The 42,761-nt window shown below is 44.8% G+C and carries 35 protein-coding genes (1 of these 35 only partly in view); 31 read left to right on the top strand and 4 right to left on the bottom strand.

Annotated features, from left to right (window positions below):
• Positions 1-128 precede the first annotated feature (128 nt).
• The 11 genes from L7E55_RS06915 (at position 129) to argH (ending at position 14,764) form a co-directional block, all read left to right on the top strand.
• Entirely contained in the window at positions 129-1,364 is a 1,236-nt protein-coding gene (locus L7E55_RS06915) for a glycosyltransferase family 2 protein (protein ID WP_277443372.1), read from the top strand.
• 384 nt (positions 1,365-1,748) lie between these two features.
• The gene (gene argJ / locus L7E55_RS06910; protein WP_277443371.1) at positions 1,749-2,960 is read left to right on the top strand and encodes a bifunctional glutamate N-acetyltransferase/amino-acid acetyltransferase ArgJ; all 1,212 of its coding nucleotides are present in this window, start codon (positions 1,749-1,751) and stop codon (positions 2,958-2,960) included.
• A 12-nt stretch (positions 2,961-2,972) separates the two neighbouring features.
• Positions 2,973-3,860, top strand: coding sequence for an acetylglutamate kinase (argB, locus tag L7E55_RS06905; protein WP_277443370.1), 888 nt, complete (start codon positions 2,973-2,975; stop codon positions 3,858-3,860).
• A 20-nt stretch (positions 3,861-3,880) separates the two neighbouring features.
• Complete coding sequence (gene argC, locus L7E55_RS06900) at positions 3,881-4,831, top strand: N-acetyl-gamma-glutamyl-phosphate reductase (RefSeq protein WP_277443369.1); 951 nt, start codon at positions 3,881-3,883, stop codon at positions 4,829-4,831.
• A 12-nt stretch (positions 4,832-4,843) separates the two neighbouring features.
• A complete protein-coding gene (locus L7E55_RS06895) occupies positions 4,844-6,040 on the top strand; it encodes an acetylornithine transaminase (RefSeq protein WP_277443376.1) in 1,197 nt (398 codons plus the stop codon).
• A 139-nt stretch (positions 6,041-6,179) separates the two neighbouring features.
• The gene (gene carB / locus L7E55_RS06890; RefSeq protein ID WP_277443368.1) at positions 6,180-9,368 is read left to right on the top strand and encodes a carbamoyl-phosphate synthase large subunit; all 3,189 of its coding nucleotides are present in this window, start codon (positions 6,180-6,182) and stop codon (positions 9,366-9,368) included.
• 39 nt (positions 9,369-9,407) lie between these two features.
• Positions 9,408-10,349: an ornithine carbamoyltransferase gene (gene argF, locus L7E55_RS06885; protein ID WP_277443367.1), complete on the top strand. Its 942-nt coding sequence runs from the start codon at positions 9,408-9,410 to the stop codon at positions 10,347-10,349.
• Positions 10,350-10,494: 145 nt separating this feature from the next.
• Positions 10,495-11,700: an argininosuccinate synthase gene (locus L7E55_RS06880; RefSeq protein ID WP_277443366.1), complete on the top strand. Its 1,206-nt coding sequence runs from the start codon at positions 10,495-10,497 to the stop codon at positions 11,698-11,700.
• A gap of 34 nt (positions 11,701-11,734) precedes the next feature.
• The gene (locus tag L7E55_RS06875; RefSeq protein ID WP_277443365.1) at positions 11,735-12,667 is read left to right on the top strand and encodes a hypothetical protein; all 933 of its coding nucleotides are present in this window, start codon (positions 11,735-11,737) and stop codon (positions 12,665-12,667) included.
• Positions 12,668-12,808: 141 nt separating this feature from the next.
• A complete protein-coding gene (locus L7E55_RS06870; protein ID WP_277443364.1) occupies positions 12,809-12,991 on the top strand; it encodes a hypothetical protein in 183 nt (60 codons plus the stop codon).
• Between the two features lie 378 nt (positions 12,992-13,369).
• Entirely contained in the window at positions 13,370-14,764 is a 1,395-nt protein-coding gene (gene argH / locus L7E55_RS06865; protein ID WP_277443363.1) for an argininosuccinate lyase, read from the top strand.
• Positions 14,765-15,019: 255 nt separating this feature from the next.
• On the opposite strand, the gene L7E55_RS06860 is transcribed toward argH, so the two are convergent.
• Positions 15,020-16,333, bottom strand: coding sequence for an AAA family ATPase (locus L7E55_RS06860; protein ID WP_277443362.1), 1,314 nt, complete (start codon positions 16,331-16,333; stop codon positions 15,020-15,022).
• Positions 16,334-16,743: 410 nt separating this feature from the next.
• Here L7E55_RS06860 and bioD point away from each other — a divergent pair, with 410 nt between their 5' ends.
• Genes bioD through bioB form a run of 4 tightly spaced genes read left to right on the top strand, consistent with a single transcriptional unit; the run spans position 16,744 to position 21,054 of the window.
• Entirely contained in the window at positions 16,744-17,454 is a 711-nt protein-coding gene (gene bioD, locus L7E55_RS06855; protein WP_277443361.1) for a dethiobiotin synthase, read from the top strand.
• A 15-nt stretch (positions 17,455-17,469) separates the two neighbouring features.
• Positions 17,470-18,834, top strand: coding sequence for an adenosylmethionine--8-amino-7-oxononanoate transaminase (gene bioA / locus L7E55_RS06850; RefSeq protein WP_277443360.1), 1,365 nt, complete (start codon positions 17,470-17,472; stop codon positions 18,832-18,834).
• 54 nt (positions 18,835-18,888) lie between these two features.
• On the top strand, positions 18,889-20,064 hold the full coding sequence (gene bioF / locus L7E55_RS06845; RefSeq protein ID WP_277443359.1) for an 8-amino-7-oxononanoate synthase: 1,176 nt from the start codon (positions 18,889-18,891) through the stop codon (positions 20,062-20,064).
• 21 nt (positions 20,065-20,085) lie between these two features.
• Positions 20,086-21,054: a biotin synthase BioB gene (bioB, locus tag L7E55_RS06840; protein ID WP_277443358.1), complete on the top strand. Its 969-nt coding sequence runs from the start codon at positions 20,086-20,088 to the stop codon at positions 21,052-21,054.
• Positions 21,055-21,088: 34 nt separating this feature from the next.
• On the opposite strand, the gene L7E55_RS06835 is transcribed toward bioB, so the two are convergent.
• Genes L7E55_RS06835 through L7E55_RS06825 form a run of 3 tightly spaced genes read right to left on the bottom strand, consistent with a single transcriptional unit; the run spans position 21,089 to position 25,808 of the window.
• Complete coding sequence (locus L7E55_RS06835) at positions 21,089-22,138, bottom strand: hypothetical protein (protein WP_277443357.1); 1,050 nt, start codon at positions 22,136-22,138, stop codon at positions 21,089-21,091.
• Positions 22,139-22,155: 17 nt separating this feature from the next.
• Complete coding sequence (locus L7E55_RS06830; protein WP_277443356.1) at positions 22,156-23,706, bottom strand: helicase-related protein; 1,551 nt, start codon at positions 23,704-23,706, stop codon at positions 22,156-22,158.
• Positions 23,703-25,808, bottom strand: coding sequence for a DEAD/DEAH box helicase (locus L7E55_RS06825; RefSeq protein WP_277443355.1), 2,106 nt, complete (start codon positions 25,806-25,808; stop codon positions 23,703-23,705). Before L7E55_RS06825 ends, L7E55_RS06830 begins: the two co-directional genes overlap by 4 nt.
• A 166-nt stretch (positions 25,809-25,974) precedes the next feature.
• Between L7E55_RS06825 and pheA the strand changes: the two genes are divergently transcribed.
• From pheA to L7E55_RS06740, 16 genes are all read left to right on the top strand, one after another.
• Positions 25,975-27,054, top strand: a complete 1,080-nt coding sequence (gene pheA / locus L7E55_RS06820) for a prephenate dehydratase (RefSeq protein WP_277443354.1) — start codon at positions 25,975-25,977, stop codon at positions 27,052-27,054.
• A gap of 208 nt (positions 27,055-27,262) precedes the next feature.
• Positions 27,263-28,456, top strand: a complete 1,194-nt coding sequence (locus tag L7E55_RS06815; protein ID WP_277443353.1) for a methyl-accepting chemotaxis protein — start codon at positions 27,263-27,265, stop codon at positions 28,454-28,456.
• A gap of 80 nt (positions 28,457-28,536) precedes the next feature.
• A complete protein-coding gene (locus L7E55_RS06810) occupies positions 28,537-28,812 on the top strand; it encodes a hypothetical protein (RefSeq protein ID WP_277443352.1) in 276 nt (91 codons plus the stop codon).
• Positions 28,813-28,957: 145 nt separating this feature from the next.
• Complete coding sequence (locus L7E55_RS06805) at positions 28,958-29,596, top strand: adenylate kinase (protein WP_277443351.1); 639 nt, start codon at positions 28,958-28,960, stop codon at positions 29,594-29,596.
• 119 nt (positions 29,597-29,715) lie between these two features.
• Positions 29,716-30,540: an MTAP family purine nucleoside phosphorylase gene (locus tag L7E55_RS06800; RefSeq protein ID WP_277443350.1), complete on the top strand. Its 825-nt coding sequence runs from the start codon at positions 29,716-29,718 to the stop codon at positions 30,538-30,540.
• Positions 30,541-30,927: 387 nt separating this feature from the next.
• Complete coding sequence (locus tag L7E55_RS06795) at positions 30,928-31,227, top strand: DUF5665 domain-containing protein (RefSeq protein WP_277443349.1); 300 nt, start codon at positions 30,928-30,930, stop codon at positions 31,225-31,227.
• A 32-nt stretch (positions 31,228-31,259) separates the two neighbouring features.
• Positions 31,260-31,955 carry a TraR/DksA C4-type zinc finger protein gene (locus tag L7E55_RS06790; RefSeq protein WP_277443347.1) on the top strand — a complete coding sequence of 232 codons (696 nt, stop codon included), beginning with the start codon at positions 31,260-31,262 and terminating at the stop codon, positions 31,953-31,955.
• A 122-nt stretch (positions 31,956-32,077) separates the two neighbouring features.
• Positions 32,078-32,365 carry an acylphosphatase gene (locus tag L7E55_RS06785; protein WP_277443346.1) on the top strand — a complete coding sequence of 96 codons (288 nt, stop codon included), beginning with the start codon at positions 32,078-32,080 and terminating at the stop codon, positions 32,363-32,365.
• A gap of 3 nt (positions 32,366-32,368) precedes the next feature.
• The gene (locus tag L7E55_RS06780) at positions 32,369-33,337 is read left to right on the top strand and encodes an MBL fold metallo-hydrolase (protein ID WP_277443345.1); all 969 of its coding nucleotides are present in this window, start codon (positions 32,369-32,371) and stop codon (positions 33,335-33,337) included.
• A gap of 419 nt (positions 33,338-33,756) precedes the next feature.
• On the top strand, positions 33,757-34,596 hold the full coding sequence (locus L7E55_RS06770) for a Gmad2 immunoglobulin-like domain-containing protein (protein ID WP_277443344.1): 840 nt from the start codon (positions 33,757-33,759) through the stop codon (positions 34,594-34,596).
• A gap of 245 nt (positions 34,597-34,841) precedes the next feature.
• Positions 34,842-36,737: a PrkA family serine protein kinase gene (locus L7E55_RS06765; RefSeq protein ID WP_277443343.1), complete on the top strand. Its 1,896-nt coding sequence runs from the start codon at positions 34,842-34,844 to the stop codon at positions 36,735-36,737.
• Between the two features lie 254 nt (positions 36,738-36,991).
• Complete coding sequence (gene yhbH / locus L7E55_RS06760; protein WP_277443342.1) at positions 36,992-38,146, top strand: sporulation protein YhbH; 1,155 nt, start codon at positions 36,992-36,994, stop codon at positions 38,144-38,146.
• Positions 38,147-38,209: 63 nt separating this feature from the next.
• Positions 38,210-39,643: a SpoVR family protein gene (locus L7E55_RS06755; protein ID WP_277443341.1), complete on the top strand. Its 1,434-nt coding sequence runs from the start codon at positions 38,210-38,212 to the stop codon at positions 39,641-39,643.
• Positions 39,644-39,914: 271 nt separating this feature from the next.
• Positions 39,915-41,156 carry an N-acetylglucosamine-6-phosphate deacetylase gene (gene nagA, locus L7E55_RS06750; RefSeq protein WP_338091183.1) on the top strand — a complete coding sequence of 414 codons (1,242 nt, stop codon included), beginning with the start codon at positions 39,915-39,917 and terminating at the stop codon, positions 41,154-41,156.
• A gap of 190 nt (positions 41,157-41,346) precedes the next feature.
• The gene (locus tag L7E55_RS06745; RefSeq protein WP_277443339.1) at positions 41,347-41,781 is read left to right on the top strand and encodes a stage V sporulation T C-terminal domain-containing protein; all 435 of its coding nucleotides are present in this window, start codon (positions 41,347-41,349) and stop codon (positions 41,779-41,781) included.
• A gap of 77 nt (positions 41,782-41,858) precedes the next feature.
• Positions 41,859-42,761, top strand: the 5' portion of a protein-coding gene (locus L7E55_RS06740; protein ID WP_277443338.1) for a uracil-xanthine permease family protein. The gene runs 390 nt beyond the window's last position; 903 of the gene's 1,293 nt are visible here — the first part of the coding sequence; the start codon lies at positions 41,859-41,861; its stop codon lies beyond the right edge, outside the window.

The following is a 42,761-nucleotide window of genomic DNA, read 5'->3' as shown; positions in this document are numbered from 1 at the left end:
TTCCCATTTATTTTCTTATTGTTTTTAATCTGTTTCATGAAATCATGGAAGGATTTTTTATTTATTAGCAGAACTTACTTCTGGTGTAGTTTTATTGCTAATATTTTTACCAGGTAAAGGGGATGGCTATGGAGGTAATTAGTTATACGATCCAAGCGGTTTTAACGGTGTTTACTTTTTATTGCTTTGTTATCTCGCTTTTCGGTTTTTACCGCAAACATGAGGACTGTTTACTACCGCCTAGTTCCCGACTTGCCGTAGTAGTGGCGGCCCACAATGAGGAGAGGGTCATCGGTGAATTAATAAGGAACCTTCATGGATTAAATTACCCAAAAGATTTATATGACATATATGTTGTAGCGGACAACTGTATTGACGATACGGCGAAAATAGCGGCTGAAAGAGGCGCCCTGGTTATTGAAAGGTTTAACAATGTGGAGAAAGGGAAAGGTTATGCGCTTGAATACGCTTTTAACGAAATATTTAATTCCGGCATAGAATATGACGCGGTTGTTGTCTTTGATGCGGACAACCTGGTTTCCAAAGATTTTTTAATGATAATGAACACACACTTGTTAAAGGGCGAAAAGATTATTCAGGGCTATTTGGACACAAAAAATGCCGAGGATACTTGGATAACTAAGGCTATCTATATATGTTACATTATTACAAACCGTTTCTTACAACTGGCAAAATATAATTTAGGTTTGACCTGTGCCCTCGGAGGCACGGGAATGTGTCTTTCTGTTGATGTTCTTAAAAAGTATGGTTGGGGTATGACTTCGCTGACTGAAGATCTTGAATTCCAGACAAAGGCGCTGATGAACAATCTTAAAGTCACCTGGGCGCACGACGCCAGGATTTATGATGAAAAGCCGCTTACTCTGATGCAGTCATGGCGCCAGCGCAAACGCTGGATGCAGGGTCACTGCAACGTAGCCGGGCGTTATATGTTTAAATTATTGTGGGAGGGTATTACCAACAAAAATTTCGCGATGGTTGACGGGGCATTATATTTGGTCCAGCCGTTCTTTTGGATGTTTACCGGGCTAGGTATGATCACCAATATCATTATCGGACCTGAGATATTGATGGAGAACCCCCAGTGGGCGGTATTAGGTTTCTTCGCCCAATTCTTTTACTTTAGCCTGGGGCTGGCGATGGAAAGAGTAAGACCAAAAGTTTATTGGTGGCTGTTTTTTTACCCGATTTTTGCTATTACATGGATTCCTGTTGCATACATCGGGTTTGCCATGCGCAAGAATAAAGAATGGAATCATACTTTGCATATCAGGGATATTAAACATGAAAATCTGCAGAATCTTTATTTGCCAGCCAAAGCTGATGACCGGAGGACCAGTTAGAGTTTAGGTATCAATTCTTGCCCCTAAAATAGGACGAAAATAATGATTAATTAGCAATCCCGTACCACTTTGAGAGTGATACGGGATATCTTTTTTGCTATTTCACGGAATATAAAATTTGATGTATAATTTACTCAGTTTGGAGCAGCGCTTGTTATTAGTGCGATTTTATTTGTAAAAGGTAACTTTTTACTATCCTGTTAACCCTTAAAAAGATTATTTTTACCACAGAATTATTATTGTATTATTATGCATAATTATGTATAATTATAAATATTGGCATAAGCTTGATGGAAGAGTTTAATGTTAAAATGTACATACAATCAGTTGACTTGCGAAGATGTATTAATAAACATTTTCTAATTAAAATGGGAGGTTGCTTTAGTGGAGAGCGAATGTAATCTATCCGGCGGAGTAACAGCGGCTGCCGGCTTTCAGGCGGGCACGGCTTCCGCCGGGATAAAGTATAAGATAAAAAAAGATATAGCTGTAATTTGTTCTAACGTACCGGCAGTAGCTGCCGGGGTTTTTACTACTAACATTGTAAAAGCCGCGCCGGTTTTAGTTTCAATGGAACGTATTGCCGGAGGGAAAGCGCAGGCGATTGTTATGAATAGCGGAAACGCCAATGCGTGCAACGGTGAACAGGGGATGGGCGATGCTCTGGCAATGGCATCCGCGGCGGCCACCGTTCTGGGAATTCCTGAGGAACTTGTTCTTGTGGCTTCCACCGGGGTGATTGGACAGAAAATGCCTATGGAAAAAGTGCTGCTGGGTATTCGGCAAGCTGCCGGTGAAATAAGCGCGGTTGGAGGCACAATGGCAGCCGAGGCGATTATGACTACCGACACTGTTCCCAAAGAGACTGCCCGGAAAATTGTCATAGGTGGAAAAACGGTGACTGTTGGCGGGATGGCTAAAGGTTCAGGGATGATTCACCCTGATATGGCCACCTTATTATGCTTTATTACTACAGACGCCGCAATATCTCCTAACTGTCTTCAGCGGGCACTAAAACATGCTGTTTCTTGCAGCTTTAACATGATTTCTGTAGATAGGGATACCAGTACCAACGATACGGCGGTAGTTCTTGCAAACGGTTTTGCCGGGAACCCGGTTATTGACAATGAAGGTGATGAATACATATCGTTTCGTGATGTTTTGACTGATGTCTGTGTTAACCTAGCTATAGATATTGCCAGGGACGGAGAGGGTGCGACCAAACTAATCCAAGTGGAGACACGCAACGCGCTTACCCTTGAAGATGCCCGCCTGGCAGCGAAGTCAGTAGCCGGGTCAAATTTGGTCAAAGCAGCGATATTTGGCCGGGACGCCAACTGGGGAAGAGTTTTATGCGCCGCCGGTTACTCTGGGGCTAATTTTGACCCTGGTAGGGTAGATATTTTTCTCGGGAACGAACAGGTTACTAAGAAAGGTTGTTCTGTCGAGTTCAGCGAGGAAAGAGCTTTGGAAGTTTTAAATAATGATACTGTAAGGATCATTATTGATTTTAATATTGGAAAATATGATGCTACAGCCTGGGGTTGCGATCTTACCTATGATTACGTCAGAATAAATGGAGATTACCGGACATAGGAGGGGTTTAGGATGTCTACAGCCATTGAAAAAGCGGCTATTTTAGTGGAGGCTTTGCCATATATAAAGAAATTTTACGGCAAGACTGTTGTGATAAAATACGGCGGCCACGCTATGATTAACAATGAACTTAAAGAAGCCGTGCTTACCGATGTGGTGCTGATGAAATATGTTGGGATACAGCCGGTGATTGTTCACGGGGGCGGCCCGGAAATAACCGGAATGCTGAAACGGGTAGGCAAAGAGTCAAGATTTGTAGACGGTTTACGGGTTACAGACGAGGAAACCATGGAAATTGTCGAAATGGTTCTGGCAGGTAAGATTAACAAGGATATTGTAGCCCAGATCAACCGCATCGGCGGGCGGGCGGTTGGTTTGTCAGGCAAAGACGCGAACCTGTTCCAAGCGGTTAAAAAACTGCATAAGATACGGACGCCGGAAGGCAGGGAAGAAATGGCGGACATCGGGTTTGTAGGCGATATCAGCAGGGTTAATCCTGAGATAGTGGCCACGGCCATTGCCGAAGGGTACATCCCGGTTGTGGCTCCGGTGGCTGTCGGCGCTGCGGGAGAGAGCTATAACGTTAACGCCGACTATGCCGCAGGACGACTGGCGGTGGCTCTCAACGCGGATAAGCTGATAATTCTTACCGACGTGGAAGGAATCATGGCCGACCGGAGCGACCCGCATTCTCTTATTTCAGTCCTGAGGGTAGATGAGGTACCCAACCTAATTAAGCAGGGAAAAATCGACGGAGGGATGATCCCGAAAGTAGAATGCTGTCTGGACGCCTTGGCCGGTGGAGTTAAATCTACACACATTCTTGACGGCAGGGTTCAACATTCCATTCTATTAGAGGTTTTTACGGATAAGGGAATCGGGACAATGGTGGAAAATTGACTTGTGAGGAGGAAATGTAGTTGAAATATAAGGTATTTGTTGATGGCCAGGAAGGTACTACCGGCTTAAAGATAAATGAACGTTTGTCAGGACGAGCGGATATAGATATTCTCAAGATTGATCCTGAAAGACGAAAAGACCCCGAGGAACGCCGTGCGTTTTTAAATAACGCGGATATCGCTTTCTTATGTCTGCCTGATGACGCGTCCAGGGAATCTGCGGCGCTTGTTACCAATAACAGGACTAAAATTATCGACGCCAGTACTGCCCATAGGACTGATCCCAACTGGACATACGGTATACCGGAATTAAGCAAAAATCAGCGGGCGCTGATCAAGGATTCGCATAGAGTAGCCGTTCCAGGTTGCCATGCCACGGGGTTCAATATGGCTCTTTATCCGCTTATCCAGGAGGGGATAGTACCGAAAGATTACCCGGTAACCTGTCAGTCTGTAACTGGTTATAGCGGAGGCGGAAAAAAATTAATAGAGAAATACGAAGGAACTGGCGCGGATAAAAAGAACCTAGAAAGTCCTCAGTTTTACGCATTAAGTTTGAAACATAAACATTTACCTGAGATGCAAAAAGTAAATGGGCTTGTATTTCCACCTCTGTTCACCCCAATTGTTGGCGATTTTTATCAAGGGATGGTTGTCGCGGTTCCTTTGTTAGCGAGATTGTTGAGCAAGAAAATTTCAGCCGAAGATGTGCAAAATATTTTGGCTTCATATTACGCATCCGAACGTTTTGTGCGCGTTATGCCGTATGGATCGGAGAGTTACCTCGATAACGGGTTTTTAGACGCTACCGGGTGTAATAACACCAACCGGATTGAAATATTTGTTTTTGGAGATAGTGAGCAGATATTGCTTTTATCACGCCTTGACAATCTTGGCAAGGGAGCTTCGGGAGCGGCGGTACAGAATATGAATATCATGCTTGGTTTAGATGAAGGGATAGGTTTAGAGTAAGGAGGTTTCATGATGAACACAAAAGAAATAATCGAGTTGGGCGATAAATACCTAATGCGCAATGTGGGACGCCTCCAGTTGGCCCCGGTGAAAGGCGAGGGCGCCTTGATGTGGGACGCCGACAGAAAGGAATACCTGGACTTTGTAAGTGGCATTGCTGTCAACAATCTGGGTCACTGTCACCCGGAAGTAGTGGATGCTATTAGCCAGCAGGCTAAAAAGCTCATTCACTGCTCCAACCTGTATTACATTGAGCCCCAGGCGCTTTTGGCAAAGCTGTTAGCGGAGAATTCAGCCATGGATAAGGCTTTTTTTTGCAACAGCGGTGCGGAGGCCAACGAAGCGGCGATTAAATTGGCCCGTAAATACGCCAAGATCAAGCATGGAACGGAAAAGGTGGAAATTGTCACCGCCTTGAATTCCTTCCACGGCCGGACCCTGGCGGCTATTACCGCGACGGGGCAACCTAAATATCAAAAAGGGTTTGAGCCACTACCTGGCGGGTTCAAATACGTTCCATTTAATGATTTAGATACTTTGGAGCAGGCTGTCGGCCCGGCCACTTGCGCTGTGATGCTTGAACCGGTTCAGGGGGAAGGCGGTGTCAATGTGGCGTCGCGTTACTACTTGGAAGGAGTGAAAATGCTCTGCCAAGAACATGGCGCGTTGCTGATTTTCGACGAAGTGCAGACCGGTTTGGGGCGAACCGGACGTTTTTTGGCTTATCAGCACTACGGTGTGGAGCCTGATATCATTACCCTGGCTAAAGCGCTGGGCGGGGGTTTTCCTATCGGCGCCATGCTGGCGACAGACGAAGTCGCCGCGGCTTTCCAGCCGGGGGATCATGCCTCCACTTTTGGCGGCAACCCGCTGGCCTGTGCTGCCGCGCTGGCTGCCATGGATTTGCTGCTTACTGGTGGCGTGGTGGAAAATGCAGCCGCCGTGGGCGCCTATATGTATGATAAGCTGGTGGAGTTGGCCGGAAAATATGATTATGTAAAAGAAGTTCGCGGGCTCGGCCTTTTGCTGGGAATTGAGTTAAAAATAGAAGGCAAGGATATCGTTAACGGTTGCCGTGAGAAAGGACTTTTAATCAATTGTGTCAATAATAATGTACTTCGTTTTATCCCACCGCTGACAATAACAAAGCAGGATGTAGACCATGCTGTGGGGATACTGGAGGGAGTTATGGGTAATTGCTCAGTATGACGTGACGCTTACCTGTAGGACGATTAGGGAGCTCTAATTCAAAGGAGCGAATGAGTCTACTGATTAGTAGAGAACTGTCTAAGTGAGCGAAGCAGTGAGTTTGACCTTCGCCCGAGAGTGAATGACGGGAGGTTTGGCAATGCCTAAGCGGAATGACATAAAAAAGGTTCTGGTAATAGGTTCCGGTCCGATTGTTATCGGTCAGGCTGCGGAATTCGACTATGCCGGTACCCAGGCCTGTAAGGCGTTGCGCGAAGAAGGTATTTCCGTGGTGCTGGTTAATTCCAACCCGGCTACCATTATGACTGATCTTGATATTGCGGATCTGGTTTACATAGAGCCGCTCTCATGGGAAAGCTTAGCCAGGATCATTGCCCGGGAACGCCCAGACGGACTGCTGCCTACCCTGGGCGGCCAGACCGGTCTGAATATTGCCGTGGAATTAGCGGAAAAAGGTGTGCTGGCTGAGTACAAAGTGAAGTTATTGGGAACCTCGCTGGAGGCTATTAAACATGCCGAAGACAGGGAGCTTTTTAAAAAGCTGATGCTCGAAATCGGTGAACCGGTGCCTGACAGCGCTATCGCTGAAAGCGTGGAAGAATGTCTTTCTTTCGCCAGTTTGAACGGTTATCCGGTCATTGTCAGGCCGGCTTATACCCTTGGCGGAACAGGCGGTGGGATTGCTTATAATGAGTTCGATTTAACTGAAGTTGCCAGCCGTGGCCTCAAGATGAGCATGATCGGCCAGGTGCTCCTGGAGCAAAGTGTTGCCGGATGGAAAGAGATAGAATACGAGGTAATGCGGGACGGCGCAAACAACTGTATTACTATTTGCAATATGGAAAACATCGACCCGGTTGGTATTCATACAGGGGACAGTATTGTCGTAGCCCCGTCTCAGACTCTTTCTGATAAAGAATATCAGCTCCTGCGGTCGGCTTCTTTGCGGATTATTCGCGCGCTGGAAGTGGAAGGTGGATGCAACGTCCAGTTTGCCCTCGATCTTAAAAGTATGAATTATTTTGTAATCGAGGTTAATCCCAGGGTCAGCCGCTCAAGCGCGCTGGCTTCCAAAGCTACCGGCTACCCGATAGCGAAGATGGCCGCCAAGATAGCCATTGGGCTTAATCTGGATGAGATTGTCAACCCCGTTACCGGCAAGACCACGGCCTGCTTCGAACCGGCTTTAGACTATGTGGTTGTGAAGATACCACGCTGGCCTTTTGACAAATTCGGCAGCGCTGACCGGACCCTGACTACTCAAATGAAGGCTACAGGGGAGGTTATGTCTATTGACCGTACTTTTGAAGGGGCGTTAATGAAAGCGGTGCGTTCTTTGGAGGTGGGTGTGGATAGCCTCCATTTGCGCGGGGCCGCTGCCTGGTCTGAGATGGAACTCCAGGATAATCTTTCATATCCCAACGATCTTCGCCTTTTTGCCATAGCCGAGGCTTTCAGTCGCTTTTGGAGTATGCGTGAAATAGCCCAACTTACCATGATCGATTATTTTTATCTTAGCAAAATAAAAAAAATAATTGAGCTGGAATGTAAGCTGCGTGCCGAGGGCCCCAAGCCCTCTCAGGATTTGTTGCGCCGCGCAAAAATTTGTGGTCTGCCTGACTCTTTGATCGGCCGCCTGACCGGACGGACGGCGCGAGACGTGCGCGCTTTGCGCAAGGAGTATGGGGTTGTTCCCACTTATAAAATTGTTGACACCTGTGCCGCCGAGTTTGCCGCTGTCACTCCCTATTATTATTCAACTTATGAAGATGAGGACGAGGTGCCGGTTTCCGGGCGGCCAAAAGTGCTTGTTTTAGGTTCAGGGCCGATTCGCATCGGGCAGGGTATAGAATTTGATTACTGTTCTGTTCATTCAGTATGGGGGTTGCAAAAGGAGGGCGTCGAAGCCGTAATCATTAACAACAACCCGGAAACAGTCAGCACTGACTTTGATACAGCCGACAAACTTTATTTTGAGCCGTTGACTCTGGAAGACGTGTTAAATGTAATAGAGAAAGAAAAGCCTCTCGGTGTAATTGTCCAGTTTGGCGGGCAGACAGCAATCAACCTTACCGCCGGACTTGTCTCAATGGGTGTTAAAATTCTCGGTACCCCGGTGGAAGGGATTGATACAGCCGAGGACCGCGGCAAATTTGAAAAATTGTTAACGGAACTTGGTGTGCCGCAGTCGGAGGGAAAATCGGCAACAACAGTTGAAGCAGCCCGGGACATAGCCGAGAAGTTAGGCTACCCTGTCCTGGTAAGGCCATCTTACGTACTTGGCGGGCGCGCGATGGAAATTGTCAATAATACAACCGAGTTGTTGAAGTATATGGCTACTGCCGTTCAAGTTTCTCCCAGACATCCGGTGCTGGTTGATAAATATATTCTTGGAAAAGAAGTGGAAGTGGACGCTATCGGCGACGGGCGGGAACTTTTTATCCCGGGGATCATGGAACACATTGAGAGAGCCGGAGTACATTCGGGTGACAGTATTGCCGTTTATCCGCCCCAGACCTTAAGCCGCCAGGTGGTGGAAAAGATTGTTGAATATACTTTGAAGATCGGCCGGGCCCTGCAAATCTGCGGACTGATTAATATTCAGTATGTTGTAGATGACAGCGGGGTCTACGTCCTGGAAGTAAACCCGCGTGCATCACGCACTGTCCCAGTATTGAGCAAGGTTACCGGGGTTCCGATGGTTCAAGCGGCAACGAGAACAATGCTGGGCAGAAGTCTGGCGGATTTGGGTTACCATCCCGGACTGGGACCCGAGCATGGTTTTATCGCTGTGAAAGCGCCGGTATTCTCCTTTGAAAAGCTCAGCCAGGTTGAGATCTCGCTGGGACCTGAAATGAAGTCAACCGGTGAAGTAATGGGGGTTGACCGCACATTTTCTCATGCCCTGTATAAAGCGATGCAGTCAGCCGGTTTGCGGGTGGCGTTTAGCGGAGACGTGCTTTTTTCCGTAGCGGACCGGGATAAAGAGGAAGCTATACCTCTGGCGCGTGAATACGCTATCCTCGGGTTCCGGCTTCAGGCTACCACCGGTACGGCGGAATTCCTGAAAAAAGCTGGGCTGGCGGTGCATGAAGTAAAAGAAACGGTTACCTTAGTTCGTTCCGGGAATATAGCTCTGTTGATTAATACCCCCACCCGGGGGAAAAACCGCGAGCGGCCGGGCTTTTTGCTAAGGAGAACCGCTGCTGAATATAAAGTGCCTTGTCTAACTTCACTTGACACCGCGCGTGCGTTATCTGTAGTACTGCACTATCTAAAGCAGGGCGGAGGGCCGGAGCCGTTAAGCATGGCCGAATTCGGGGCGTAAAGCGTAGCGTTGAGCTTTTTGAGGGAGGGGATATTATACTTGGATGCAAAGAAAGTTGATTTAAAGGGGCGCGACCTTTTAAGCCTGCATGATTTCAGTCCGGATGAAGTGACTGCCATTATTGAGCTGGCCGGGGAATTAAAAGAAAAACAAAATTTTAAGATACCCCATGCTTGCCTGCAGGGAAAGGCTTTAGGACTGATCTTTCAAAAGTCTTCCACCCGTACCAGAGTTTCCTTCGAGGTAGCCATGTACCAACTTGGAGGTTACCCGATGTTTTTAAACACAAATGACTTGCAGCTCGGGCGGGGCGAGAGTATCGCCGATACAGCCAGGGTACTCTCCCGCTACCTGGATGGCATTATGATAAGAACTTACTCTCATGCCGAAGTAGAAGAACTGGCACGGTATGCCACCATTCCGGTGATAAATGGGCTGACCGACCTCCTGCACCCCTGCCAGATCCTGGCCGACCTGCAAACTATAAAAGAACGGAAGGGAACTTTTGCCGGTTTAAAGCTGGCCTATGTCGGGGATGGTAATAATATCTGTCATTCCCTGCTATTCGGTTGCGCCAAGGTGGGTATGGACATTAGTGTGGCCTGCCCCGAAGGATATATGCCTGATGGGGAAATCATCCGGTTAGCGAGAGAAGACACTTTGTTGACCGGCAGCAAGATGGAAGTACTGACCGACCCGGTTGAAGCAGTCTCGGGAGCTGATGTAGTAGTAACCGACGTCTGGGCCAGCATGGGGCAGGAAGCTGAACAGAACAGACGGGCCGGCGTATTCCCCCCGTATCAGGTCAATGAAAAGCTGGTTGCCCACGCCGCGCAAGATTACATCTTTCTTCATTGCCTGCCTGCCCACCGGGGCGAGGAAGTAAGCGCCGAAGTGATTGACGGGCCGCATTCAGCAGTCTGGGATGAAGCGGAAAACCGCTTGCATGCTCAGAAGGCTGTTTTGGCTTTACTGTTATAATTTATTGACATACGTGAATAACTGTTGTAGAATTCTACAACAGAGTAATATTATGCCTGATGATTGTGCTTAATGGCAATTTCATAACTATTGTTTAACAAGTAGCATAAAGTTAGTTCAACAATGTTAAGGAGATGTTGCACAAATGCCTAAGGTTGTTTTAGCTTACTCCGGTGGACTGGATACATCAATTATTATCCCCTGGCTAATAGAAAATTACGGTTATGAGGTTATTGCAATGGCGGCCGACGTGGGCCAGGGGGAGGAACTGGATCCTCTTAACGAAAAGGCCATTAAAACCGGCGCCAGTAAGATCTATATCGAGGATCTCAAGCGGGAGCTTGTTGAGGATTACATATATCCCACTTTAAAAGCCGGCGCAATTTACGAAGGCAAATATTTGCTTGGCACTTCGATGGCCCGGCCGTTAATCGCTAAAAGGATGGTTGAAATTGCTAAGAAAGAAGGCGCCGATGCGGTGGCGCACGGCGCCACCGGCAAGGGCAACGACCAGATTCGCTTTGAACTGGCGGTGAAGTCTCTCGCTCCGGAGTTAAAAATTATCGCTCCCTGGCGGGAATGGGATATTCGTTCAAGAGAGGATGCCATTGATTACGCCAATGCAAGAGGCATTGCGGTGCCGGTAACAAAGGAACGTGCTTACAGCATGGACCGCAACCTATGGCACCTGAGCCATGAGGGTATGGATCTGGAAGACCCGTGGAACGAGCCGAAGCCGGATATTTTAGAATTAATCACACCGCCGGAAAAAGCTCCCGATAAGCCGGCCTACGTCAGCATAGAATTCGAATGTGGTATACCCGTTAAAGTCGATGGGGCGGCACTTGATCCGGTAGCACTTGTTGAAAAGCTTAATAAGATCGCGGGGGAAAACGGTGTCGGCATCGCCGACATGGTGGAAAACCGGCTGGTGGGCATGAAATCCCGCGGTGTTTACGAGACTCCGGGCGGCACGGTCTTGTACCAGGCCCACCATGAACTGGAGTTGTTGACCCTGGACCGCGCAACTATGCATTTTAAAGAATTAGTAGCTTCCCGGTATGCCGAGTTGGTTTACGACGGGGTATGGTTCGCCCCAATCAGAGAAGCTCTCGACGCTTTTGTGGACAGCACCCAGAGAACAGTTACCGGTACAGTGGTAATGAAACTATACAAAGGAAATTGCACACCGGCGGGCACAAAATCGCCATACTCCCTTTACAACCAGGAACTGTCCACCTTCAGCAGGGACGAAATATACAACCAGCGGGACGCGGAAGGTTTTATAAATCTTTTTGGATTGCCATTGAAGGTACGTGCGCTTATGGAGAAGAATGCGGGACTGAAGTAGAATTAGCCTAAGCTTTATTTCTGGAGTCATCCTAATGAAAAAGATTGCTTTTGCCACCGTTTTATTCTTATTAACTGTAGGTGTATTAACCGGTTGTTTTAATAATAAGGCACAAGAACAACCAGAAGTGCCCACAGAACAAGAAGGGGGAGGAGGACTTCCTTCCTCCTCCTCCGGTTTGGTTTTAAATATACCAGAGACATCTAAGGAAGAAATCCTAAATATACCTGGAAACATTGGGACGGGACAGCGTATATTTATTAATGAATCAGAGGTTGCGGTTGACGCGGCTGGGAATTTTAATGCCCAGCTAAAATTGGTTCCAGGGTTAAATTCCGTTTCGATAAAGGTTGTTTCATTTGATAACAAATCAATTTACTCAACAGCAAAAAGCGTAAACTATATTCCTTCCAGCAACCCCAAATTGGATGTGACCATTCCGGGGACCTATAATTCTGACTCAGAAACAATGATTATTAATGGCGTAACCGAGCCTGGATGTCAGGTGGATGCCAACGGCTATCGGGTAACACCTGATGAGAAAGGTAATTTTATCGTTAGAGTTCCGATGGAAAAGGGTGAAAATATAGTTAAAGTTGTTTCAACTAATCAAAAAGGAAAAACAAGCACTGTTCAGCAAGTCGTCACCTACAGTAAGCTTAATAAACAACCTACGCTCGTTGTTTCATCGCCGCAACCGAAAGACGGTTATGTTTCCACTGAAAAAATTAAGATCAGCGGTTTTACTGAACCCAATAACTTAGTTGAGATTTATAACAACTATTACAATGGAGACACCGCTGTAAAAAGCTTGATCTTTAAAGGCACCACAAGTAACGGCCAGTTTTCCGCCGACGTGACCTTATCTAAAGACGGTGGCGGCGTCAACGATTTGTTAATAGTGGCGACAAATGAATTTGGCGGGACTACATCTGAAACGAGAAATATTATTTATAAAGCTTCTTAGCATAAGAAGAGAAATAGTTTTTTATAATATTATGATGTTATATTTTCTGAAAAAAGCTTGCCGGTGACGGACGCCGAGCCGAGTGCAGGAGGCGGTCACTGGTAATTTATTTTGGTCTAAAAAGTGAAGAGGTAAATTAGATTGAGTAAACTAGTTATTACATTTATCTGTGAGAACAGGCACGATATAGAAACAGTAACCGTCGATCTTGCCCGCAGGGGAGAAGTGACCAAAGAGGAAATCTGGCAAATGCTGACAAAGGACAGCCGCTGTAAAAAATGCGGCAGTGACAAGTTTATATACCGGACCAGGTATAAGGATTAATAAATTTCTGTTGACTTAACCATAAATAGGTATTATAATCATTTTATTCCGCTAAAAGAAAGGAGGATGAGTGAATGACTAGGGAATTAATTAATGAAATCCTGGAAGACATCGGATTAGAGTCAATCTATGATGACGAATACGGGAAGGAGGATTAATCTAAGCGATGGATACTATATCCGGAAGCAAATAGGAAGGAGGCAGATGAGTAAGGTGTCTGCCTCCTTCCTATTTACTTTTGCAGAGCCGAACATAGCGCGTTATATGACTGAAGTGGTTGCCAAAATTGAATTTGTTCTTTTGCAGTACAAAAAACTCATGTTAAAATAATATTATAAATGTATATCTGCTGAGGATAAGCCAAAGGAGTGTCAGGTTATGAGCAAGCTATGGAGCGGCCGCTTTCAAAAAGAAACCGATTGTCTGGTAGAAGACTTTCACTCGTCCATTTCTTTTGATAAGAGGCTTTATAAATATGACATCAAAGGCAGTATCGCCCATGCACAGATGTTGGGTAGGACCGGGATTATTTCGGCCGCGGAATCAGAGGAACTGGTCCGTGGGCTGGAAGAGGTGTTATCCGATATCGATGGCGGCCGGGTGGAGTTTACCGTTAGCGCGGAGGACATCCACATGAATGTGGAACAGTTGCTGACTGCTAAAGTGGGCGAAGTTGGTAAGAAACTACACACTGCGCGCAGTAGGAACGACCAGGTAGCCCTTGATATCCGCATGTATGTCAAAGACGAAATAGATCAAGTCGGCGCATTGCTTCGTCAGCTTCAAGCCGACTTATTGAGTCTGGCGGAAAAGCACATGGATACTGTAATGCCCGGCTATACTCACCTCCAACGCGCGCAGCCGGTAACGTTTGCGCACCATTTGCTGGCCTACTGCCAGATGTTTGGCCGGGATGAGGCCCGGCTGAGGGACTGCCGCCGCCGGACTGACGAGATGCCTTTGGGAGCGGGTGCCCTCGCGGGGACAACCTTTCCCCTTGACCGGGAATTTGTTGCTGACCAGCTTGGTTTTTCGTCAATTACCTGGAACAGCCTGGACGCGGTGAGCGACCGTGATTTCGCGGTGGAGTTCACGGCGGCGGCTTCTTTAATTATGGTCCATTTAAGCCGGTTTTGTGAAGAAATAATCCTTTGGTCTACCGCCGAGTTCGACTTTATTGAACTGGACGACGCTTACAGCACCGGAAGCAGCATGATGCCCCAGAAAAAGAATCCGGATGTGGCCGAATTGATCCGGGGCAAGTCCGGCCGGGTTTTTGGGGATCTGCAGGCGCTGTTGACCATGCTAAAAGGGCTTCCTCTGGCCTACAACAAAGATATGCAAGAGGACAAAGAATCGCTTTTTGACGCTGTGGATACCGTTAAAAAATGTCTGCTGGTTTTCGGACGGATGATTAATACGATGCGAGTCAAGAAAGACAATATGGCGGCGGCGGCAAAGGGCGGTTTCACCTGCGCCACCGACTTGGCTGATTACTTGGTGCGCAAGGGTGTGCCATTTCGCGAGGCTCACGCGGTAGTGGGGAAGGCAGTTTTTTACTGTCTGGAACAAGCCCGGAACCTTGAACAGCTAAGCCTTGAAGAATATAAAAAATTTAGTCCTCTGGTGGAAGAGGACGTGTATGAGGCCATAAATATCAAATGTTGTGTCGAAGCCAGACGGCTGACCGGCGGGCCGGCGGCGAAGGCGGTTATTGATGCTATTGACAAGATCAGACAGCGTTTAGCGGGAGGCAAAGCCTCATCAAGATAATTTAAGATTTTTACCGGACTGATCCCGGTTCCGGCGACTTTACAACCGGTGTTGTTTTCCTCAGCTATCCCCAGGAAACGCGGGTTTTGGACATTATGGACTTACTGCCCAAAGTGAAACAGTTGTGTGCTAAATAAACTTGTCAGCCTTACCATCACTATCCCCTATGTAATCTCTGCCGCCTTGCCTCAACATCTGTAAATCCATGATGTTCTTGGTTAAGGGCTAATTCGGCAATTCGACTAAAATGACGTTTTATTGTTGCGAGTCTGCAATATAACACATATCATCATGGGTAAAAGTGTTTTTACTGAAACCGGTCCTTTCGTAGTAAGCGGCCATGGCTGGAACTTGCGTTATTTCCAATTCCGGGTAGCGTAAAGCGGTAAGCTTGCCCCCCATAACGCAGCCCTGGTCAATGTCAATTGTGTTGTTTACAAATACGGCTTCAGGAACAGGTGAATGTCCGTATACGATCAAAGCGTCACCTCTATACGATTGGGCCCAGTCCCGTCGGACCGGAAGGCCAGCTTCGGTTATCTCTCCAGTCGCATCTCCGAAGAAACAGAAGTTTCTTATCCGCCCGCTTACTTTTCCGATCATATCCTCTTTAATTCCGCCATGGGAAACCACCAGCTTTCCTTTGTCAAGGATTAAGTAGGGTGGCGCTTCGCGGTAAAGTTTAAGAAATTCTTCTCTAAAAAACTCCCTTTCGTCTTCCGTTAGCGCTTCAATTTCAGCTACTGTCTTTTCCATGCCATGGGCGATTTTGACGTTTCTTCCTTCCAGGTAGCGTGAAAGCTTCCGGCAGTGGTTACCAGGAATATAAAGGGCGTTCCCCGAGTCGACCATTGCTTTTACCAGCCAGAAGCTGTCTAAACCGCGGGGTCCCCGGTCGGTGAGGTCGCCAAGAAAGACAGCCTTTCTACACGCCGGGTGAGCGTAGTGATTGGACCGGTTGCGGTAGCCGAGTTTATCAAGAAGCATGGTCAGCTCATCGAAACAGCCGTGGATGTCTCCGATAATGTCGAAAGGCCCGGGCAAAGTAACCTCGTAGTTGCGAATATTAATTCTAAATGCAGGATTGTTTAGATCTCCTTCAGTGATAATATAAACATTGTCAAAACCCTCATTATGGGCGTCTCGCAGAGTCCGTTGAAGCATCTGCCGCATTTTTGCTATTACCGATCGGACCACCCGGCGCTCCCGCCCCGCATTCCGCGCCAGGCAAACATCCTCGGGTATATTAAAAATCAACAAGGTGATATTGAAACCGTATTTTCTGCCGATACGGAGAAGCTCACCGCGGGATTGCCGGGTGATGGCGGTGGAATCGGCTACCGTAAAGCGGCCGAGGGACAGGCGGCGCTCAATGGTGAAGCGAAAAAGTTTGAACGCTTCCCTGGAAGCCGCCATGTTGGTTTCAGAGTCGCTAACCAGGAAACGGCATTGATCCGAAGACACTATCATTGTTTCTCTAAAATAACGGGAGGCAAAAGTGGATTTGCCGCAGCCAGGCGTGCCGCATAACACCAGGAGGGTGGTTCCGGGTAATGAAATACCGGCCATGTCGACTACCTCCGCCGATTTGTTCCAGGTTTTTATAACAACCGCATCCTTATTGTTTAAGTTTAGCCTGAAGCATTGACGTTTATCCTGTCTTTTCGAGGAAAAGCGAAGCTTCTAATTATGCAGATGTAATGACTTCGAGACGTTTTCTACGTCCGGTTACCCTCGCTTCGCCGACTGCTGTTACCGGCGCTCCGCAAGTCGTTTGCCGTAGATAGTGCCATCCCTTCAATGGCCGGGTTAATGAATGCTTACATCCAGATTTCATAATCTATTACTGCAAATGTAAACATGTTAATGTTATTGGGGTTGACAATTGGCTGTGTGCATAATATATTAAAGTTAACCTTTGCCATGGATTAGGTTGACAATAAAACAGGAAGTTGGAATTACAGAAAGAAGGTGATTTTTTGGCAAAAGGTTTGTTTATAACAGGAACAGATACCGGGGTGGGTAAGACGGTAATCACCGGCGGCCTGGCCGGGGTTTTTAGGAAAAACGGGGTTAAAGCAGCGGCTTTTAAACCAGTGCAGACCGGCGGGATTGAGAGTGGTGAGGGCCTGCTTTCTGAAGACGCTCTTTTTTACCAGGCGGCGGCCGGTTTGCCATACTCCAGGGACATGAACCCCTATTGTTTCAGGATGCCACTATCACCCAATATTGCCGCGCGGGTTTCAGAACAGATAATCGACCCCGCATACTTAGTTGATAAATACCATAACCTGACTTGCGAAAATGATTTTGTTCTGGTTGAAGGGGCAGGCGGGCTCTGCGTTCCCCTGGTAGATTACGGCTTTACCATGGCGGACCTGGCGCATCTGCTGGGTACTCCTTTGCTGGTGGTGGCCAGGCCGGGACTGGGCACAATTAACCACACTGTCCTGACGGTCAGGTACGCCTTGTGGTCAGGGTTAGAAGTAAAGGGGATTATTATTAACGGTTACCGGGAGGAGCAGGCTACTTTAGCCGAGCGGACCAACCCCGAAGTTATTGAAGGGATGACCGGAGTGCCGATTCTCGGTATTGTGCCTTATCTGCCGGAGATGAGTGTCGAGTCGGGTTGTGCCGGCGGTTTGTTGGAGACAATTGAGGAAAAAGTAGACTGGCGCAGGTTAATGTGAATGGGGGGAAAATCAATGAAAAATTATACCAGCGAACTATTGGAGCAGTGGGATCGGGAATACATCTGGCACCCCTTTACTCAAATGCAGGAGTACATAAAAGACAGTCCTCTTGTTGTTGAAAGGGGGGAAGGAAGTTATCTCATTGACATTGAGGGGAAGCGTTATCTTGATGGTGTGTCTTCTCTCTGGGTGACTGTGCACGGGCATAATAAAAAAGATTTAAACAGCGCCATTGAGGAACAATTAAATAAAATAGCCCACTCGACGCTCCTGGGTCTTGCTAATGTCCCCTCAATCTTACTGGCAAAAAAATTGGTAGAAATCACGCCGCCCGGCTTAAATAAAGTTTTTTATTCAGATAGTGGGTCCACTGCTGTAGAAATTGCCCTCAAGATAGCCTTCCAATACTGGAAACAGAAAGATGGCGGAGCTTTCAGCAAGAAAATAAGGTACATCTCCATGGGGGAGGCTTACCACGGGGATACCATCGGCTCTGTTAGCGTTGGTGGGATGGAGATGTTTCACGATATATTCAGGCCGCTTCTTTTTGACTGTGTGCATGTGCCAGCTCCTTATTGCTACCGCTGCCCGCTGGGTCTGGCCAAGCCTTCCTGCGGCATGGCCTGCGCTCAGGCTGTGGAAGAGGTAATGGCCAAAAGCCACCATGAAATCGCTGCTATGATTATTGAGCCTCTTGTACAGGGGGCCGCGGGGATGATCGTTGCCCCGGAAGGTTATTTAAGAAGGGTGAGGGAACTGTGCAGCCGCTACAATATTTTACTGATCGCCGATGAGGTTGCCGTCGGGTTTGGGCGCACGGGTAAAATGTTCGCCTGCGAACATGAAGGTGTGACTCCGGATTTGATGTGCCTCGCTAAGGGCATCACCGGAGGCTATCTGCCCCTGGCCGCTACGCTCGCCACATATGAAGTATATCAGGCGTTTCTCGGGACGCACTCGGAATGCAAGACTTTTTTCCACGGTCATACCTATACCGGGAATCCGGTGGCCTGCTCCGCGGCTCTGGCCAATATCAAACTAATTGAGGAAGAAAGAATAATTGGCGGACTGGGTGAGAAAATTTCATTTCTTGAGCAAGGCCTGAAAAGATTTATTGGTCTCGCCCATGTGGGTGACATCAGGCAAAAGGGTCTGATGGCCGGTATTGAATTGGTGAAGAATAAAGGTACTAAAGAGCCCTACCTGTGGGAGGATAACATTGGGCATAAGGTCATCATGGAGGCCAGAAAAAACGGCCTTGTTATCCGTCCCCTGGGCAATGTCATAGTATTGATGCCGTTGCTGTCAATGAGCATCCCGGAATTAGACCGGGTGCTTGATATCACCTATCATTCAATAGCCAAAATAACCGGTTAGACCGGAAAATATTATGGGATTTGCTAAATAACTAGCTGAAGGAGCGCTTGACCAATGAATTTTGTGGTGGAAGAAATGGAGCAATTGTTAAAAAAAGGATATTACCGGCAGATGCGGCGGCTGGACGGATCTCAAGCGTCCAGGACGGTTATCGGAGGGAAGGAATGCGTTCTCCTTTCATCCAATAATTACCTGGGTCTGACTGAGCACCCGGAGGTGAAGGAAGCGGCCAAGCTGGCTGTCGATCGCTGGGGTGCCGGCTCAGGCGGTTCGCGCCTGATTACAGGTAATTACGCGTTGCATGAGGAAATGGAAAAGGAAATTGCTCGTTTTAAAAGAGAAGAAGGGGCAATAACCTTTAGCTCAGGTTACATGGCAAATTTCGGGGTGATCCAGGCGCTGGTCGACAGGGGCGACGTGGTGTTGAGCGATGAGTTAAATCACTCCAGCATTGTTGACGGTTGCCGTCTTAGCCGTGCGAAAGTTAAAGTATACCGTCACAGGGACATGGAACACCTGGAGAAAATATTAAGGCAGGCAAAAGGGTACCGGCGCCGTCTGATCGTTACTGACGGCGTGTTCAGCATGGACGGCGACCTGGCGCCATTGCCGGACATCGTGGCGCTGGCGGGGCAATACGGTGCTTTTGTTATGGTGGATGACGCTCACGGGACCGGGGTTTTAGGCAGGAGGGGAGCGGGCACAGTAGAACATTTTGGCCTGGAAGGCAAAGTTCAGGTGCAAATGGGCACACTGAGCAAGGCCCTGGGCAGTGCTGGAGCTTACGTGGCTGGGAAACGTGAACTAATCGACTATTTAAGGAACAAAACAAGGAGTTTTATCTATTCTACCGCGCCGGCGCCGGCGGCTGTGGGTGCTGCTCTGGCTGCTCTCCGCCTGGTTGAGCGGCAACCGGAAATTAGGGCGCAGTTATGGGAAAATGCCCGTTATCTCAGGGTTGGTCTGAAAAGTATGGGCTATAAAGTACCGTCCGAAGACTCTCCCATCATCCCGGTTTTGATTGGGGACGCAGATAAGACTATGCATCTTGCGCAGGCTTTGCTAGAAGAAGGTGTTTTTGCTCCAGGTATCCGGCCACCGACGGTCCCACAGGGGACATGCAGAATCAGGGCGACGGTCATGGCTATCCATACCCGTGGTGATCTGGATCAAGCATTGTCTGCATTTGCCCGGGCGGGCAGGGATAATCAAGTGAAATTAGGCTGTTAAGAAATGTTTGGAGGTGGATTAATGTTTGATGAGTTGGTTGAAAAAATAAAATCCGGCGGAGAGATAACTTTTGACGAGGCGCTGGCTATGGGTGAACTAACTGGTGAGCGGTTAAATGAACTCTTTCTGGCAGCTTTGCTGGTAACCCGCCACCTGCACGGCAACAGGGTGGATCTCTGTTCCATCATGAACGTGAAATCCGGCCGCTGTTCCGAGGATTGTATTTTTTGTGCCCAGTCGGGTCATTACCGCACTGACATAGATGTATATTCGCTACTTTCAGAAGAAGAAATCCTGGAACAGGCATTAGAAATGGAGGCAGAAGGAGCCCGCCGTTTTTCCCTGGTTACCAGCGGCAAAGGCATTTTAAATAGCGATTTTGATAAAATTCTTGCGATATTTGAAATTCTCAGGGAAAAGACCAGCCTCAATTTGTGCGCCTCTTTGGGAATAATCAATTACGATCAAGCGGTGCTTTTGAAAAAAGCCGGAGTGACCAGGTATCACCATAATATAGAAACTTCCCGGAGTTTCTATGCGAAAATATGTACTACGCATTTATTTAATGAAAGAGTCGAAACGATCCGTGCTGCGGGAAAGGCCGGGTTGGAAATATGCGCGGGAGGAATTATTGGTTTGGGTGAAAGCTGGCGACAGCGGGTTGAAATGGCCTTCAAGTTAAAGGAACTGCATGTAACATCTGTGCCGGTAAATATCTTAACCCCCATCAAAGGTACCCCTTTATGGGGCAGCCACGTTCCTGCGCCATTGGAAGTGCTTCAGACGCTGGCCATGTTCAGGATGGTCCTGCCCGGCGCGGTCATCCGCCTAGCCGGCGGCAGGGAAGCCGCCTTGCGGGATCTGCAGTCCACCGCGCTTCTGGCAGGCGTCAACGGGTTAATGGTAGGTAATTACCTTACCACTAGCGGCAGAGGAATTGAGCACGACTTGCAGATGATTAAGGATCTGGAAATTGAAATATGGGAATAAGACAGCAGTGTTAATATATGGATTCGTTGTTCACTTACTTCATGAGCCCAAACACACCCAGGAAAACTTCCAGAAGGATAAGGAATATAATGGCAAGCTCCAGAAGTTCTGAGCGCTGATTAATATTCCTGTTGCTCAGCATGGTATAGCTTTGGGTTATAATTGTTATTTTCCTGTTGATGCTCTCAGCCCAATTTTTTGTACGCAAGATAGAAAGAGCGGTGCCATAAATACGGGCGTAAAAGACATCCTCGGTTACTTTTAGGGAATTGTCAATTCTTTCTGTGATTTCAGTGACGTCTACGATCAACTCCATCAACTGGTTCATGATCCGCCGGTAATGGTTCAGGCGCCTGAAGCTGGTCAGTTTTTCCGCTTCCTCGATGGCATCGTACATATTTTCCATTTCAACGGTCAGTAGACTATCGTAATATCTTAATTCAAGAAGCTGAGAATTGGCGAACTCAAGCAGGTCGGGTATGTCGGTGCTCCCTGTGGAGTCATAAACCAGGGCGGAATCCCACGTAATTATAGTAAGATCCTCCAAGCCGTAGGAAAAAGAGTTGCGCAGGGTTTCGCGGCGCACTTCCTTGCTGACCGGTTCGGCTTCGGCCAGGAGCAATGGTACGGGATCCCAAGTTTCATCCCATTCTCTAAAGTAAAAAATAGTAAAATCTTCTACAAACCCGCTAAATGCTTCTTTGATCAAAGCAGTTGAGAGAATATTCCTGATATTGGAGAGTTGTTTTAAAAAAACAGGTTCTATTGTTTCTGAATTATAAAGCTCAATAGAAAGGTTTTTTATATCCTCATATTTAATTTCTGACGGCAGGGGTAAACGCATGATAATTACAATTACACCGAGATCATAGATCTTACCCGTAAACTGTGCTTTATAAGTCCGGCTGCAGAGCGTTACCGGGATTTCTCCCAAGTCCACCGCCACAGGCGGATTTTTGAACTGGATTGACTTGGGTCTAATCCGTGAAAGGCGCATTCTTGAGGTCTGGTGTTCCTGGGAAAGGATTTCTTCCACACGGTGGAGATTGATTTCTTCAGCTGTATCATATAAGCGATATACCAATATGGAATTACTCATGATTAAAAACAGAGGGCGACTTCTTCCCGGTCCAATCGTCCCCGGATTGCCCTCACTCTCTCCGCTATAGATAAGTTGTCCCCAGCCGCGCGTTCAATCTGGCGGAGGAGGTCAATTTCCCTCCTGAAGATGGAAAACACGTCTCCTGGTTGAAAAGTTGACATTTCCAGCAACTCGTTAAAACTAGCGCCGTTGTACCATGCGTAAGCAAGCGCGCCAGGTAAATCCGACCAGACGCAGAATCTTTCCGGGACACCCATGCTGAGCAATTCCCATCTTATTTGAGAAGCTTCCCGCAAGGCGGGAATGTCCAGCCAGGTAGCCCGCGTGTTTTTACCGGGGACAAACTCGACGCCTGCCAACACAGCCGCAACTTCAGCCGGGTCGGCATCTTCAATAATTCCGGAAAAAGCCAGCTCGGTAACAAATATTTCCTGCACGTGCAGTTCAAGCGCAAATAAACCACGCGGGAAAAATTCCCTATTTTTCACGTAGCCCAAATTTTCAAGTATATCACGAACCTCGCCATATTCTCTGAAGGTTGAATCAACTTGCTCCGTAACAGACTTATATTCCTGATAAAGCAAGTTAATATGAATTTTTAACTTGTTCAACTTTTCAGCATTTGAACGGCATTTGTCTGTTTCCCGGCACTTCCTCGGGGTGAATGAGGCGAGCTGTCTTTTTAGCAATTCTTTTTCCTTGTTACCTCCGCGCCGGCGGGAATGCTTCAGCCGCCTGTGCGCTCTTGCCCTCTCGATCGGACATTTGAGAGTTAAAGTGTCACGGCATAGACTTGATGTTAATTCCACGATGAGTTCCTTAGATAGTTTAATTTGATCTGCAAGTTCTTTTTCCCTTTTCCTGGTTTGGAATGTTTTAAAGTTGTCATTTAAAAACCGTCCAATCTCTGTATCAGACTTATATCTTAATAGACTGAGAACAGTGTTTGGCGAGATAATCAGCCTGCCTGAAACCGGTTCAACGAATTTCTCGTCAAAAAAACCGGTTTGTTCAGGAAAGCGACTGTCAATACGGATAACGGCGTGACCGACCTGATCAAAGCCGCGCCGTCCCGCCCGCCCGGCCATCTGGTAGAATTCCCTGTTTTGCAGGATACGGAAATCATGGCCGTCCCATTTTCTGGTCGAATCAAATATGGCGCTGGCAGCAGGGAAATTGACCCCGGCGGCAAAAGTTTCCGTGCAGAACACCACAAAGATTAAACGCTTGGAATAAAGGTTTTCCACCAGGTACTTGACCGGCGGCAACATGCCCGCGTGATGATAGGCTATTCCCTGATATAGCAACCGCTTTAATATGTGCCAGCCCGGCCCGCTAAACGTACCGGGATATTCAGATTCAGCGGCGTTGATTATTTTTCTCGCGTCGCTTTTCTCCTCGGGATCAAGAAAATCCCATTCCCGGCTTAAATCCTGCGCAAGAATTTCTGTCCGGCCCCGGCTGAATACGAAAAAAAGGGCCGGCAGTTTGTCTTGGATCAGTTCAACAATTCTACTGCATGATAATTCCGGCAGTTCCGTCTTGCTCACTCCTCCGCCCAATGTCTTCTGTTATGAAATGCTTTCAGGTATTCAGCAAGTTCATCGACTTCTTGCTTTGCCTCGTTTTCCTCAACTATTTGTCCATTTGGCGTCACCCAATTTATTTTCAAAGGTACTTGTCTCTTTTTTTCTTCGATGATAGTCACTTTTTCACGCCGCACCGAGCTAATCCATTCGGCAATTTCCTCAATATTAGGTACCGTTGCGGACAAGCCCAATAGCTTAATATGCTGCGGGGCGAACAGGATGCTTTCTTCCCAGGTAGTGCCCCGTTCGCTGTCGTCAAGGTAATGAATCTCATCAAAAACAACATATGTTGTTTTTTTTAATTGTTCAGGTTCACCCAGACACCAGTTTCTAAAAATTTCTGTAGTCATGATTAGCAGGGGGGCGCCGGGATTCACGCTAATATCCCCGGTGACAAGCCCGACATAGTCCAAACCAAATGTTTCTTTGAAATCTCTGTATTTCTGGTTAGAAAGGGCCTTTAATGGTGAAGTATATACCATTCCACTGCCTGCAGCCATCAGATCTCTGGCCAGTATTTCCGCCACAAGGGTTTTCCCGTTGCCGGTAGGCGCCGATAACAGGACAGAATGACCAGCGCGGAGCGCCTCGACTGCTTCAATTTGAAAACGGTCCAAATGTAACTGGCGCTCATTGTCAGGTGTGGGTTTTTCGCGGCGTAAAGGCCTTTTTTTAGCCGGGTACTTTTTTATCCCATGGTGTCCAGAATTGTCGGCACTATTTTTTTCAATGGAATTCCAACTTGATAAGATTTCCGGCAGGCTTTTTTGTAATTCTTCAATATCTCTCCGCTTGAAAAAATGCCCTGATTTTAAATCCTTATCATAATAACCGGCCGGATCAAGCTTGCCTTCGTTAACCAAGCGTTTGAGTTGTCCGGTAGTGACTCCCAGCAGTACTGCCGCTCGGGGAATTTTCAACTTTTCATGTTCTTTGGTTAAATTTCGCAGCAGAGTGTTATTCATTCTCAATTGCTCAATGTCTTTGCGCCACATTCGCCTTTTACCGTCCAGAAAGAAAACTTCAATACTGTTTGTCTGAATTAAATGGTTTAATATATCCTCGCTTATATCAAGAAAATTTAAGGCTTCCTTTTCACCCATCGAAAGCGTTTTTAAAAAGGCCGGAGCACTTATTTTGTCCGGTGGGACAAAGTAACGACCAGTTATATCTACAAGTTGTTCCGCTATAATGTCGCCGGGGAATTCCCGGCGCAGGCATAAATATTCTTTACCATCAAATATAACAGTAACTGTGTATTTATCAGCTATATTATGAAAAACACCCTGGTTTATCCCTAATTCTTTTAAAGTAAAGAACGGTGACGCCAGGCAGTTTAAAGTTTCATGACATAGCTTTAGCTGCCTGCGCCGTTCTAATTCTGTTCTGCCTTCGGGAGAATCGCTGGTTGTAATAAGGGCGTGCGGAAGTCTGATTAAATGACCTTGACTTTCTCCAGTCGCTAACAATGATCTTATGTTTTTGTGCTTCCGGAAAAGTCGGAGAAGATCTGCAAGTCGACGGGGTTTTTCCTTGATATATTCAAAAAAATATTCCCTGGCTCCGCTGCTGTCGGGCAAAGTATAACGGCCGTCTGGTAAACGGGCAAATTGTTGACAGATATGGGCAGTAATATTTTCTATACCTGTGGCTGCAATTATCTGTTGGCGAGAGCGCGGTTGTCCATCAGACAATAATTCTATTATGGATTTTACCTGTACGTCATCAAGCCTGTTTTGAGAAGGAAAATCCGGACAAGGACTGTATTTTTTCAGTTCCTTAAGGATTTTTGGCAGACTGTTTCGCATTTGCCCGCGCCCGCTATGCCAAGTAGCTCCCCCCGCTGGCGTATTGATCTCTTTATTTCCTATTAGCCACCCGGCTCTTGTTTTATGCCGCCCAATACTGATCTCTTCTTTTTCAATAAGAGAGCATAGCGCTCCCGCAAGAGCGTCAATGTCGCAATTGCACTGAGAATATGCCGCTTCCAGGGACAAGATCTCATTTCCTTTGAGCAAGTCCAGCAGTAAGTCTTTCGCTAGCTTCGTTTTACTGTTTGCCAAGCCTAGTAAACACCTCTTGATTGGCTTTAATCATATTATTTGTAGTCTAGCACATCTCATGCCAAAAAAACAATAAAATTGCTTGGTTCTAAAAATAATGCCTATTTGCTAAATTTATTATTAATAGTATGATAATAAAAATAATTCAACAAACGGGTGAGAATTGATGGAAGCAAATGAGTTGCTCGCAAGGCTGCGCAAAAAAATTGATTCGATTGATTTTGAGATATTGAAGTTAATAAATCAAAGGATGGAACACACATTACGCACAAGAAAACTCAAGGCAAATATATCGGATCCGGGAAGAGAGCAGGAAATAATTGCCAGCCTGCGCCGCCGTTCGAGTGCATTAATCAGGTCGGAGTTTTCTGAGATTTTATTTAAAGAGATAATCAGTGAAAGTAAGTTGCTGCAACGAAAGGATCTAAAACTTATCGGTTTTCAGGGTGAGCATGGCGCATATGGTGAAGTTGCGATAAGAATTGTGGATAACAGTCTGGTGCCTATCCCATGCATGGAATTTGTCGATGTTTTTGATGAGGTAATTAACAGACAACTGGATTTCGGCATCGTTCCGGTGGAAAATTCGCTGGAGGGTGCGGTTACGCAAGTTAATGACCTGCTGGTCGAAACAGATGTGCATAAAATTAAGATTGTCGGTGAAGTGAAAATTCCAATTCACCATTGTTTGCTTGCGTCACCGGGTACGGACTATCATGAAATAAAAGTAGTCTATTCGCATCCTCAAGCTTTAGCCCAATGCCGCCGCTTTCTTTCCAAGCACAGGCTGGAGTCCAGGCCATATTACGACACTGCCGGAGCGGCAATGATGCTGTCGAAAGAAAAGCCAAGGGCGGCTGCCGCAATTGCCAGCAAGCTTTGTGCGGAATTGTATAATTTGGATGTTCTTTTTGAAGATATTGAGGATAATGAAACAAATGCCACAAGATTCCTGATATTATCCAATGAAGAAAGCAATAAAGCAGGCAATAAATGTTCAATAGTATTTTCCACTGAGCATAAGGCAGGCGCATTATTTAATATTTTGAAAATCTTTTCGGATGCAGGATTGAATCTGACTAGAATTGAATCAAGACCTATTCGGAACGACCCTGGAAAATATGCTTTTCTTCTTGATTTCCTAGGCTCTGATCGTGAGGAAAAAGTTATCGCAGCATTAGAGAAAGCAAGAAAGGAAACAGTTATTTTTAAGTTTCTAGGTTGTTATAATGAAGCGCCGCAGTAATTTATAAATAGACGAATATGAGCATGGGTGCAAACCAAATGTGCTAAGAAGATTAAGGTAATTAGTGTTAAAAAGCAAATTAATATTTACAACTGCTTGTTTACCTTAAGGAATAATTTTGTTACTATAATATAAAATTTAAAAAATTCAAAAATATAAAACAAGAAAACAACCCAACTCTTAAGTTGTAAAAAAGGAGCTGTTGTTAATGTTTAATTTGTTTTCTCCGGCAAAAAAGAGCGTAGCCGTGTCGGATGATACTCAAGCCAAGGTGGACTTTGCCTCTGCGATAGCTAATTATGCGCTTGTTTTTAACGAGTTTATGGCGTTATGTGTGTCATTAAAAGTGAAGGAAATTTCCGGGAGCGCCAATGATTTGGCCGCAGCGTGCCAGGAAACGTCGGCTACTGCCGAAGAAACGTCGGCCACCACCCAGCAAATCAGTGCCGGAATGCAACAGGTAAAAGCCGGTGAATTAGAAAATTACAACAGGCTACGCAACCTTAATGATTTGGCGAAAGATGCTAGTTCCGTATTAAATAACATGGTCGGCAACGCGACAGAGCTTGTGGAACAGATTAAAAGCATTGACAGCATCAGTCAGAGCGTTTCAGAGATAGCTGATAAAACAAATCTCTTGTCACTAAATGCGGCAATCGAAGCAGCCCGCGCCGGTGAATACGGCAGAGGATTCTCAGTAGTGGCGGAAGAAGTCCGAAAACTGGCGGATCAAACAAAGACAGCGGTAAAGGAAGTAAAAAATATATCTGTTCAGATGGATGAAAAGGCTATGGATACTGGTAACATAGTATCTAATGTTAAACAAATTTTTGAACAGTACATGAGTGATACCGCGAAAGTTGCCGAAATTATGAGTACAAATGTAAAACAGGTTGAGCAATCTGCGGATGCGGTAGAAAATATTGCCAGCGCTGCCCAGCAGCAGGCTATGACCACAGAAGGCTTGGTAAGTGTATCCAGTGACTTGGCGACCGCAGCCAATTTTGCCGACGTGTTTGCGGGAATCACAAATCGTACAAATCAAGTTATCGTTCCATATTTAAAAAAGCCCAAAGAAAATCACATCTTAAGCATCCTTGCCGCCAGACTAATAGACCACACGAATTTTATAAGGAATCTGATAGAAAGTTCCGAGAAAGGTTTAAAAGTAGCAAGTTACCGGGAATGCGCTTTTGGCCGGTGGTATGAAAATGAGTACGAGAAATATAAGAACATTAAAGAATATGTGGCCATTCGGGAATTGCACAAAAAGTTTCACGAGGCAGCCGATGCGTTTTTGCAGGAAGTTGTCCTGATAAAAGCAAAAGGTGTGCTTGATACCTCACGAAGGTTGTTGGACGCCATACTAAAATTGTCTGAAGTAATTTGCGAAAACACCTAATTAACTTTATTTCCCCATATCCTGTCAGAAGGAAATTAGCTAATCTTAGTCGAATCATTATTGGTTTAGGGGGGGATAAAATGCCTGATTTTAATATTCGCGATGAGTATATGAAGCTTATCAAAATTATTTCAGAGAAAAATAATATAAGCCAGGATGAAGTAGTTGAAACAGCTGTGGCAATGTTTTTGAAGATGTATTTTATGCGTTATGACATGTACCCTGAATTGCAAATTGTCCAGCGTGAGTCCGGGTGTCAAGAGATGGATGCTGAACAAATAAAAGAGAAGATAGAAAACGACAAAACGATGGTTGATACCGCTATAGCTGAAGCGCAACGTTTGGGGTTGATTTAGCTAGCTAATGTTTAATTAATTATTTTTGAGAAATTTTATAGATTTAACAGCCGGTTATTTTCAGATTTATCTAGTTTATGTTAAAATAGCAATGTTGAGCTTAGACAGATATTTATTTAATAAGAAAAAAAGGGGAGGGATAGTTGTGAAACTCTTAATTATGGGACCGCCAGGAGCAGGTAAAGGGACTCAAGCGGAGGTGCTGGTTAAAGAACTTCAAATTACTCATGTTTCCACGGGTGATATGTTCCGTGCCGCTATTAAGGAAGGTACCGATATGGGTAAAAAGGCCAAGGAATATATGGATAAAGGTGAATTAGTGCCCGATTCCGTGGTTGTGGGTATGGTAAAAGACCGCATTTCTCAACCTGATTGCGCTAAAGGATTTCTGCTTGACGGCTTCCCCAGGACTGTAGCTCAAGCCGAAGCGCTTGATGAAACTTTTAAAGAGTTGGGTATTAAAGCGGATGGCGTGATTAATATTGACGTGCCTAGGGAAAGATTGATGGACCGCCTGACCGGACGCCGTATTTGCCGTTCCTGCGGCGCCAGCTACCATGTAATCTTCAATAAACCCGAAGAGGAAGGAAAGTGCAAATGCGGCGGTGAGCTGTACCAGCGCAGCGACGACAACGAGGTTGCGGTAGGTAACCGGCTTGATATATATGAAGCGCAAACACAGCCGTTAATTGACTACTATGCAAAACAAGGCATTCTTAAGAACATTAATGGAGACCAGGATATTAAGAATGTCTTGGCGGATGTTCTCGCGAGTGTGCGCTAACCCAAATTAATAAAACCTCCCGGAAACCTCCGGGAGGTTTTTTGTCAACAACAATAGCGAATAATAATAAATATCACTCGCGGGTGTTTTTTAAGAAATATTTTGCGGGAGGAGCATAATTGGACGTAAACAAGGTTCCTCAAGTAGATTATGCCATAATCGGAGGGTCAAGCACATTTTCAATTAATTTTCCCGAAGATTTAAAACGAGACGACGTTCAGATTATCACCACGGGTCTGACTATTAACACACCTTACGGTATGAGCCCTCCTTTTAAATTATTCATGTTAAAAAAAAAGAAGATCATCACACTCAAAATGCATGGGTGGAGGGGCAGTATTCTCAGGGCGGATGCTTCTCGTCAGGTTTTTTGGGTATTGCGTGAAGCAGGTGTTAAAAAGATAGTATCGGAAGGTGGAGTCGGATCGATTAACCGGCTCTTGCGTCCACGTGACGTAATCGTTCCCACTGACTATCTTGATTTTTCCATGCGTAAAGATGTGGGTTTGGGCGGATCTTATTTATTAACCATGCGCAAGTGCGTTTGTCCGGATATAAGAAAGGAATTAGTGCGGATTGCCGAGTGTGAAGCAGTTGGCCGGGTTTTTGACCGGGGTGTGTACGCCGTAACAGACGGCAGGCATTTTGAAAGCCCGGCCGAAATAGAAATGCTCTACCGGCTGGGCGCGGATGTTGTAGGGCAAAGCATGTGCCCGGAGGTTTATTTGGCCCGGGAAATTGGCGCTTGTTACGGACGTTTGGATATGGTGGTAAATTATGCTGAAGGTGTAATCAAGGAATGGGATTATGAAGAAATGGCCGGTATATTTTACAATGAACCACTTAGAATCGGAAACATTCTGCTTCACACCTTGGACCGGATTGATCCGGGGCAGTCATGTGGCTGCCCGCAATACAGAAAACCCACTCTGCTCAAAGATTAAACATAATATTACCAGGAAAGTTTAAACCCTATAAACATATATTTAGATAGAGAAAGTAATAAGGGGGGTGTGGATAAAGAGGTTATTGATAGAGAGCGGATTGAAGTGAGTTATCTTGGAATTTTAGGGAGTAAACTTATCTAATGTTGTTTATAACAGTAATTAATGTGAAATAATGTTAGCTTTAATGCTCGTTGTTTCGGTGCTTGTGTTTCATATGCCAGTAAAGAGAAATTTAGTGAAGAATGTGAAAAATTTTTGGATAAAACGGAAGGGACAGCAAATAGCTGCCCCTTTCAATTTTTTAAGTGTTTGTTGGATACAATAGTTTTAAAGATTTATTTATCAACTTCAGGTGCGCCGGCACCGCTGTAGAAGGGTGATTTTTTGAGTAACGATGAAAACCGGTTATTAAGGCTTCTTTTAGATAAGATAACCAATTTATCGGTGAGTATCGAAAAGATGAAACTTGCCGAGTACGTTAAGCTACTTGAACAACCCTGGCGGTTGATGTATGTAAATTTCATAGCGGGACTGGCCAGGGGGGTAGGAATAGCTATCGGATTTACAATCCTGGGCGCTGTCGTTTTATATTTCTTACGTATTTTGGTTATGCTTAACTTACCGTTAATCGGTAATTTTATAGCTGAAATAGTGAGAATGGTTCAATTAAAGGTGGGTGCGTAAAAAAATATGGATCAAAACACGGAGGTTGAGTGATGCAGGAAAAACAATATTCACAAATTAAAGATAAGCTTGAAAACTTGAGGCAAAACCTAGCGGACCGCATCAAATATTTTGATGATCAGGGTTTAGATGTATCACTGGGTTATTCTGTCAGTGAACTGTCTAATTACGACAATCACCCGGCCGATATTGGTTCTGAGGTCTTTGAACGAAGCAAGGATTTTGCCTTGCGTGAAAATGCTATGATTACTTTAACTGCCGTAAATGAAGCCTTAGAAAAGATTAATAATGGTACTTATGGTATTTGTGATGTTTGCGGCGGTAAAATTCAAATAGAACGGCTCGATGCCGTACCTTATACGACTTTGTGCCGGGACTGTAAAGAGGCGGAAGAGAAGATTCCCGACCAGAATGTGCGTCCAGTTGAGGAGGAAGTTATAGGCAAGCCCTTTGCCGGTACATTTACGGGTGATCCTGAAGCTGTAGGATATGACGGTGAAGATGCTTGGCGGGAAGTAGCAAATTATAGTGAGACAAACGAAGAGTGGTCGAGAGGTGGGAGTTATTACGGTTATGCCAGGTTTGACCCAACCCAAAAGCGGGACACGGAAGATGTTGATGATATCCCCTACGAAGTAGGCGACGATGGGGTTTTTTATAAAAGCTTCGGTGGCCTGGATGATGAAGATTCCCCAACAGAAAAAATTGATGTGGGTAGAGATAATTAAATAGCAAACTATCTTTTGCCCCTTTTCCTGTTATTGGTATTTTTTTGTTTAATTATTAAAAATATCTTGGTATAATTAATTATGTAATTTAGTAAGCGGGAAAAGAGGCATGAGATAAAAAAATGTCTATAGTCTGTGCGCATGTAATAGTTAGCGGGAAGGTACAGGGTGTATATTATCGGGCTAAGGCACGGGAGATGGCTGTAGCCCTGGAATTGGCTGGTTGGGTTAAAAACATGCTTGATGGTAGAGTTGAAGGGATTTTTGAGGGTGAACGGGAAAATGTTGATAAAATGATTGATTGGTGCCGTCAAGGACCTTCAAGAGCAGATGTTACCGGTTTGGAAATAGAATGGAAAGAACCTCAGGGCGACTTGTCGGGCTTTATCATCGCTCCGACCAGAGCATAAATTATGCTTGAAATTTATAAAATACCTGTTCACACACCTTATCCTGTCGGGCCTGTTAACGCGTATTTAGTTAAAAACCAACCCTATACTCTAGTGGACCCGGGTCCTGAAACAGCGGAAGCGAAACAATCCCTCGCTGAAGGATTGGCTTCCCTGGGTGTTGATATAAAAGACATTTCCAGAGTTGTGCTGACCCACAGCCATACCGACCATAGCGGTTTGGCGCGCTGGTTGAGTGAAATTGCCGGGGCGCAGATCTATGTTCATCGATTTGAGGTCCGCAAGCTGACCCTTGATTACGATTTTTATCAGGAACGGCTTTCTTTTTTTCAAGAGGCCGGTATGCCTACAGAGGCGCTGAAAGAAATATTAAATGATAATGACGCTGTTGGAAAACCTGTGCTGCCTGATACAGGCGTAACAATATTATCAGGCGGGGAGACCTTAAAGTTTGAAGGCGGAGCGCTATTGACGCTGCACATGCCCGGCCACTCCGACGGTCATATCTGCCTTTATGATCAGGACGGGATGTGTTTACTGGCCGGCGATTTCATCCTCAAACATATTTCGCCAAACCCGAACATGGAACCGGATCCCGGTAATTTCACAAAGAGGTTGCCGACCCTCAAACAGTATCTGGGCGGATTGGATCTCTTGGAAAACCTCAAACCGCGTCTTATCTTGCCAGGCCATGGAAAAAATATTGAGAATGGCCTGGAATCAGTAAAAAAAGCCAGAGAGCATCACAAAGAGCGCCTGAATTTAATGACATCCGTTCTGGAAAATAACAGTCACAGTGTCTACCAGTTGATGAGGTTTTATTACCCGCAAATTAGTGGTTTTGAAATCTACCTTGGCATCTCTGAAGTATTTGCCCATGTGGATTATCTGCTTGCGGAGGGTAGGATTATTAAGAAAAATTCTTATGGAATTTCTTTATTCCAAAGACAGGCAGGTTGTGAAAATAGTTAATTGGACCTCACGGCGCGTGGAGGGGGTCATAAATTGAGATTAAAATTGCGAGCCTTTTGGCAGAGTTGTTTCCGGCAACGGCAACAACGGAAAAGATGGTCTGGAAGGCGCCCGTTATAAAAATGTATTTTGTTCTTATTTACACGGCCCCCTATTGCCAAAAAATGCCATACTAGCAGATTACTTAATAAGCCTCGCTTTAAAGAGACGTGGGATAGACATTGCATTAAACCCGCTGGAAGGTGATATTGAAGACCAGGCTTGTCTGGCAATGCTTAGGAGAATGGGCTTCAGGCATATAACAAATTAGTTGATGTTACGGGGTTGTTTAGTATAATAATATCATACTGGAAGAGAGGTGATGTAACTTGATATCAAGTAAGAGCAGAAAAACCAAAGTTACCTGGGTGCTACTGACTTTGTTTCTACTATTATTAACTGTTACGGCATGCAAGCCACAGGTTGGCAATCAACCCAGTGGGGAGCAAGAGCAGGCTGCGACCCCCTCTCAGGGTGAGATAGCCAAAGATGATCAAAAAACAAATCTGCCGGTATACTATGTTAAAATTACCGCTGACGATGCCTATCTAGTCCGGGAAGTGCACCAAGTTCCCTATACCAAGGAAGTTATCAAAGCGGCGTTGGAAGAATTGATTAACACCAACCCTGTTACACCTGGCGCGGTACGGGTGTTGCCGGCGGGAACAAAGATCCGGGGTATCTCCGTACAAGACGGTTTAGCGACAGTGGATTTTTCCCGGGATGTGCTACGCGCCAACGTAGGAGCTTCAGGTGAAGAATTAGGTATCCAGAGTATAATAAATACTGTCACTGAATTTCCAGGTGTTCAGAAAGTGTCTTTCCTAGTGGAAGGAACAGTGGATCAGGAAGCAAAAAACTGGTGGGGTCATGTGGGACTATACTCGCAGCCTTTTGCTAGAGATGTTGCGAAAGTTTATGAACCAGCTATCTGGTTGACCAGTCCGGCACCAGACCAGGTAGTGGCATCACCTTTAGAGGTGCGCGGCAGCGCCAGGGTATTCGAAGCAACGGTAAGCGCTAGGCTGCTGGACGATTCAGGGAAAGAATTAGCAAGTGGTTTTGCCACCGCCGCACAAGGCGCTCCCGGAAGAGGGGATTTTGTCCTGCCATTAAAATATCAGGTAAATTCACCTGGCAAAGGGAAAGTGGAAGTTTATTGGAAAAGTCCTAAAGATGGTAAGGAAATGGATAAAGTAGTAATACCTGTCGCCTGGTAGTTTTGCTTTCAAGTTGAAATTAAAAATAATCTTACTGCCACAAATTTCTTGTGGCTTTTTTTATTCTTCGTAATACCCTTAATAATAGTTTTAAATGATAAATACTATTAGTTAAAGCGTTTTTACTGCTGCCTGCTACCATTCTTCTTTTTGTTAACGTTGCATATAATGTATTATTCATGCAAATTTAGACCTAACTATAAAAAGTTACTGGAGAACTTGATGTGGTAGAAAGGAGTGAAACAATGGATTTTCTTAGGCGTTTAGAAGAATACCGCTCCTTAGAAAGACAGCTTGCCTGGGAAGGGACATTCCAGGATTACCTTGAGGTTTTAAAAGAAAGGCCCTGTACATCCCAACTTGCCCACTCCAGGATTTATAAAATGATCAGGTCTGCCGGGATAGAAGAAAAAGAAGGTACGAAACAATACAAATTTTTTTCTACCGAAATTTTTGGACTTGATAAAACCCTGGAAAAACTCGTAGAAGAATATTTCCACCCGGCTGCGCGCCGTCTTGATGTAAGGAAACGTATTTTGCTTCTAATGGGACCTGTGAGTGGGGGAAAGTCAACCTTGGTGGCTATGCTGAAAAGAGGTTTGGAAAGGTATAGCCGAACCGATGAAGGAGCTGTCTATGGGATCAAAGGATGCCCCATGCATGAGGAGCCTTTGCATTTGATCCCAAAAGAATTAAGAGAAGATTTTCAAAAAGAATATGATGTTTACATTGAAGGAGAACTATGTCCATCATGCCGTCTTATGGTGGAGAACGAGTATTCCGGTAATATTGAAAAAGTACCTGTAGAGAGAGTGTTTCTATCAGAAGATGACCGGGTTGGCGTAGGCACGTTCACCCCTTCTGATCCTAAATCACAGGACATAGCTGACTTAACCGGCAGTCTTGATTTTTCCACTATCGCCGAATATGGTTCAGAATCTGATCCGCGTGCGTACCGTTTTGATGGTGAATTAAACATAGCCAACAGGGGAATGATGGAATTCCAAGAGATGTTGAAGTGTGATGAAAAATTTTTATGGAATTTACTTAGCCTCTCCCAGGAAGGAAATTTTAAGGCCGGACGTTTTGCGTTAATCTATGCGGATGAGATGATAGTTGCGCACACAAATGAAAATGAATATAAAACATTTATTAGCAACAAAAAAAATGAGGCCTTGCAGTCCCGGATAATCGTTATGAAAATACCCTATAACTTAAAAGTCAGTGATGAAGTAAAGATATATGAAAAGCTGATCAAGCAAAGCGACTTGCGGGATATTCACATCGCGCCACATGCCCTGCGAGTAGCCAGTATTTTTTCAGTACTGTCAAGGATGAAAGAATCAAAAAAACAGGGTATGGATTTGGTCAAAAAGATGAAGCTTTACGACGGAGAAGATGTGGAAGGGTTTAAGCAAAAAGATTTACATGAACTTCATTCAGAAGCTATAGATGAAGGCATGAGCGGTGTTGATCCCCGTTATGTGATCAACCGCCTGTCATCTGCGTTGATTCGCACCTCAAACCTTTGCATTAATCCATTAGATGTACTACGTGCTTTAAAAGAAGGGTTGGATCAGCATCCGTCAATAACGAAAGAAGAACGAGACCGTTTGCTGAATTTTATTTCGGTAGCCCGGAAAGAATATGACGAAATGGCTAAAAAAGAAGTACAGAAGGCATTTGTTTACTCCTACGAAGAATCTGCTAAAGTTTTGTTTAACAACTATCTGGATAATGTTGAGGCGTATTGTAACGGGCTGAAGTTAAAAGATCCTATTACTGACGAAGAATTGGATCCGGATGAAAAATTAATGCGCTCCATAGAAGAGCAAATAGGTGTCTCTGAAGGCGCTAAGAAAGCTTTCCGGGAAGAAATATTAATCAGACTTTCTAGCTATGCGCGTAAGAACAAGCGCTTTAATTACAGTTCTCACGAACGTTTAAGGGAAGCCATTGAGAAAAAATTATTTGCGGATCTTAAAGATGTGGTCAAAATTACTACTTCCACCAAGACGCCAGACGCTGAACAGTTGAAGCGGGTAAACGAGGTTAGTGCCAGATTGATAGCGGAGCACGGATACTGTCCCACTTGCGCCAATGAGTTGTTAAAATACGTTGGCAGTTTATTAAATCGTTAATTTGGATCAAGACGTAAATGTGTTAACCAACTAATTACGATCAGAACCTGTAGTTGCTGTCTAAAGCCGGAAGTCATACTTACCGGCTTTTAAATATATGGTAAATTTAGTTAACATTTTTTATCAACACGTTACATTTATTAGCTGGTTACTCATATAATGTAGCGTGGACAGCTACGTTGCAAATGCGTCTTTCGAACGAGAAAGCATGTTGACTTTTAAATACTAAATTACATTTTAAGGGAGGGGTTGCCGTGTCCGACGGAGATTTTGTAATCTCCCGGGAAGACTGGTCACTTCACCGTAAGGGAGAGATTGACCGGGAACGGCACCGGGAAAAAGTACGGGAGGCAATAAAGAAAAACCTGGCTGATATTGTCAGTGAAGAAAGCATTATCATGCATGACGGACGTAAGATTCTTAAAGTACCGATCCGTTCCTTGGATGAATTTCACTTCCGTTTTGACTATGGCAAGCAAAAGCATGGTGGTCAGGGGGATGGCAATAGCAAAAAGGGTGATGTAGTTTATACTGATCCTCAGAAAGGACAGGGTAAGGGTAAGGGGGCAGGCGAAGAACCTGGCGTTGATTACTATGAGGCTGATGTAACTATTGAAGAGCTAGCGGAAATGATCTTTGAAGATCTCGGTCTGCCAAATCTGGAACAAAAAAAGAAACCAGAGCTTGCTTCGGAGTCGGTAGAATTTAAGGATGTGCGAAAGAAAGGTATAGCGAGCAATATTGACAGAAAGCGGACTATTATCGAAGTAATTAAACGAAATGCTTTAAAAGGAAACCCGGGATTACACGGCATAACGCCTGAGGATTTGCGTTATAAAACTTGGGATAATACTTATAAATATGAATCCAGTGCGGTAGTTCTCGCAATGATGGATACTTCCGGTTCAATGGGACCTTTTGAAAAATACATTGCACGCAGTTTTTTCTTTTGGATGGTTCGTTTTCTACGCACAAAGTATAATAACGTCCAGATTGTTTTCCTCGCGCATCATACTGAAGCGAAGGAAACAACCGAAGAGGAGTTTTTTACCAAGGGGACTAGCGGCGGTACCCGCTGTTCGTCGGTTTACAAACTTGCTCTGGATGTTATCGAAAAACGGTACAGTCCTCAGGATTATAATATTTATGCGTTTCACTTCTCTGACGGCGATAATCTTGTTTCGGATAATGACAACTGTATTAAATTAATCAACGAGCTTCTCAAAGTATGCAACATGGTCGGTTATGGCGAGATCGAAGGGGCTTACTACTATACCAGCACTTTGAGGACGGCTTTTAAAAGAGTAAATAATCCTAAATTTACCAGCGTTACGATCAAAGACAAGAGTGGGGTTTACCCCGCGTTGAAGAAGTTTTTTAATCAAACACAGGGTGAGGCAGCCAATTAGGTTATGGAGTTAGGGGATGTGAAAAGCTAATGTAGATATGTCTCGGTTAATGGAGGAATTAATATGAATTCTAAGGATGAATTAAGGGTTTTGGAAGATGCTTTGCAGGTTATCAATGCGAAGGCTAAAGAATTAGGGTTGGATTTTTATGATATGTTTTTTGAAATTTGCCCGGCAGATATTATTTATACTTTCGGCGCTTATGGAATGCCCACCCGTTTTTCACACTGGACATTCGGCAAAGCCTATCATAAAATGAAAACGCAATACGATTATAATCTTGGCCGTATATATGAAATGGTAATCAATTCCAACCCTTGCTACGCTTTTCTCCTCGAAGGCAACAGCATAATACAGAACAAGCTGGTCATGGCGCATGTTCTTGCGCATTGTGATTTCTTCAAAAACAATGCATATTTTAAAAATACCTCAAGGAACATGGTGGAGTCTATGGCTTCGGCGGCCGAGCGTTTTCGTGAATATGAATTTGAATTTGGCCGGGCAAAAGTTGAATCATTTATTGATGCTGCCTTATCCATTCAGGAACACATCGAACCCAGGTTGATGATAAAAAGAGGGGAGAATTTACGAAAAAAACGGCAGAAAGAGAAAGAGCGGACCTGCCATGCTGAACGCATTGAAACTCCTTATGATGACTTATGGGAGCTTGAAGAAGCCCGAAAGGATACTTCTAAAGATAGTGAAAAAGTAAAAAAATTCCCCATAGAACCTGAAAAAGATCTTATGCTGTTCATTATCCAACATAGCAAAGAATTAGAAGACTGGCAGAGGGACATCATGTCAGTTATCAGACAGGAAATGCATTATTTCTGGCCGCAAATGGAAACAAAAATTATGAATGAAGGATGGGCTACTTACTGGCATCTTCGAATAATGCGTGATATACATCTTGATGAAACTGAAACGATAGAGTTTGCCAAAATGCACTCCGGTATTATTCAAACTTCGCGTACCCGTATTAATCCATATACACTCGGCCTGAAAATATTTGAGGATGTTGAAAAGCGATGGGATAATCCCACTCCCGAGGAAAGAGAGCGGTATGGACGTTCTGGCGGGGAAGGCAAACAAAAAATATTTGAAATTCGTGCGAATGAAAATGATATTTCATTTTTACGTAATTACTTGACTAAAGAACTAATTGAGGAAATGGATTTATATCTATACAAAAAGGTGGGAAATGAATGGAAGGTAGATGAAAAAGATTGGGAAAAAGTAAGGGACGGTCTTGTTTCTAGCATGACAAATGGTGGTTATCCTTACATTACAGTACAAGACGGTGATTATAATAAAAACGGTGAGTTGTACCTGAAGCATCACTATGAGGGAACAGAGTTGGATGTATATTATATTGAAAAAACAATTCCTTACTTGCATTCCCTCTGGGGACACACTATACATCTGGAAACGGTTCTGGATAATAAATCAGTGCTTTTTTCATTTAATGGAGAGAAAAGTAGCAAGAAATTCATATAAGTTCAAATTAGAATGCCCTCCGGTGGAGGGCATTTTTTCGTATAAGTTGATCTGCGATTTGGGGACGGATGAGAGCCATATTCGGGCAAGGCAGTAAATTATGTGTCCGTGCCTTTTGGCTTTAAAATATTTTTCTGAAGAAATTGCTGATATGTTAATCTAGTATTGTGAAATAGTGCTTAAAAAATATTATTTTTGATAGCATTAACGTTAATAGGACAAACGTCCTATTTGTAGGACGTTTGACTTATCCACAAATTTACCTATATTTGTGGATATATCTGTGTATAGATTTAAGCTTCGTAATTATTCAACGACCGGCACGAAAGAAAATAAATTTATTTTAGAATGGTGGAATAAAGTGTACGCTATTAATAATTGTAAGGTATATACGGGAAAAAATTTACTCGTGGATAAGGCAGTTATTATCGATAGTAATAAGATAGTTGATATTATTAGCCCGTTCAATCTGCCCGCAGGTATTTCCGAAATAAACCTGGGTGGTTTATCTATCGCGCCGGGGTTCATTGATATACAAGTTAATGGCGGGGGAGGCTGTTTATTTAATGAAGAACCGAGCGTTTCTGTTATCTGCAAGATATATGAAGCGCATAAGCGGTTTGGAACAACTAACTTTTTACCCGTTCTGCTCAGCAATTCCAGAGATAAAATGATGGCGGCTGTTAAATCCGTGAAATATTGCCTGGATAAAAAACTGCATGGGATTTTGGGATTGCATTTAGAAGGACCTTTTATTAATAGAAAAAAAGCGGGGGTACATAACAATAAATACATCAGGACTCTAAATGCAGAAGAGTTGAATGACTTGATCAAAGCTGCCGGATCGAAGGTGCTAAAACTGTTAACCGTGGCACCCGAGTTTATCCCGCCCGATTATTTAAGAATGTTGTCAGGCGCCGGTGTTTTGCTCTCAGCCGGACATTCGGATATTACATATGATGAAGCGATAAAATGCTTTGAAAACGGCATAACATGCGTTACTCATTTATTTAACGCGATGTCTCAATTAAGCGGCAGAGAACCCGGCCTTGCCGGCGCGGCATTGCAGGCGAAAAACGTATGGGCGGGCATAATCGCCGACGGTTTTCATGTGCACTATGCCGCCATAGATATAGCAAAACGAATCAAAGGGAGGAAGTTGTTTTTAACAACAGACGCCATGCCGCCCGTGGGAAAAGCTTCACGGAACTTCATGCTGGGCGATTACGTGATTCAGTGCCGGGACGGAAAATGCACAACAGAAACAGGAGTAATTGCCGGATCGGTATTGGACATGGCTACGGCAGTACGCAATTGTATATATGAAATTGGCATCCCCATTGAAGAAGCCCTGCGGATGGCTTCCACATATCCAGCGGAATTCCTCGGCATGGGATGCGAGCTTGGCAAAATAGAACCCGGATATAACGCAAACTTAGTGATTTTCGATGACCAGGTGGAAGTAAAGGGTGTTGTCGTTAATGGGAAATTTGAATTTTGGGCGAACTCATGAGGATTTATAAAAGGGGCCTCATAACAGCCCCTTCTTGTATCTCTATTACAGTAAAAACAAATATTTTATAAATTTCACCCCGCAGCTAGTCATATCTTTTTCGTATATATTTAATAGCGGTAATAATTCGTCTTCACAGGAGATATTATTTCCGACGATATTAAATATACAATTGGTGGTGACTTGCATAATGAGGGCAACTGGATTTGTGCGCCGTATTGATGAACTCGGCAGGTTTTTAATACCCAAGGAAATCAGGAACACACTTCATATTAAACATTACTCATCTTTAGAAATATTAACCGATTACGAGGGTGGAGTCATTTTTAAAAAATTCTCGCCAATTAAAGAACTTGGACAATTAGTGGAAGAATACGCGCAGGCTTTATATGAATCACTTGGTCATACTGTTTGTATTGTTGACAAAGAAAATATTATTGCTGTTGCCGGCTTTAATAAAAAGAGATTACTAAACAGGCAACTTAACCCGGAAATCGAGAGGTTAATGGAGGAAAGAAAAGCGAATCATTATGTTATGCCCATATCATTAACGGTAGTTTTGGAGCGGCGATTATATCCGCCTTGTTTATATCTATTTTCAGTTTTGCAATCAACTTATTCATAAAAGATTAACTGCATCAGAATCTTATTTGCTTATACGGAGCCGATGGGTTCTGACTTTCATTAATGGAAGGTATAGCTATGAGCAAAATGGCTTTCAAATATGGGCTTGACGATGTTCCACCACCGTTGGAGCTAATTCTGTTCGGCTTGCAATGGCTGGCTATTTCAGTTCCCACCATCGTTATCATCGGGAAAGTGGTGGCTGATTTTCATTATAACAGTAACATTGAACAGGTCATATATGTGCAAAAAATATTTTTTGTAACAGCAATTGCCCTATTGACCCAGGTGCTTTTGGGTCACCGGCTGCCGATTGTTACCGGGCCGGCAACAGTATTGTTAGTGGGTGTGGCGGCAAGCACGGGAAGCGACTCGCACACAGTTTACTCCTCAATAATGATCGGCGGTATAATTCTTTCCTTAATTGCCGTTACCGGACTTTTCGGTCGCTTAAAAAAATTATTCACCCCCAGGGTGGTAGCCGTAATCCTAATACTCATCGCGTTTACACTCGCACCAACCATAATGAATCTTATTATTACACCGGTAATGCAGGCATCCTCGCTTTTCAACCTTATTTTTACTCTTGTATTTCTCTTTATTATGTTTGTTTGCGGCAAATATCTGACGGGGATCTGGAAATCCACCATAATAATATGGTCATTACTAACAGGAAGCCTCATCTATTTTTTATTTTTCCCGGATCAGATGGTCTTTGGGCATAGTCAGATGATAAATTTCTCTGCTCCATTTTCCAACCTTTTTAATTTTGAGCTTTCTGTTAATCCGGCTGTAGTGGTATCATTTCTTATATGTTTTTTGGCGCTTTCCATTAACGATCTGGGTTCAATCCAGTCAGTTGGTGAACTTATCGAACCGGATGAAATGGAAAAGAGGATTACCAGAGGTTTGTCCATAACCGGATTGGCCAATGGGCTATCTGGTTTGCTAGGTATAGTGGGAATAGTTAACTTTTCCATG

It is taken from the genome of Pelotomaculum isophthalicicum JI (assembly GCF_029478095.1).
Classification (GTDB): Bacteria; Bacillota; Desulfotomaculia; order Desulfotomaculales; family Pelotomaculaceae; genus Pelotomaculum_D; species Pelotomaculum_D isophthalicicum.
This window is presented reverse-complemented; position numbering and strand designations above follow the sequence as displayed.

What these genes read in the sequence shown, in the direction of transcription:
- L7E55_RS06915 (WP_277443372.1), top strand. Translation starts at nt 129, where the DNA reads ATGGAGGTAATTAGTTATACGATCCAAGCGGTTTTAACGGTGTTTACT.
- argB (WP_277443370.1), top strand. Translation starts at nt 2,973, where the DNA reads ATGTCTACAGCCATTGAAAAAGCGGCTATTTTAGTGGAGGCTTTGCCA.
- L7E55_RS06895 (WP_277443376.1), top strand. Translation starts at nt 4,844, where the DNA reads ATGAACACAAAAGAAATAATCGAGTTGGGCGATAAATACCTAATGCGC.
- carB (WP_277443368.1), top strand. Translation starts at nt 6,180, where the DNA reads ATGCCTAAGCGGAATGACATAAAAAAGGTTCTGGTAATAGGTTCCGGT.
- L7E55_RS06880 (WP_277443366.1), top strand. Translation starts at nt 10,495, where the DNA reads ATGCCTAAGGTTGTTTTAGCTTACTCCGGTGGACTGGATACATCAATT.
- L7E55_RS06875 (WP_277443365.1), top strand. Translation starts at nt 11,735, where the DNA reads ATGAAAAAGATTGCTTTTGCCACCGTTTTATTCTTATTAACTGTAGGT.
- argH (WP_277443363.1), top strand. Translation starts at nt 13,370, where the DNA reads ATGAGCAAGCTATGGAGCGGCCGCTTTCAAAAAGAAACCGATTGTCTG.
- L7E55_RS06860 (WP_277443362.1), bottom strand. Translation starts at nt 16,333, where the DNA reads ATGGCCGGTATTTCATTACCCGGAACCACCCTCCTGGTGTTATGCGGC.
- bioA (WP_277443360.1), top strand. Translation starts at nt 17,470, where the DNA reads ATGAAAAATTATACCAGCGAACTATTGGAGCAGTGGGATCGGGAATAC.
- bioF (WP_277443359.1), top strand. Translation starts at nt 18,889, where the DNA reads ATGAATTTTGTGGTGGAAGAAATGGAGCAATTGTTAAAAAAAGGATAT.
- bioB (WP_277443358.1), top strand. Translation starts at nt 20,086, where the DNA reads ATGTTTGATGAGTTGGTTGAAAAAATAAAATCCGGCGGAGAGATAACT.
- pheA (WP_277443354.1), top strand. Translation starts at nt 25,975, where the DNA reads ATGGAAGCAAATGAGTTGCTCGCAAGGCTGCGCAAAAAAATTGATTCG.
- L7E55_RS06815 (WP_277443353.1), top strand. Translation starts at nt 27,263, where the DNA reads ATGTTTAATTTGTTTTCTCCGGCAAAAAAGAGCGTAGCCGTGTCGGAT.
- L7E55_RS06810 (WP_277443352.1), top strand. Translation starts at nt 28,537, where the DNA reads ATGCCTGATTTTAATATTCGCGATGAGTATATGAAGCTTATCAAAATT.
- L7E55_RS06790 (WP_277443347.1), top strand. Translation starts at nt 31,260, where the DNA reads ATGCAGGAAAAACAATATTCACAAATTAAAGATAAGCTTGAAAACTTG.
- L7E55_RS06785 (WP_277443346.1), top strand. Translation starts at nt 32,078, where the DNA reads ATGTCTATAGTCTGTGCGCATGTAATAGTTAGCGGGAAGGTACAGGGT.
- L7E55_RS06780 (WP_277443345.1), top strand. Translation starts at nt 32,369, where the DNA reads ATGCTTGAAATTTATAAAATACCTGTTCACACACCTTATCCTGTCGGG.
- L7E55_RS06765 (WP_277443343.1), top strand. Translation starts at nt 34,842, where the DNA reads ATGGATTTTCTTAGGCGTTTAGAAGAATACCGCTCCTTAGAAAGACAG.
- L7E55_RS06755 (WP_277443341.1), top strand. Translation starts at nt 38,210, where the DNA reads ATGAATTCTAAGGATGAATTAAGGGTTTTGGAAGATGCTTTGCAGGTT.
- L7E55_RS06745 (WP_277443339.1), top strand. Translation starts at nt 41,347, where the DNA reads ATGAGGGCAACTGGATTTGTGCGCCGTATTGATGAACTCGGCAGGTTT.